The sequence below is a fragment of the Mesonia oceanica genome, assembly GCF_902499555.1.
In the GTDB taxonomy this organism is placed as follows: Bacteria; Bacteroidota; Bacteroidia; order Flavobacteriales; family Flavobacteriaceae; genus Mesonia; species Mesonia oceanica.
The window spans coordinates 1-57,671 of sequence record NZ_CABVMM010000005.1 but is presented as its reverse complement, the minus strand read 5'-3'; the positions used below and the strand labels follow the sequence as shown (position 1 = coordinate 57,671).

The 57,671-nt window shown below is 34.4% G+C and carries 47 protein-coding genes and 2 pseudogenes (1 of these 49 running past the window's edge); 28 read left to right on the top strand and 21 right to left on the bottom strand.

Annotated features, from left to right (window positions below; genetic code table 11):
• Positions 1–1,033, top strand: the 3' portion of a protein-coding gene (locus FVB9532_RS07225; protein WP_150544539.1) for an acetyl-CoA C-acyltransferase. Its footprint begins 155 nt before the window's first position; only the last 1,033 of its 1,188 coding nucleotides appear in the window; the start codon falls outside the window, past its left edge; it ends in the stop codon at positions 1,031–1,033.
• Between the two features lie 118 nt (positions 1,034–1,151).
• Positions 1,152–2,960 (top strand): acyl-CoA dehydrogenase FadE, encoded by a 1,809-nt coding sequence (locus tag FVB9532_RS07220; RefSeq protein WP_150544538.1) that lies wholly within the window; start codon positions 1,152–1,154, stop codon positions 2,958–2,960.
• 71 nt (positions 2,961–3,031) lie between these two features.
• Here the strand turns inward: FVB9532_RS07220 and FVB9532_RS07215 are convergent, their stop codons facing one another.
• From FVB9532_RS07215 to FVB9532_RS07205, 3 genes are all read right to left on the bottom strand, one after another.
• Entirely contained in the window at positions 3,032–3,937 is a 906-nt protein-coding gene (locus FVB9532_RS07215; protein WP_148211718.1) for an SMP-30/gluconolactonase/LRE family protein, read from the bottom strand.
• Between the two features lie 86 nt (positions 3,938–4,023).
• Complete coding sequence (locus tag FVB9532_RS07210) at positions 4,024–4,758, bottom strand: LVIVD repeat-containing protein (protein WP_150544537.1); 735 nt, start codon at positions 4,756–4,758, stop codon at positions 4,024–4,026.
• A gap of 3 nt (positions 4,759–4,761) precedes the next feature.
• Positions 4,762–5,262, bottom strand: coding sequence for a hypothetical protein (locus tag FVB9532_RS07205; RefSeq protein ID WP_150544536.1), 501 nt, complete (start codon positions 5,260–5,262; stop codon positions 4,762–4,764).
• A 153-nt stretch (positions 5,263–5,415) separates the two neighbouring features.
• Here FVB9532_RS07205 and FVB9532_RS07200 point away from each other — a divergent pair, with 153 nt between their 5' ends.
• Together FVB9532_RS07200 and FVB9532_RS07195 are read left to right on the top strand one after the other, a co-directional pair.
• Complete coding sequence (locus FVB9532_RS07200) at positions 5,416–7,197, top strand: mechanosensitive ion channel domain-containing protein (protein ID WP_194716505.1); 1,782 nt, start codon at positions 5,416–5,418, stop codon at positions 7,195–7,197.
• A 4-nt stretch (positions 7,198–7,201) separates the two neighbouring features.
• Complete coding sequence (locus tag FVB9532_RS07195; RefSeq protein WP_150544535.1) at positions 7,202–8,317, top strand: mechanosensitive ion channel family protein; 1,116 nt, start codon at positions 7,202–7,204, stop codon at positions 8,315–8,317.
• Here FVB9532_RS07195 and FVB9532_RS07190 read toward each other — a convergent pair.
• Complete coding sequence (locus tag FVB9532_RS07190; protein ID WP_150544534.1) at positions 8,301–10,109, bottom strand: glycoside hydrolase family 15 protein; 1,809 nt, start codon at positions 10,107–10,109, stop codon at positions 8,301–8,303. The two genes, FVB9532_RS07195 and FVB9532_RS07190, sit on opposite strands and share 17 nt — an antisense overlap.
• A gap of 82 nt (positions 10,110–10,191) precedes the next feature.
• Here FVB9532_RS07190 and FVB9532_RS07185 point away from each other — a divergent pair, with 82 nt between their 5' ends.
• From FVB9532_RS07185 to FVB9532_RS07170, 4 genes are all read left to right on the top strand, one after another.
• Positions 10,192–12,396, top strand: a complete 2,205-nt coding sequence (locus tag FVB9532_RS07185) for a bifunctional alpha,alpha-trehalose-phosphate synthase (UDP-forming)/trehalose-phosphatase (RefSeq protein ID WP_150544533.1) — start codon at positions 10,192–10,194, stop codon at positions 12,394–12,396.
• A 122-nt stretch (positions 12,397–12,518) separates the two neighbouring features.
• On the top strand, positions 12,519–12,803 hold the full coding sequence (locus FVB9532_RS07180) for a YtxH domain-containing protein (protein WP_150544532.1): 285 nt from the start codon (positions 12,519–12,521) through the stop codon (positions 12,801–12,803).
• Between the two features lie 135 nt (positions 12,804–12,938).
• Positions 12,939–13,253: a hypothetical protein gene (locus tag FVB9532_RS07175; protein WP_150544531.1), complete on the top strand. Its 315-nt coding sequence runs from the start codon at positions 12,939–12,941 to the stop codon at positions 13,251–13,253.
• 53 nt (positions 13,254–13,306) lie between these two features.
• Positions 13,307–14,125: an HAEPLYID family protein gene (locus FVB9532_RS07170; RefSeq protein WP_150544530.1), complete on the top strand. Its 819-nt coding sequence runs from the start codon at positions 13,307–13,309 to the stop codon at positions 14,123–14,125.
• Positions 14,126–14,162: 37 nt separating this feature from the next.
• Here FVB9532_RS07170 and FVB9532_RS07165 read toward each other — a convergent pair whose 3' ends face one another.
• On the bottom strand, positions 14,163–15,125 hold the full coding sequence (locus tag FVB9532_RS07165; RefSeq protein ID WP_150544529.1) for an App1 family protein phosphatidate phosphatase: 963 nt from the start codon (positions 15,123–15,125) through the stop codon (positions 14,163–14,165).
• Positions 15,126–15,193: 68 nt separating this feature from the next.
• Between FVB9532_RS07165 and FVB9532_RS07160 the strand changes: the two genes are divergently transcribed.
• The 5 genes from FVB9532_RS07160 to FVB9532_RS07140 all read left to right on the top strand — a co-directional run bounded on the left by FVB9532_RS07160 (position 15,194) and on the right by FVB9532_RS07140 (position 20,031).
• Positions 15,194–16,054, top strand: coding sequence for a diacylglycerol/lipid kinase family protein (locus FVB9532_RS07160; RefSeq protein WP_150544528.1), 861 nt, complete (start codon positions 15,194–15,196; stop codon positions 16,052–16,054).
• 129 nt (positions 16,055–16,183) lie between these two features.
• On the top strand, positions 16,184–17,020 hold the full coding sequence (locus FVB9532_RS07155; RefSeq protein WP_150544527.1) for a hypothetical protein: 837 nt from the start codon (positions 16,184–16,186) through the stop codon (positions 17,018–17,020).
• Positions 17,021–17,125: 105 nt separating this feature from the next.
• On the top strand, positions 17,126–17,662 hold the full coding sequence (locus FVB9532_RS07150) for an RNA polymerase sigma factor (protein ID WP_150544526.1): 537 nt from the start codon (positions 17,126–17,128) through the stop codon (positions 17,660–17,662).
• On the top strand, positions 17,662–18,468 hold the full coding sequence (locus FVB9532_RS07145; protein WP_150544525.1) for an anti-sigma factor: 807 nt from the start codon (positions 17,662–17,664) through the stop codon (positions 18,466–18,468). The genes FVB9532_RS07150 and FVB9532_RS07145 overlap by 1 nt, the downstream gene beginning before the upstream one ends.
• Before the next feature lie 366 nt (positions 18,469–18,834).
• Positions 18,835–20,031 (top strand): LETM1-related biofilm-associated protein, encoded by a 1,197-nt coding sequence (locus FVB9532_RS07140; protein ID WP_150544524.1) that lies wholly within the window; start codon positions 18,835–18,837, stop codon positions 20,029–20,031.
• Here the strand turns inward: FVB9532_RS07140 and FVB9532_RS07135 are convergent.
• Genes FVB9532_RS07135 through FVB9532_RS07125 form a run of 3 tightly spaced genes read right to left on the bottom strand, consistent with a single transcriptional unit; the run spans position 20,028 to position 22,472 of the window.
• Entirely contained in the window at positions 20,028–20,789 is a 762-nt protein-coding gene (locus tag FVB9532_RS07135; protein ID WP_150544523.1) for a LytR/AlgR family response regulator transcription factor, read from the bottom strand. The two genes, FVB9532_RS07140 and FVB9532_RS07135, sit on opposite strands and share 4 nt — an antisense overlap.
• A gap of 13 nt (positions 20,790–20,802) precedes the next feature.
• On the bottom strand, positions 20,803–21,108 hold the full coding sequence (locus FVB9532_RS07130) for a 2TM domain-containing protein (protein ID WP_150544522.1): 306 nt from the start codon (positions 21,106–21,108) through the stop codon (positions 20,803–20,805).
• Positions 21,109–21,128: 20 nt separating this feature from the next.
• Positions 21,129–22,472, bottom strand: a complete 1,344-nt coding sequence (locus FVB9532_RS07125; protein ID WP_150544521.1) for a 2TM domain-containing protein — start codon at positions 22,470–22,472, stop codon at positions 21,129–21,131.
• Between the two features lie 276 nt (positions 22,473–22,748).
• Between FVB9532_RS07125 and FVB9532_RS07120 the strand changes: the two genes are divergently transcribed.
• Positions 22,749–25,454, top strand: coding sequence for a choice-of-anchor I family protein (locus FVB9532_RS07120; protein WP_150544520.1), 2,706 nt, complete (start codon positions 22,749–22,751; stop codon positions 25,452–25,454).
• 61 nt (positions 25,455–25,515) lie between these two features.
• On the opposite strand, the gene FVB9532_RS07115 is transcribed toward FVB9532_RS07120, so the two are convergent.
• The 4 genes and pseudogenes from FVB9532_RS07115 to FVB9532_RS07100 form a co-directional block, all read right to left on the bottom strand.
• Positions 25,516–26,103, bottom strand: a complete 588-nt coding sequence (locus tag FVB9532_RS07115) for a hypothetical protein (protein WP_150544519.1) — start codon at positions 26,101–26,103, stop codon at positions 25,516–25,518.
• A pseudogene (locus tag FVB9532_RS07110) lies at positions 26,090–26,560 on the bottom strand (RNA polymerase sigma factor). Before FVB9532_RS07110 ends, FVB9532_RS07115 begins: the two are co-directional and overlap by 14 nt.
• Positions 26,550–27,401 carry an alpha/beta fold hydrolase gene (locus tag FVB9532_RS07105; protein ID WP_228482267.1) on the bottom strand — a complete coding sequence of 284 codons (852 nt, stop codon included), beginning with the start codon at positions 27,399–27,401 and terminating at the stop codon, positions 26,550–26,552. Before FVB9532_RS07105 ends, FVB9532_RS07110 begins: the two are co-directional and overlap by 11 nt.
• A 101-nt stretch (positions 27,402–27,502) precedes the next feature.
• Positions 27,503–31,246, bottom strand: coding sequence for a metallophosphoesterase (locus tag FVB9532_RS07100; protein ID WP_150544518.1), 3,744 nt, complete (start codon positions 31,244–31,246; stop codon positions 27,503–27,505).
• Between the two features lie 63 nt (positions 31,247–31,309).
• On the opposite strand from FVB9532_RS07100, the gene FVB9532_RS07095 reads away from it, so the two are divergent.
• Positions 31,310–32,512, top strand: a complete 1,203-nt coding sequence (locus tag FVB9532_RS07095) for a Pycsar system effector family protein (protein WP_150544517.1) — start codon at positions 31,310–31,312, stop codon at positions 32,510–32,512.
• A 323-nt stretch (positions 32,513–32,835) separates the two neighbouring features.
• On the opposite strand, the gene FVB9532_RS07090 is transcribed toward FVB9532_RS07095, so the two are convergent.
• Positions 32,836–35,205, bottom strand: coding sequence for a GAF domain-containing protein (locus tag FVB9532_RS07090; RefSeq protein ID WP_150544516.1), 2,370 nt, complete (start codon positions 35,203–35,205; stop codon positions 32,836–32,838).
• 135 nt (positions 35,206–35,340) lie between these two features.
• On the opposite strand from FVB9532_RS07090, the gene FVB9532_RS07085 reads away from it, so the two are divergent.
• Positions 35,341–36,462, top strand: a complete 1,122-nt coding sequence (locus tag FVB9532_RS07085) for a redoxin domain-containing protein (RefSeq protein ID WP_150544515.1) — start codon at positions 35,341–35,343, stop codon at positions 36,460–36,462.
• 80 nt (positions 36,463–36,542) lie between these two features.
• Here the strand turns inward: FVB9532_RS07085 and FVB9532_RS07080 are convergent, their stop codons facing one another.
• Positions 36,543–37,226 (bottom strand): SIMPL domain-containing protein, encoded by a 684-nt coding sequence (locus FVB9532_RS07080; RefSeq protein ID WP_150544514.1) that lies wholly within the window; start codon positions 37,224–37,226, stop codon positions 36,543–36,545.
• Positions 37,227–37,277: 51 nt separating this feature from the next.
• Positions 37,278–37,925, bottom strand: coding sequence for a rhomboid family intramembrane serine protease (locus FVB9532_RS07075; RefSeq protein WP_150544513.1), 648 nt, complete (start codon positions 37,923–37,925; stop codon positions 37,278–37,280).
• A 54-nt stretch (positions 37,926–37,979) separates the two neighbouring features.
• Here FVB9532_RS07075 and FVB9532_RS07070 point away from each other — a divergent pair, with 54 nt between their 5' ends.
• From FVB9532_RS07070 to FVB9532_RS07060, 3 genes are all read left to right on the top strand, one after another.
• On the top strand, positions 37,980–38,855 hold the full coding sequence (locus FVB9532_RS07070) for a lysophospholipid acyltransferase family protein (protein ID WP_150544512.1): 876 nt from the start codon (positions 37,980–37,982) through the stop codon (positions 38,853–38,855).
• Between the two features lie 78 nt (positions 38,856–38,933).
• On the top strand, positions 38,934–39,809 hold the full coding sequence (locus tag FVB9532_RS07065) for a lysophospholipid acyltransferase family protein (protein ID WP_150544511.1): 876 nt from the start codon (positions 38,934–38,936) through the stop codon (positions 39,807–39,809).
• Between the two features lie 73 nt (positions 39,810–39,882).
• Positions 39,883–41,283, top strand: coding sequence for a peptide-N-glycosidase F-related protein (locus FVB9532_RS07060; protein ID WP_228482266.1), 1,401 nt, complete (start codon positions 39,883–39,885; stop codon positions 41,281–41,283).
• A 266-nt stretch (positions 41,284–41,549) separates the two neighbouring features.
• Here the strand turns inward: FVB9532_RS07060 and glmM are convergent, their stop codons facing one another.
• Positions 41,550–42,938, bottom strand: a complete 1,389-nt coding sequence (gene glmM, locus FVB9532_RS07055; RefSeq protein ID WP_150544510.1) for a phosphoglucosamine mutase — start codon at positions 42,936–42,938, stop codon at positions 41,550–41,552.
• A gap of 95 nt (positions 42,939–43,033) precedes the next feature.
• On the opposite strand from glmM, the gene FVB9532_RS07050 reads away from it, so the two are divergent.
• On the top strand, positions 43,034–43,630 hold the full coding sequence (locus FVB9532_RS07050; RefSeq protein WP_150544509.1) for an acyl carrier protein phosphodiesterase: 597 nt from the start codon (positions 43,034–43,036) through the stop codon (positions 43,628–43,630).
• Positions 43,631–43,669: 39 nt separating this feature from the next.
• Here the strand turns inward: FVB9532_RS07050 and FVB9532_RS07045 are convergent, their stop codons facing one another.
• The 5 genes from FVB9532_RS07045 to FVB9532_RS07025 all read right to left on the bottom strand — a co-directional run bounded on the left by FVB9532_RS07045 (position 43,670) and on the right by FVB9532_RS07025 (position 47,764).
• A complete protein-coding gene (locus FVB9532_RS07045; RefSeq protein WP_228482265.1) occupies positions 43,670–44,665 on the bottom strand; it encodes a transporter family protein in 996 nt (331 codons plus the stop codon).
• The gene (locus FVB9532_RS07040; protein WP_194716504.1) at positions 44,640–45,680 is read right to left on the bottom strand and encodes a cytochrome-c peroxidase; all 1,041 of its coding nucleotides are present in this window, start codon (positions 45,678–45,680) and stop codon (positions 44,640–44,642) included. Before FVB9532_RS07040 ends, FVB9532_RS07045 begins: the two co-directional genes overlap by 26 nt.
• Before the next feature lie 61 nt (positions 45,681–45,741).
• Positions 45,742–46,551: an MbnP family protein gene (locus FVB9532_RS07035; protein ID WP_150544508.1), complete on the bottom strand. Its 810-nt coding sequence runs from the start codon at positions 46,549–46,551 to the stop codon at positions 45,742–45,744.
• A gap of 220 nt (positions 46,552–46,771) precedes the next feature.
• Complete coding sequence (locus tag FVB9532_RS19450) at positions 46,772–46,990, bottom strand: hypothetical protein (protein ID WP_194716503.1); 219 nt, start codon at positions 46,988–46,990, stop codon at positions 46,772–46,774.
• Between the two features lie 402 nt (positions 46,991–47,392).
• Positions 47,393–47,764 (bottom strand): hypothetical protein, encoded by a 372-nt coding sequence (locus FVB9532_RS07025; protein WP_150544506.1) that lies wholly within the window; start codon positions 47,762–47,764, stop codon positions 47,393–47,395.
• Between the two features lie 1,377 nt (positions 47,765–49,141).
• Here FVB9532_RS07025 and FVB9532_RS07020 point away from each other — a divergent pair.
• The 8 genes and pseudogenes from FVB9532_RS07020 (at position 49,142) to FVB9532_RS06990 (ending at position 57,526) form a co-directional block, all read left to right on the top strand.
• Positions 49,142–50,035, top strand: a complete 894-nt coding sequence (locus tag FVB9532_RS07020; RefSeq protein WP_150544505.1) for a S1 family peptidase — start codon at positions 49,142–49,144, stop codon at positions 50,033–50,035.
• Between the two features lie 273 nt (positions 50,036–50,308).
• Positions 50,309–51,238, top strand: coding sequence for a hypothetical protein (locus FVB9532_RS07015; RefSeq protein ID WP_150544504.1), 930 nt, complete (start codon positions 50,309–50,311; stop codon positions 51,236–51,238).
• Positions 51,239–51,438: 200 nt separating this feature from the next.
• Positions 51,439–52,935, top strand: a complete 1,497-nt coding sequence (locus FVB9532_RS07010; RefSeq protein ID WP_150544503.1) for a right-handed parallel beta-helix repeat-containing protein — start codon at positions 51,439–51,441, stop codon at positions 52,933–52,935.
• Between the two features lie 344 nt (positions 52,936–53,279).
• Complete coding sequence (locus FVB9532_RS07005) at positions 53,280–53,978, top strand: LytTR family transcriptional regulator DNA-binding domain-containing protein (RefSeq protein WP_150544502.1); 699 nt, start codon at positions 53,280–53,282, stop codon at positions 53,976–53,978.
• 243 nt (positions 53,979–54,221) lie between these two features.
• The gene (locus FVB9532_RS07000) at positions 54,222–54,872 is read left to right on the top strand and encodes a CPBP family intramembrane glutamic endopeptidase (RefSeq protein ID WP_150544501.1); all 651 of its coding nucleotides are present in this window, start codon (positions 54,222–54,224) and stop codon (positions 54,870–54,872) included.
• Positions 54,873–55,624: 752 nt separating this feature from the next.
• Entirely contained in the window at positions 55,625–56,095 is a 471-nt protein-coding gene (locus FVB9532_RS06995; RefSeq protein ID WP_150544500.1) for a DUF6169 family protein, read from the top strand.
• 366 nt (positions 56,096–56,461) lie between these two features.
• Positions 56,462–56,671 (top strand): annotated as a pseudogene (locus FVB9532_RS19865) (toll/interleukin-1 receptor domain-containing protein); the annotation flags it as partial.
• Positions 56,672–56,794: 123 nt separating this feature from the next.
• Positions 56,795–57,526, top strand: a complete 732-nt coding sequence (locus FVB9532_RS06990) for a tetratricopeptide repeat protein (protein ID WP_262714386.1) — start codon at positions 56,795–56,797, stop codon at positions 57,524–57,526.
• Positions 57,527–57,671 lie beyond the last annotated feature (145 nt).

Below are 57,671 nucleotides of genomic sequence, written 5' to 3'. Positions count from 1 at the left end.
TGTGATCGTAGGAAATGCAATGCCCGAAGCGGAGCAAGGCTTAAACGTAGGTCGGTTAATCTCTTTAATGGGATTAAAAACCGAAGACGTAGCCGGAATGACGGTAAACCGCTATTGCGCTTCAGGCTTAGAAACCATCGCTATTGCTTCCGCTAAAATTCAAAGTGGAATGGCAGATTGTATCATCGCCGGTGGTGCCGAGAGTATGAGCTACATCCCAATGGGAGGTTACAAACCGGTTCCCGATTATAAACTGGCAAAAGAAGGTCACGAAGATTATTACTGGGGAATGGGATTAACTGCCGAAGCGGTGGCCAATCAGTACAACGTTTCTCGGGAAGACCAGGATGAGTTTGCCTACAATTCTCACCAAAAAGCTATAAAAGCACAGGCTGAAGATCGTTTTCAAGATCAAATTGTTCCCATTACCATAGATCAGACTTATGTAGATGACGACGGAAAAAAGAAAACCAAAAGCTACACCGTAACTAAAGATGAAGGTCCACGTAAAGATACTTCTGAAGCGGTATTGAATAAACTTCGACCTGTATTTGCAGAAGGTGGAAGTGTAACTGCCGGAAACTCTTCACAAATGAGTGATGGCGCTGCTTTTGTAATGGTGATGAGCGAAGAAATGGTAAAAGAACTCAATCTTGAACCTATTGCCCGAATGGTGAGTTATACTGCGGTTGGTGTAGAGCCAAGAATTATGGGAGTTGGACCGGTTAAAGCAATTCCCAAAGCCATCAAACAAGCTGGGTTAAAACAAGATGATATTTCATTAATCGAATTGAACGAAGCCTTTGCTTCTCAGTCGCTAGCGGTCATCCGTGAATTAGGATTAAACAAAGATATCGTGAATGTAAACGGCGGTGCGATTTCTATGGGTCACCCACTGGGTTGTACCGGAGCTAAACTATCTGTTCAGATTTTTGATGAAATGCGTAAACGCAAGCTTAACAACAAATACGCAATGGTTACTATGTGCGTAGGAACCGGACAAGGTGCTGCGGGAGTTTATGAGGTATTCTAATCCCCACCTAACCTCCCCTAAGGGGAGGAATTTAAATTGAGAACTAACAAAATGTTTAATATAAAAACCTATAACCTCCAATAGGTAGTTCCCCCCTTCGGGGGATAGGGGGATTAAAATGAGTGATACAACTGAACAAAAAGATATATTACGCGGTGGTCAATTCTTAGTAAAAGAAACCAGCTGCGACGATGTTTTTACTCCTGAAGATTTTAACGAGGAGCAAAAGATGATGCGTGATTCTGTAAAAGAATTTGTAGATCGTGAAATCATTCCACATAAGGAAAGATTCGAGAAAAAAGATTACGCGCTTACGGAAGAAATTATGCAAAAAGCCGGAGAACTTGGTTTTCTTGGTGTTGCCGTACCCGAAGAATATGATGGATTAGGTATGGGATTTGTTTCTACAATGCTGGTTTGCGATTATATCTCGGGAGCTACCGGATCGATTGCTACCGCTTTTGGAGCACATACCGGGATTGGTACAATGCCGATCACATTGTATGGTACCGAAGAGCAAAAGAAAAAATATGTACCAAAATTAGCCACCGGAGAATGGTTTGGTGCATATTGTTTAACTGAACCGGGCGCAGGTAGTGATGCCAATTCAGGAAAAACAAAAGCCGTGCTTTCTGATGATGAAAAGTATTACAGCATCAGCGGACAAAAAATGTGGATTTCAAATGCTGGTTTTGCGAATGTGTTCATCGTTTTTGCACGTATTGAAGATGATAAAAACATCACCGGATTTATCGTAGAAAATGATAAAGAAAACGGAATCTCCTTTGGGGAAGAAGAAAAGAAATTAGGGATTCACTCCTCCTCTACCCGTCAGGTATTCTTTAATGAAACCAAAGTTCCGGTAGAAAATATGTTAGCGGGTCGCGGTGAAGGTTTTAAAATCGCGATGAATGCCTTAAACGTAGGTAGAATTAAACTGGCAGCGGCTTGTTTAGATGCACAACGTCGGGTGACCGAAAATGCCGTTAAATATGCTAATGAAAGAGTTCAGTTTAAAACACCCATTGCACAATTTGGAGCGATTAAACAAAAACTAGCCGAAATGGCAACTTCTGCTTATGTAGGCGAATCAGCTTCCTACAGAGCGGCTAAAAATATAGAAGACCGAATTCACCTTCGTATGGAAAGTGGAAATTCTCATTCTGAAGCCGAATTAAAAGGAGTAGAAGAATATGCAATTGAATGTTCTATTTTAAAAGTAGCCTGTTCTGAAGATATTCAGCATTGCTCCGATGAAGGAATTCAGATTTTTGGTGGAATGGGATTCTCTGCCGACACCCCTATGGAAGCGGCTTGGAGAGATGCTCGTATTTCAAGAATCTATGAAGGTACCAACGAAATTAACCGAATGCTTTCGGTAGGAATGCTCGTGAAAAAAGCGATGAAAGGTCACGTAGATCTTTTAGGACCTGCACAAGCGGTAGGAGAAGAATTAATGGGAATTCCGTCTTTCGATAAACCTGATTATTCTGAATTATTTGCGGAAGAAAAAGAAATGATCAAAAAGCTGAAAAAAGTATTCTTAATGGTTGCCGGTAGTGCTGTTCAGAAATTTGGACCACAACTAGAAGAACATCAGCAATTATTATTGGCTGCTTCCGATATTCTAATTGAAGTATATATGGCAGAATCGGCTATTTTAAGAACCGAAAAGAACGCGAAACGTTTTGGGGAAGATACCCAAAAAGAACAAATAGCAATGTCTCAGCTTTACCTTTATAATGCCGTTGAAAAAATCAACGCCAAAGCCAAAGAAGGAATTATTTCTTTCGCTGAAGGAGACGAATTACGAATGATGTTAATGGGATTAAAGCGTTTCACGAAATACGATAATTTCCCGAACGTCGTCAAATTAAGAACTGAAATTGCCGATAAATTAATCGCAGAAAATAAGTATTGTTTTTAAGTTGAGGTTTAGTTAAGTTTGATTTTTAAATTGAAAAAGAGCTGCCAATTGGCAGCTCTTTTTATTTAATATTAATGATTCCATCGAATCCCGTGAGTTTTCATTGGAAGTTTATAAACCGCATCGGAAGCGGTAATAAACAAAATATCTTCATTGGCTCCACCAAAAGTAACATTACCTGTCCAATCTTTATCAATTTGAATATGATCTATTTTATTGCCTTCTTTATCAAAAACAACAACTCCATCGCCGGTAACATATAAATTTCCTTCATTATCTAAGGTCATTCCGTCAGAGCCCATATCAGCAAAAAGCTCTTTATCGGTTAGTGTACCATTATCCTGTATTTGATACTTATACACTTTTTCTTTTGAAACATCTGAAACATACAAAACCTGATCTTTAGAAGAACCTATAATTCCGTTTGGAAGTACAAAACCTTCTGCCACGGGTGTTACGGTTTTATGATCTGGACTCAGGTAATACACTTTTCTTTTCTCCATCTCAGGAGATTTTCTTTCCCAGTATTCTCTTTGATAGTAAGGATCTGTAAAGTAAAAACCACCCTTTTCATCCATCCATAAATCATTAGGACCATTAAATGCCTTGTTTTCGTGACCGTCTAAAACAACGCTTACTTCTTTATCTGGACTTATCTTCCATAGCTGAAAATTTTCATCGGCACAGGTCCACAAATTTTGATCATCGTCAAAATACATTCCGTTAGAACGACCTGCATCTTTCATATAAACTGAAATGGAATTACTTTTTGCGTCCCACTTTAAAATTTGATTATTAGGCTGATCGGTAAAATATACATTTCCCTCCTTATCAGAAGCCGGGCCTTCGGTAAATATAAACTCATCAGAAATCAGTTCCGGTTTTGCTCCATCTTTCACAGGAGATGTATGTTTTTCACAACTCACCGTAAGCAGATGCAGGCTACATACGCTAAGAATTAAAAGGTATTTTTTCATTTTCATTCAGTTTTAAAAATTTTAAGCTTCAAATTTACTCATTAAAAAAAGAAAAGCTTTTTATTGAAGCAATAAAATTTGGAAGACTAAAATTCAATACTACCTCTTTCCGTATAAATCAATTCATCCTCCACAATAGAAAGCTCAAATTGTGTAAGGCTTTCGTTTCCAATCACAAATAATTCGTCCTCCCTAATAATAACATCAAAACCTTTCACAGGAATAGACGAAACAAAGTTTGGATATTGAGGTTGAGATACATCTAAGACCCGCACTATATCTAAATCGGTTACCAGTAAGTAATGATTATATAAACCTAAACCTATAGGCTGATTCATTTGTACGGTCGTTAATAATTCAGGATAAAGCGGATTTTCAGTATTATAAATCTCTAACTGGTTGATGTTTCCCTGGCAGGCAGAATTGGTATGTAAGGTTACATAGGTATAATCACCTGAAGAAACTACAGGATCACAGCTTCTAATGTGGCTTACTTCTGCCAATCGTAAAGGATTTTCGGGAGAAGAAATATCATAAATGTACATTCCTAATTGACTTCCTACAAAAAGCTTATCGCCAAGTCCAAACAAGGTTTCAATATTAAAACCTATATAAGTGTTTCCTTTAAAAACAGGATTTTCAGTATTTGAAACATCAAATACACTTAAAGATTCTTCCCCCACTGTATATAAATAATTTCCGGAAAGAGTAAAACGTGCTAAACTCCCCCCTTGACCATCGGTAATATTTCCCGTATCACTACTATCTGAGCTGCAAGCACTCAACACAACCACCAATAAAATAAGTATAGTTTTTTTCATCGTTTAATTTTTAGGTTCATAGCCAACAATTATTTTATCCGCAGAAACATCAAAATACGCTGCTTCAAAACCATCTGGTGAATTCAGTTGAGGAAAAACATCTGAAGTTCTAGTCATAGTTAGAATTTCATTCGTGATTAAATTCAATTCTATGGAAAGTAGATCTACATAATGATGAACAAATATAGTATTCCCGCGTATCGCTAAATCTGTCGCTCCGGGAACTTTTAAAAATGAAATCGCTTCTGGATTTTCGGGATCTTGGTTATTGTAAATATGAAAACCTTCTTCCTTTTCATTAATAAATAAAAACTGATCTTTCACATAAATTTTTCCGGCATTACTAACCGGTCTAGCTGATTGCAGTTCAATACTGTTTTCAAAAACCTCTCGTGTTTGTACAATTGGGTTGTAATTACTTTCGTAAACTACATCATCGTCTTCCCAATGAATACAGGACTGCAGACTAATTAAACTAATTAATAAGAATAGTTGTTTTTTCATCGTCATAAATTGAATAGTTTATGAGTAGATGTATCATTTTCAAATAAGTTGCTTTACTTTAATAAACTTTACAGTTTAATAATATTGAAGGATTTAAAGGTTTTAACAAAACGCTAATAAAATCTGTGCAAAAAAGCCATTAACTTGTCGGGTATGACAAAAAACTATTCAACGCTAACCTGTTTAATATTATTCTTCTTTTTAAATTGTAGCTTGCTTCAAGCTCAACAATCACAAGATTCTACCTCTCAAAAATCAGGTACAAGTTTACCCAGTAAAGAACCAACAATAAAAGAGAAAGGTGACTTTAGGAGCAATGCCATTAGAGAATACAATGAAGCCTATTACATTTTAAACCGCGTGAATAAAAGTATTGGCTTACCTCCTAACCGAATTAATTTTCAGACTCCTCAATCGGTTTTAGAACATTTTATTACTCAAGCAAGAAATAATAATTATAAAGAAGCGGCTTATGCTTTAAATTTCAACTTACTTCCTGATAATATTACAGAAGAAGACGCTGCCAAACTTGCTGAAAAATTATATTTCGTTCTTAACCAACGGGTAAATATTAATTGGGACGAACTGCCTGATCGTCCTGATGGACAAGTAGACATACAAACCACCACGAATCAGGCGGTTGCCGGAAAACCGAGAAGAAGTATTGTTTTTGGAGAAGTTGATATGGATGGCCGCGATATTGTGTTTCGTCTACAGCGAGTAAAATATAAAGATTTTGGTGCGTTTTGGCTTATTTCTCAAAATACAGTAGAAAACATCGATGCGCTTTATGCCACTTATGGTCCACGTAAATTAGACCGAATGATGCCTAGCTGGACAAGAATTAGAATTTTAAACATGCCGGTCTGGAAATTTGTTGGTGCTTTGGTGATTCTAATCATTTGTTATTTTATAGGAAGGGGCACGGCTTACTTGTTAAGAAAAATATTTTTAAGGTCAGATAAAAAATGGATTAACCATATTGCCAATAAACTAGCTACTCCCGCCGGTTTTGCCGTTGGTGTACTAGCTTTTTATTTGCTCTTAAATCATCTAATTTCTTTTGCAGGGTCTTTTGCTAGTACGCTTTACGCTATTCTATTAATTATGGTTATTGGCTCGGTAACTTGGTTTTTTATGCGAATGATTGACTACTTTATGCTCTACGTGGCAGAAAATAAAATTGGTGATACCTCATTAGAAGAAAATACAGAAGCCAGAAGAATGCTCACTTATGTTTCTGTAGCTAGAAGAATTGTGACCTTTTTGGTTATTATCATTGGAGCTTCGGTAATTTTATCTCAATTTAGATCGTTAGAGAAGTTAGGAATTTCGTTACTAGCTTCTGCCGGAGTAGCCACTGTAATTCTAGGAATTGCCGCCCAAAGTACCTTAGGAAATATTATAGCAGGAATACAAATTGCGATTACTAAACCTGCTAGAATTGGCGATACGGTTGTGTTTGAAGATCAATGGGGATATGTAGAGGATATTCGGTTTACCTATATGGTGGTGAGGACTTGGGACTGGAGGAGACTGGTGATTCCTTTAAAGCAAGTAATTTCTGATACGTTTGAAAACTGGTCGATTACCTCTGCCCATCAAATACGGCCAATTGTTATCTATGCAGATTATAGAATCGATGTCAAAAAAGTCCGTAAAAAATTTAAGGAATTATTAGAAGGCCACGAAAGTTGGGATGAAAATCATCCCCCAGTAGTTCAAGTGGTTGATACTACTGAAAAAGCTATTAAAATTAGATGTTTGTGCAGCTCTACCGATGCTTCTTCTACTTGGGATTTACATTGTGAACTAAGGGAAGAAATGGTGAGCTATATTAGTAGTCTAGAAGATGGCTTACACCTTTCTACTTCCCGTGTACGAATACAAGAATTTCCTCCATTAGAGCAAAAGCCCGATAAAAAAGAAAACTAAATGTATGCTAGTAGCCTCCTTGATAGCTGAAAATTTAAATGACACCCAACAAACACTCCGCTATGTTATTTATGGCATCGTAGGAATTATTGTAACCTTTTGGGTTGCTTTTTTTCTTATCAAAAAAATTGGAAAAGATCCACGAAACATACTTCCTGTCAACTTTGCCAAGAATATACAAATTCCACTTTTATTATTTTTGGTGGCCATTGTGCTATGGATAGGAAAAGCGTCCAACTATTTCCCCGATAAAGATTTTGAATATGTAGCCAAACATTTAATCACCATTTTGCTGGTCATTTCCTTTACTTGGATTTTAATTTTACTACTTAAGGTGTTTAAGAAACGGCTTTTGAGTAAGTATGATGTTTCTAGGGAAGATAATTTAAAAGCCCGAAAGGTATATACACAATTTACCATTTTGGAAAATATTATCATATTCATTTTAATAATTCTTGCGATCGGAATCATTTTAATGAGTTTTGAAAGCATACGAAATATTGGAGTTAGTTTGCTTACTTCTGCCGGGATAGCCGGAATTATTGTAGGGCTAGCCGCCCAAAAAGCTATTGCTACTTTATTGGCAGGTATACAGATTGCCATTACACAGCCTATTCGTTTAGATGATGCTGTAATTGTGGAAGGTGAATGGGGCTGGATTGAAGAAATCGCACTTACTTACGTGGTCGTTAGAATTTGGGATAAACGTCGGTTGGTAGTCCCTTCAACTTATTTTATTGAAAATACATTTCAAAATTGGACGCGTACCACTTCAGATATTATGGGAACGGTTTTTTTATATACCGATTATGATATTTCTGTAGATGATTTAAGAGAAGAATTAACTCGGTTATTAGAAGGCTCCCCACTATGGGACGGTAAAGTGAATGTACTGCAAGTGACCAATGCCACTGAAAAATCGATGGAACTTCGAGCTTTGGTGAGCTCTAAAAACTCTCCTACCAATTGGGATTTAAGGGTTTACATCCGAGAAAAGATGATTAAATTTATTAAAGAAAACTATCCGAAAAGCCTTCCAAGAACTCGAATTGTTTTTGAAAACAATGACTCTTCAGATAGTTCTGATATCAAAAAAGATTCATCTAAAAATGATGAATAAATTCAATTAACTCCTCTTCTTCTGTAATTCCACCGGAAAAATTAGTTGCGGTTTCAATTAACGCCAAATGCGAATAAGCTTGAGGGAAATTACCTAGTAAACGCTTGGTCTCGAAATCTATATCTTCACTAAATAAACCTAAGTGATTACTATACGATAATAATTTATTGAACAATTTAATGGCTTTTTCTTTCTTTCCTATTTTGAAAAGACTGTTGATAAACCAAAAACTACAAATGGTAAAGGAAGAACTCGGTTCTCCAAAATCGTCTTTATTTTTATAACGGTACATTAAACCGTCTTTGCATAATTCCCTTTCGGTAGCTTCTACCGTTTTTATGTATCTTGGATCCTCTGCTTCAATAAAACCATAATCTTCCATCAATAAGGTGGAAGCATCTAAATCTTTAGAGCCGTAATACTGCGTGTAGGCTTGTACTTCATCATTCCAAGCATTTTCATAAATATCATTAAAAATTTCTGCTCGAAGTTCTTTCCAATACTCTAGATTAGCGGTTTTATGAATAAGTTCCCCAATTTTAATAGCTCTGTCCACAGCTACCCAACATAATAATTTAGAGAAGGTAAAATGTCTGTCTTCAGTTCTTAACTCCCAAATACCTTTATCGGGAGCCTTCCAGTTTTCTTGAACCGTGTGAACTGTTCCACAGGTAATGGTCCAAAGTTCTTCAGAATTTTCCAACGTATTTTCAAACCTCACAAACTGCTGGTAGATCACTTCCATTAAAATTCCGAAGATGTCGTTCTGTTTCTGCAAATAGGCTGCATTTCCGGTTCGTACAGGTTTAGAACCTTCGTAACCATCGAGATGATCTAAAATATGTTCGGTTAAATTGCGTTCACCATTAATACCGTACATAATTTGCATCTTATCGCCCTTATCTGGAATAATATCAATGATAAATTGAAGAAATTTCTGCGCCGATTTTACGTGACCTAATTCTGAAACTACTTTGATTACCATAGAAGCATCCCGGATCCAACAGAAACGGTAATCCCAGTTTCTTACTTCTCCAATTGTTTCGGGCAACGAAGTTGTTGCAGCTGCCAAAACTGCTCCACTTTTTTCATAAGTAAGCATTTTTAGCGTAAGCGCGCTTCTTAAAATTTCTTTGTTATAATACAGGTAAGAAGTAGTTTTCTCACTCCAATTTAACCAATATGTATAGGTACGATGGTACTGTAAAAATGCACGATCTACAGTTTGCTTAAGAATTTTCTCATGATAGGCTACCGCAAAAAAAGCATCTTCCTTTAGAGTGATCACTTTTTCTTCTAAAATATCATTGTAATCGATATTAGAATAAAGGTAAACCGAGTCGTACTTCCCTTCTACTGTATGGCTTTTAATATAATTGTCCTTAATCCTGTTTATGGTTTTTTCTTTAGCAAAAGCCGGTTTAGGATTGTACTGCACTTTAAATTTAGGTTCCCCCTTTAATAAAACCACACATCGTACAATTTCTGAAGGAGCATAAGATTTGTTGTCTTCTTTAAAATAACGGGGCATAAAATCCCGAATTTCAAACGCACCTTCTTCAGCTTCAAACCTAGTTACAAGAATATTGGTTTTGGGTAAGTATTCTTGATGAATTGTATATTCTTCAGAAGTAATTAAATCAAAATTCCCACCTTTCTCGTTATCAAGTATTTTGGCAAAAATCGCATCAGAATCAAAATTAGGTAAACAGCACCAATCTATAGAACCCGTTTTAGAAACCAACGCCGAGCTTTTACAATTTCCAATAATCCCGTAATCTAAATTTTTCATTAAAGTTTACTTGTATTTAAGGTCAATTCAATATAAAAATGTAAATTAAAGAAATAAAACAACCAACTCTAAATTTTTACCAATGAAAAACAAAACGATTATCGTTTCTAACCGCTTGCCCTTACAAATTTCTGTTGAAAATAATGATGTTAAAGTCTCTCCAAGTGTGGGAGGATTGGCCACAGGAATGAAATCGGTTCATCAAGAAGGAGATAGTCTATGGATTGGCTGGTCTGGCCTAACCGAAGAAGAAGTAAACCCTAAAATTCAATCGCAAATAGACCAAGCTGCCAAAAATGAAAAATGTCTTGCAATTAACCTTACAGAAAAAGAATTAAACGACTATTATTACGGTTTTAGTAACCGAACCATTTGGCCTTTGTTTCATTATTTTATGGAATACACCAAATTTGATGAACAAGAATGGATGGGCTATAAAAAGGTAAATGAAAAGTTTGCTGAAAAAATCCTGGAAAACCTTGAAGACGGAGATACCGTTTGGGTTCACGATTATCAACTGCTATTGGTTCCCGGCATTATTAAAAAGAATAAACCAAAAGTTACTATTGGCTTCTTTCTACACATCCCATTTCCTTCTTATGAAGTATTTAGAACCTTACCTTGGCGAGAATCTTTATTACAAGGAATGTTAGGAGCAGATTTGTTAGGCTTCCATACATACGATTATGAACGGCATTTTTTAAGCTCTGTAAGTAGAATTTTACGCTACGAAACTCAATTTAATGAAATCACCCTCAAAAACAGATTGGTAAAAGTAGATTCTTTCCCGATGGGAATAGACTATGAAAAATTTGAACAGGCCGCTCTAGAACATTATGAAAAAACACAGGAGCAAAAATCTGAACTTCAAGTACGTTTAGATCAACATTTAGAAACAACTCCCGGCTCTAAAATGATCCTCTCCATAGACCGATTGGATTACACCAAAGGTATCGCCAACAGGATTAGGGCTTTTGAGCATTTCTTAGAAAAATATCCTGAATTTAAAGAGAAAGTACGCTTGATTATGTTAGCGGTTCCCTCCCGCTCTAACGTACCTCAATACCAAAAATTGAAGCGTGAAATAGATGAATTGGTAGGGAGAATAAATGGTAAGTTTTCCACGGTAAGTTGGACACCTATTTGGTATTTTTTCCGTTCCATGCCTTTTGATAATTTAATAGACTTATATACCTCCTGCGATATCGCACTTTTAACACCGCGTCGCGATGGAATGAATCTAGTAGCTAAAGAATATGTAGCTACCAGAACAGATTTATCTGGAGTGCTTATTTTAAGTGAGATGGCCGGTGCTGCTCACGAAATGAATGAAGCTCTAATTATTAACCCTAATAATTACGATCAAATTGCAGATGCTTTAAAGCAAGCTTACGAAATGCCACTGATCGAGCAAAAATCCAGAAACAGAACTATTCAAAAAAGATTAAAACGCTACGGAATCAAAAAATGGTCCAGTGAATTTATCAAAGCTTTAGAAGCTACCAAAGTGAACCATATTTCTAAAAAAGCAAAACAGCTGGATGAGCGAACAAAAACTTATATAACAGAGCAACTGAATAATGCTACCAATAAAATTTTGTTTTTAGATTTTGATGGTACCCTAGTAAATTTTCAGGACGATCCTGAAAAAGTAGCACCTGATCAAGATGTTTATGAAATTATTGAAAAGTTAAAGAACAAAAACTGTGATGTAGTAATTATAAGTGGAAGGGATAAAGAATTTTTAAACACTCATTTTGGCGATAAAAATATAACACTTATAGCAGAGCATGGGTTATGGTTGAAAAAGAAAAATGAAGACTGGGAAACCACCGAGAATGTTAAAAAGAACTGGATGAGCAGTATTCGACCGGTGATTGAATCTTTTGTAGATAGAACTCCCGGGACATTTATGGAAGAAAAAAACTACTCCCTTGCTTGGCATTATAGAAAATCAGATCCAGAATTAGGAGGACAAAGAGCCAACGAACTTTCTAATGTGTTGAAAGATTTAAGTTCCAATCATGATTTAAGTGTATTGAATGGAAATAAAGTAATTGAAATTAAAAACAGCGGCGTTAATAAAGGAAGGGCAGCTACCAAACAACTCACCAAAAAATACGATTTCATTTTTGCAATTGGTGACGATTGGACCGATGAATACATGTTTAGAGAACTTCCCGATGAAACCTTTACCGTAAAAGTAGGATTGCAAAAAACAGATGCTGAATATTATGTAGAAGATACCGCTGAAGTAAAAAAATTATTGAAAAAATTTACTGAATAAATAGAACTGTTAAAACTTTAAGGAAAGTCAAAAAAGTTTAAATCAAGCTTAACTATAAAGATTTCAATTAAGTAATGCTTCTTCTTAAATTTACAGTATAATTTAAAAATTAAAAAAAGACCATGAAAACAGGAAAAATATTGATCGGAATCGCTTCAGGAATATTAGCAGGAGCAGCAGCTGGAATATTATTAGCCCCTAAAAAAGGAGCAGATACACGTAAAGATATTGCAGATACCAGTAATGATTATGTAAAAGGAGCTAAAGGAAAATTAGATACTGTAAAAAATTCTATCGAGCATAAACTAGAGGCTTTAAAATCAAGAAAGAAAGCTGCTATGGCAAATTCTAAAGGAGAAGAAATTGGTTACAAGGCCAAAGCAGAATTGCACGAAGCTGTAAGCTAGAATATTAAATAAAAAATTAAAAAAGGGGTTTGATTATTTCAACCCCTTTTTTAATTTTATCGACTTATTAATTGTTTTTTGGACTTAAAGAAACATAAATACTTCAAAAAATTCACTTTCTATTTAGCCTTAATTTTGCTAAATATAAGTGTAGATGCTCCTATTTCAAACCATATTACTTATCGAGAGAATTTAAACTATAACAAGCAAGAAAGCATTGTAGAAATTATTTTCGAAAAATTTTTTGGTGACGAAGATGCTTTTGAAGAGTTTGAAGATTTTGAAAATAATTCAATCCAAAAAAAAGATGTCAAGTTAGAACTTCAAGCCTATATATCTCCATATAATATTTTCAATATAGAGGTTTTAAAAAAAGAAGTTTCTAAAATACATACTTTTAATTTAAAATCTATTTTTCAAGAAGTCTCCTCTCCACCTCCACAAGTTTAGTTATTGAATTTTTAAATAATAATAGAAATCTCAATAATTAAACTATAAATTACATGAACTACAACTTTTTAAAGTTTGTAGGTTTAGTGCTATTTCTAAATCTACACCAGTATACCAATGCTCAAAATGAAAAATTAGAAATTGGAGAAAGCTTACCAGATAAAGTTACTCACGCCGAGCCACTTTATATTGATTTAATTCGAGACCTCGGAGCTCGAAAAGGTGAAAAAGAATGGAATGTTGGACTTGGCCTTACCGATAAAGCCAATTATGATGAATATACTACCTTGGTAGAATACGAATGGGCTCCCATCGATCGTCTAGGTTTAGAAATAGAATTGCCCTTTTCTTTTTATTATCCTAATGAAGGAAGTTACACTCCCAGTAGTAATTTAAATAGTATAAAAATGGCAGCTCAATACAGTTTCTTGGTTTCTAAAAAACATGAAACCTCCTTGGCCATTGGTTACATACACGAATTTACCTTAACCGACTTTAAAAATTATGGCAATGGCAAATTATTTACCGGGAATGTTTACAATCCGTTTTTTATTGCAGCTAAACGTTTAGGAGCTAATTTTCATTCACTACTGTATACAGGGCCTGTTTTTGAACATCATTTTGACAATAATGATATTGAAACGCATTTTCAAATCAATTCTAACTTTCATTATATGATTTCTAACTCTAGAAATTTTATTGGAATAGAATTTAATAAAGAAATTCATGGACATGATTTTGATATGACCATTCGACCACAGATGCGTGTAGAGATAACCGAACAACTGCTTATTGGTATTGTTACCGGTATTCCTATTAATAAGGAGAACGAACGTTTTAGCTCATTTCTTCGATTAATTTATGAACCATAATTTTTATAAAAAAGGAGAACAAATTGTTCTCCTTTTTTTATCCTAAATTTTCTTTGGTATGTTCCATAGCTTGTTGGCTATTTTTAAAATAACACACTTTCACGCCCATGCTCTCTATATTTTTTAAAATCTTCTTTATTTCCTTTTTCTTTTTCTTTTTGGTTTGTCTTATATATACGGTACTAATATTTTCTGGAAATATTTTGGTTATATCTTGATAGATATAAGCATCTTTTTGAGAATCATCACCTAATAATACAAAACGCAGTTCAGGATAAAACTCAACCAAATGCTTTATCTTATAAAGTTTATGGTTATGATCACCTCCTCCACTAAACAAAAAATCTGCAATCCCTGTTTTAATGTCTTTTAATTTAAATACCGCTTTAGGTAAGCCATTTAAATCTGCAAACTGACTAATAAAATTGTATAGGTTCCATTCACTGCTACTTACATAAAAAAAAGCATTATTGGTGGATTTATCTTCCCTTCCTAAGCGATTTAAAAATTTATAGTGATTTACCGCTTCATCAAAAACATTTCTTTTATTAATGTTCTTGGTAAGCATCACATATAATTTCTTAAAAATATTCCCTGAATGCGAGATTAAAAAAGTATCATCAATATCGCTAATCACTCCATACTCACCGGGATAGGGTTTTACAAATTCTCCTTTCTCTTCTCGAGTATGTCCTTCTACTTTTGCCGTAACTTTAAATTCATGCCAACCGCTATCAATTTCCTCGTGATAGGGAATCGTTAATCTAAAATGACCATCACCCAAAGTTTTAGAAGCAATTTCCCTTTCCCTAAACTTAAATACAACTTCTGCATTAGAGATGGTTTTAATCCTAAACATCCTAATCACTGCCCAAGCATGCTTATACCAACGTTTATCTAAATCGAAAACATCAGGCGCATGTTTTTTAAATAAATGCCCCATCACGACAATTTCACGTTCGTTGGCATAGCTTCGATAAATCTTTAGGTCAAGTTTCATAAATTAAGGAAAGTATAACGCATTTTAAACGGAAAAATAAATATTTTTATGCACATTAAAGTATAACTATGAAGTTTTTATTTATTATAAATCCTATTAGTGGCAATGAAGATAAAAGTCACTTATTAAAACTGGTAAAGGCCAAGCTTCGTGAAAAAGATGAAATTGAAATATTTAAAACTTCCGGCAAAAACGATCTTAAGAAATTAAAAACCAAACTTTCAGAAACTAAATTTGATAGGGTTTTGGTAGCCGGCGGCGATGGTACCATAAAATTAGCTGCTGAAGCTATGGGAGAAGACTCCTTGCCTATAGGTATTTTACCTGCGGGGTCAGCTAACGGACTGGCCAATGATTTAAACTTACCCTTAGAACCTAAAAAGTTTATCCCTATTGCTTTATATGGCAAGACCCGAAAAATTGATGCCATCCATATAAATGACCAAATAGGGCTGCACATTAGCGATTTTGGATTGAATGCTGAATTAATTAAAGAATACGAAAGTAGTTCTCTTCGTGGAAAATTGGGATATGCTCTCAATAGCATTAGCACCCTATTTCAAAGCAAAGGTCCGTATGATTTCAAAATTGAAACAAAAGAAGAAACCTTTCATAAAAAAGGGATAATGTTAGCTTTAGCCAACAGTAAAAAATTCGGGACCGGATCTGTTGTTAACCCAAAAGGGAAAATTGATGACGGTATTTTTGAAATTCTTCTATTTAAAAAATTAGACCTCATTGAAATTCTAAAAACCCTAAATGAAGGAAGTGAACTTTCGTCAGATTTTATAGAGTACTTCCCTGTAAAAGAAGCTACTATCACCACCAAACAACCGGTAGATTTTCAAATTGATGGTGAATATTGTAACTCATTACAGGAAGTAAAGGCTAAAATCCTTCCAAAAAAATTAGAAGTTGCTGTAGAATAATCTGACGATTTACTACTAGCGAGGATACAAAATCTTGAAATGCCCAATTTGTGTTAAGCTTAATATAAAATATTTCTTAGATAAGCTTTAGACCGTAACTTTGAATCAAAACAATAAAACCAAATTTTTATGAAAAAAGTAAGCTTAATGTTAGCTTCTGCAATGGTAATTTTTGCTACCTCTTGTAAAGAAAACAAGAAAGAAGCTGAAAACGATATGGAGAATTCTACAATGTCTGAAGAATCTTCTGCCATGGACGATACAGAAAATGGGGAAAAGGAAATAACACTATCTGCTTTAGAAAACTCTCCTGCCTACGAAAATGCAAGTCTTACATTAATTACTCCTACTGAAGATAAAGTAGCAGACGGAAAAGGAATCGATTTTTCTTTTGATGTTCAAAACTATGAGCTAGGTGTACAAACTGAAGGAGCGCAAGAAAGAATGTTGGCAAATTCAGCAAAAGGGCAGCACATTCACTTTATCGTAGATAATGATCCTTATTCAGCTCATTATGAACCAAACTTCACTAAAGATCTAGAACCTGGAAATCACGTATTAGTGGCATTTTTATCTCGTTCTTATCATGAAGCTGTAAAAAACAAAAATTCTTTTGTGGTAAAAAAATTAACCGTAGGAGAAGCTAAAGATGATGAGTTAGGAAATATAGATATTTCTAAACCTCAGTTAATCTACAGTAGACCAAAAGGCACCTATTCAGGAAAAGACACCGAAAAAGTAATGTTAGACTTTTTCCTTTTAAATACAGATCTTTCTCCTGATGGTAATAAAGTACGTGCAACCATTAACGGTCAAGAATTTATGATTGACGAATGGGAACCTAAACTAATGGAAGGTCTTCCTATGGGTGAAAACACTATTAAATTAGAGTTATTGGACAAGGAAGGTAATTTAATTGAAAGTCCTTTTAATCCAGTAGAAAGAACCGTTACTTTAGAAAAATAAGTTCTAATTTTTTTTAAAATTATCAAAAGCTGCTATTTATTTAGCAGCTTTTTTTGTGATGTGATTAATTTTCATATTTTTATAAAAACCACTAACCAAATTTCCATGCAAGAACAGCCCGATGGATTAATTGCAGAACTTCAAGCTAAGAACCCTAAAGCTTTTGAACGAATTTATGAACGCTATTCAGAAAGCACTTTTGGCGTTATTTATAGTGTAGTACGCGATCAACATATAGCAGAAGAAGTTCTACAAGATGTATTCTTGAAAATTTGGGAAAAAGCAGAATCTTATAATTCTTCTAAGGGTAGATTCTTTACTTGGGTATTAAATATAGCCAGAAATGCAGCTATAGATAAAACAAGGTCTAAAGCTTATAAGAACAAAAAGAAAAACTTAACTGCTGAATATTTCGTAGATATCCTTGAAGAAAAAACAAACATCTCCAGCAAAGTAGATGCGATTGGAATAAAAAAATATATTGAAGCACTCAAGCCCTATTGCAAAAAAATTATCGACCTACTTTACTTTAAAGGATTTACCCAGTCGGAAGCTTCTGAGGAACTGGATATGCCTTTAGGTACAATTAAAACCAGAAACCGTAACTGTATTAATAAATTAAGAGAGATTTTAACTGAATAATGGAACTAGAAAAATACATATCTTCCGGAATATTAGAATTATATGTTTACGGTGCTTTACCTGAAGAAGAAAGTTTAAAGGTAACGCAAGAACTTAAACAACATCCTGAAATTCTTAAAGAAGTAGAAGAGATTGAAGCTGCATTAACCCAACTTTCCATCTCAGTAGCTCCCTATAATCCTGAGGCTTTACTCTATACCATTCAACAAAAAATCACTGAAAAACAAAAAGCGGGAGTAATAGAACATCCTGCCAAACCAAGAAAAACAAATTTGGTTCTTTACATTGGATGGGCCGCGAGTATTGCTCTTTTAATTGGTTTGGTAAGTGTAATTAGTGACCGTAATGCGCTAAGGGAATCTTTAGAAGCTGCTAACGTAAAAAATACTACTTTAGAACAACAAATTACAGATGCTCGACAAAGTGCTGAGAAAAACAAACAACTTTTAGAAGTATTTAGGGATAAAGAAATTATTACCGTTCCCTTGGGCGGACAAGAAGTTGCTCCGGAAGCTTATGCTGAAGTTCACTGGGACGAAAAAACCAATCAGATTTATTTAGATGCAAAAGACCTTCCTACCCCACCAGAAGGAAAAGAATATCAAGTCTGGTCGCTTACTTTAGATCCGCTTACTCCAACCAGTATAGGTTTATTATCTAACTTTAGTGAGGACGAAAACAAAATTTTCATTCTAGAAAATCCAAATTCTTCACAGGCCTTTGGTATTACCTTAGAACCTAAAGGAGGTAGTAAAACACCAACTATGGATCAACTTTATACATTAGGTATTGTACAAAATTCATAAGTAAGTAAATTAAACTCACAGATTATTTAACTTGAGTACGATTTCTAACTTAAAAATTCAGTAGCAAGACAAGTCTTGTGTATGATAGTTACCCTCATAGAATAAAAAAATGCCTGTTCAAAAACTGAACAGGCATCTTCAACAACTAACAAAAAACTTGAAAAAACCAATACTTCAATTAATTATTCAGAACAAAAACCATAGCAATTTCTCCCTTCAATAATTATAAAACTGAAACATTAAATTTCAACTTCACCTAGACTTACGTAAGAAAGTTTTTTTTGGTTTTTTATCTTTAAAACTTTAACATTTCCGATAATTTTAATATTTTTTCTTTTTAAATATTTTAGCTGAAACTTTAAACTTATGAATCCCTCTGCCGGTGGTTGGATCAATAAACACTTTCCGCATCTTCAACAAAACGTTTTAGATCAATATTTTTCGGAAGAAAGTTTCTACCAACAATTACAACAAACCGGTTTTATTTATGCGCATAGCACCAAAACACTGAGCTACCCAAACCCATTAAAGATCAAATGGACCATAGAAGAGCTTAGCAAAATCAATCTATTTGATGCATTGGCCTATATCTATTTTTCTGAAGTTAAAAATGCCAATAAACCAGACTTTACTAAAGAAGTCATTCAGTTTTACGAATTGTTGGAGAAAGAATCAATCTGGAAAATAAAAATTTCTTTTTTTAAATCGAAACCGGAAGAAACGCTAGAGAAAATCCTTCAGCAACGAATCCAAATCAACGAATCTTACATTCAGAAAAACTTTAGTCACTTAATTACCAATGCCTTACTTTTTATAGATGTTTTAGCTTTTAAAGAATATTTAGCTCATAAAAAACATCCCAAAGCTTATCTTACTGAGTTGGAAAGTTTAATTACCAACGTGGTGATTTTAGCTTTTCAGAAAAAAACCATTAAAGATAAGTATGAAAATTTGGTGATTAAGCTTTTAGAAAGTTCGTTGCGTTATCATAAAATTCAACCTCAACCTAAAGGTTTTGAAGAACTGAATTTTGAAAACTTTAAAGTCCATCTTGAGCGAAAATATATTTTAGATTTAGCATCCATCACTATTTACAGTGACGAAGAAATAGAAAAGAAAGAATATGCTTTTATTGAAAAACTAGGCAATGAATTAGGTTTTATGACTACTGAAGTAGATGAAAATATCACCCAAATGCTTCAGTTTTTAAAACAGCATAAAAGAGAAATTTCTTATTTTAATTACAGTAACTCTATTCAGCATTTTTACAAAAACACTAACCGAATGGTAAAAGTGCTCATTATGCGAAATAAACACCGTTTGCTTAAAGAGATTTTAGAAAGTAAAGAATTGGTGGTTTTATTAACCAAATCAACTCATAAAGATTTATCTGAAGAAGAAAAACACAAAGTAAAAGAGCAGTTGTTGGATATTTGCAAAACCATTCCGTCTCTGGCTATTTTTATTTTACCCGGTGGTAGCGTTTTGCTGCCTATTCTCATCAAATTTATTCCGCAGCTTCTGCCCTCTTCATTTAATGAAAACAGAATTAAAAAACCTTAATTTCCCAACCATTCTTTAAAATCTTTTACGCGTTCGCGTGCGACAATTATTTCCTGTTCATTAAAATGATTCAACTTTACTTTTAGTCTGCTGTTAGTGTAACTTACCATATCTTCGATGGCATTGATATTCACAAAAAACTTACGACTTACACGGTAAAATTTTTCAGGATTAAGGTGATCTTCTAAACTTTCTAAAGTGGTTTCCAACAAATAACTTCGGTTGTCTTTAGTGTGTAAATAAGTACCTTTATTTTCACTATAAAAACATTCAATTTCTTCTACCGGAAACATTTTTAAATGCTGACCTACTTTTACGGTAAAACGCTTTTTGTAGGTTTTAGAGGAAGTTTCTGCTCCTAGTAGTTTTTTTAGTTCAGAAAGGTTAGCGGTAACTTCATTGGTATTGGCAAATTTGGTTTTAAATTTCTTCAATGCAGCTTCCAATTCTTCTTCATCAATGGGTTTCAATAAATAATCTACGCTATTCAATTTAAAAGCTTTCAAAGCATATTCGTCGTAGGCGGTAGTAAAAATAATAGCGCTTTCAATATCAATTTCTTCAAAAATTTCAAAGGAAAGTCCGTCACTTAATTGAATATCTAGAAAAATTAAGTCGGGTTGTTCATTTTCCAACAGCCATTGAATGGAATCATTTACAGAATGTAAAAGTTTTTCTACCGGAACATCCTGTTTTTCAAGCATTCTTTCCAATCGCCTTGCCGATGGTTTTTCATCTTCAATAATTATTGTTCTCATAGTTCTTTTAAAATTATTCCCAACGCTGTTGTGTGTTTTCCTCTTCCTCTAAAAACTGCTTTAATTTTTTCTCTTCCCATTCTTTGCTAAAACCGGGATTAATCCTAAAAGCGTGAGCGGCGTTAAATAAAAGCCCTATTCCCCAACCGGCCAAGGACCATAGCATCCAAGGATAAGTATTAAAACCGTGTCTAAAATTTATAAAGGCTAATAAACCATTGACAACGATATAAATAAAGAGGTGAACATAAAAGTCCCGTAAATCTTTTACTCGTTTTTTTGCTTCAAAATAACGTTTTTCTTTGTCTGACATTTCCATGCTAATCAGTTTTTAAGTTACTACTTTTCTTTTTCTTCCATAAATTGTTTAATCTTTCGTTCTTCCCAATCTCTAGAAAAGAATGGATTTCTATCGAAAGCTTCCATATACTGAAATACTAAGCCTATTCCCCAGCCTGCAGCAGCAAATAAAAACCAAGGAAAACCAAATCCCATCGTGAACCAATTGATAAAAGCTAAAAACGGAATCACAATGATATAAGCGGTTAAACTGGAATAAAATTCTTTTTGTTTTTTCACCATTTCTCTGGCGCGGTCTAATTTTTTGTAATCTTTCATATCTACATTCATTTTTGGTTGTTTTTTAATGAAACTTAATTGTTTGGTTAAAATGGGTAACTTCACTTGAAAGGAAGTTTTATCTTTTTCTATGAATACTTTTCTATCTGTCAATAAATGATAGCGTTGCTGAATGTTCATTAATCCATAGCCGGAGCTTTTCCCCAATACGTTTTTAGTTTGAAGGTTATTTTTTACCACTAAAAATCCTTTTTCTTCTAAAATTGAAATATGTAAAGGGTTTTCTTCTGAAACAATATTATGCTTAACCGCATTTTCTAATAATAACTGAAGGGATAATGGAACTATTTTAGCTTGAACATCACTTATATCTTCAGGAAAAGTATAAACAATACTGTTTTCAAACCTCATCTTCAGCAAACCAATATAGCGTTTAGCAAAAGCTAATTCATCTTCAATATTTACGAGTTCTTTATTTTTCTGCTCTAAAACGTAACGATATACTTTTGAAAGTGACGTAGTAAACTTTTGTGCTTGGTCCGGATTTTCTTCGATTAAAGAAGTGAGTACATTTAAACTATTAAATAAAAAGTGCGGATCTAACTGATTTTTTAAGGCATCGAATTTTGCTGAAGCCGTTCCGGCAATCAATTTCTGTTCAGTTACTTTATTTTCCTGTATGGATTTATAGAAATAAAAAGCGTGTAGAAAAAGACTAACAATAAGCGAAAGCAAAAACGGAAAGAAATACGTACTAATCGTTTCTTGTTCTAAAAATTCAGGTATCGTTTTGCTTTGCTCAATAATCACTAGGTGAATCACCCTACATAATCCAAAAGCGATTAAGGTGACAAAAGTAGAACCTATCACCCCAATAGCAAACCTTTTTTTACTTTCGGTTTGCCAATCGTATTTCCTCTCCAACCAAACAAAATAAACGAAATTGAAAAGGGTAATTAAGAAGCTATATGAAAATTGAATCAATATCTTTTTCCAGTAAAAAAAAGCAGTATCAAAACCATTAAAAACAAATTCTAACAATACAATAAGTGCTGTAACTGCTAGTGAAATTCTAAGTAATATTCTAAAATGTTTTGTTTTCATTGAATAACTAATTACTGGACAAATATCATTTAAAAGTAAAATGAATGAAAATAGAATTGACTCAATTGTACTATTTAAGGTACGAAATGTAAATATCTTTTCAATTTAAAAAGAAAGCAGAAAACGAAAACATTAAATAAATGTTTAGAAAAGGTTACAGAAATTCTTTAATGACCGCTTTTTGCACTAAAAGTAAAACTTAGTTAATTTTTAATTCAAGTGTTTCATCTCCCTAGAAATTAACTTTACGCAAATTTTAAATTAACATTTATTTTTATGAAAAAAGTTTACTTTGGTGTTTTACTAGCACTTGTATCTTGTGTCTCTTTTGCACAAGAAGCCATGATCACTGGTTATGTAGATTCTCCCTGCTCCGGAGCTGCCGGTAGGGTACTTGAAATTTACGTTAATGGTACGATAGATTTTACAGGTTGGGCTATAGGGAGACAGTCTAATGGTAATGTAGATGGATATGATACCAATTTGGATATTTCAGAATTAGGTACTATTACTGACGATTTTGCTTACATTACGAACGACGAAGCCATTTTTGAAACTGAATTTGGAGTAATGGCTCATGTAATTGTAAATAATGGAATTAACTCTAATGGGAATGATGCTTTTCAGATTGTAGATAACAACTCTAATGTGATTGACCGTTTTGGAGAAGAGTTTATAGATGGTTCTGGTACCGCTTGGGAACATACTGATTCTTACTATTTAAGAAATAATGGTGAAACCGCTAATGGAGGAAACTTTGATGCCTCTAACTGGACATTCGGAGCTTTAGATGAATTAGATGATCAAGGTATTTGTAAAGGAGGTACCCAACTTAATCAATTAGTTGCTTTAGGTAGTTTTATGCCGGCACAAGATTTACAAGAAATTAATTTTGATGAAGATTATGTAAGTGTTAATGAAGGTGCAGGTTCGATTACTGTAATGCTAGAGATCTCTGATCTTCCTGCTACAGATGCTACGGTAGATGTTTCAATATTAACTTCAGAAAGTACAGCTGTTGCCAATCAACATTATTCATATACTGGCGAAACGGTAACTTTTACAACTACAGGAAGTACTACGCAAACCATTACGATCAGTATACCAAACAACTCAGATGCTGAACCAGATACACTTTTGGCATTAGAATTAACCAACGTAACTAATGCTGAATTAGGGGAAGATATCGTGAGTGTAGTTTATATTTTAGATGATGAAATGCACGCTCCAACAGCACAAGAAAATTTAGGAATTACTTTTGGAACAAGCTACGCTATTGAAGGAGATAATCCCGGATCTGAAATTGTTGCGCACGATCCAGAAACCGAAAGATTATTTGTATTGAACAGCGGGAATGCTTCCGTAGAAATTTTAGATTTCAGCAACCCTTTAAACATTTCATCCATCAGCACTATAGATCTTTCAACTTATGGTGACGAAAGTACAAGTGTTGCTCATTACAATGGTATCGTAGCAGCCACCGCAGTTCCTGAAACTGTTGGTGAAAACGGAACGGTTATTTTTATGGACACCGATGGTAACATCCTTTCTACAGTAGAAGTAGGTGCTCTACCTGATATGATTACTTTCTCTCCCAACGGAATGATGCTATTAGTTGCTAATGAAGGGCAGCCCAATGAAGACTATACTATTGATCCAGAAGGTTCAGTTTCTGTAGTCGATTTAACCAACGGAGCAGAAAACTTAACACAAGCTAATGTTACTACCTTAGATTTCAATGCTTTTGATGCACAAGAAGCTCAATTGAAAGAAGACGGTGTTAGAATTTTTGGTCCTGGGGCTAGTGTTTCTGAAGATTTAGAGCCAGAATACATCACAGTTTCAGAAGATAATACGAAAGCTTGGGTTACTTTACAAGAAAACAATGCAATTGCAGTGGTAGACTTGATTAATCTTCAAATAACCGATATCTGGCCTTTAGGTTATAAAGACCATAGTTTACCGGAAAATGCGTTAGACACCTCTAATAAGTTAGATGTAATCTTTATGGCAAATTGGCCTATCAAAGGAATGTATATGCCAGATGCTATAGCCAATTACACAGTTAATGGAAATACCTATTTTGTTACGGCAAATGAAGGTGATTCCAGAGACTATGATGCTTACAGTGAAGAAGTAAATTTAGATGATATTACGTTAGATGCAAGTATATTTAATAACCAAGCCTTTTTGGAACTTAAAGAAAATCTTGGGAAAATAAATATTTCTTCTGCTTCCGGAGATATTGATAATGATAACGAATATGAAGAAATATATGTTTTTGGAGGGAGATCCTTTAGTATTTATGACGCTTCTACAGGAACCCAAGTATATGATAGTGGGTCTGATTTTGAAAGAATTATTAAAGAAGATCCTGTTTACAATGCCATTTTCAACGCTAACGATGATGAAAATAAGTTAAAGAACCGTAGCGACAATAAAGGTCCTGAACCGGAAGCTGTTATTGTCAAAGAAATCAATAATACTTTCTATGCCTTTATTGGTTTAGAACGTGTTGGTGGCTTTATGGTTTACGACATTACCAATCCTAACGCTCCAGTTTTTGAGGGGTATTATAACAACAGAAGTGTTACTCCTGGAGAAGATAACATCGAAAACTTAGGAGATTTAGCACCGGAAAGTATAGTATATATAGCTCCTGAAGACAATGCTGAACAAAAAGGATTAATTGTATTGGCAAATGAGGTGAGTGCTACCATTAGTGTTTATACATTAAACAATGATGTGCTTTCCACTAATGATTTCGAGTTAGCCACTAATAATTTTGTTATCTATCCTAACCCAGCACAATCAGAAAGAGTATTTTTTAATCAACCTACAGATTATACACTTTTTGATATTCAGGGAAGAAAGTTACAAGAAGCTTCTCAAGCCACTCATATTAACGTGAGTACGTTAACCACAGGAACTTATTTGGTAAGAAATGCCAAAGGACAAGTGCAAAAATTGGTAATTAATTAATCCAAAAACAACCAACTACGAATAGTTTTAACTAGAAACAGGGAGCAATTGCTCCCTGTTTTTATTTTAACTGATTTTCAATTTTTTGCAAAGCATTAATTATATGATTTAATTTTTCATTTTGCTTCTTTATAATCCTAGGCTTAAAATACAACCAATTAAAAGCAAACCAAACAATTACCACACCATAAGTTATCACTATTCCTTCTAAACTCATTCTACTTGCATATTCATACATATACAAAATCACGCCTAAAAAAATAAACAACAAATACAAGTTAATACCTTTGGTTTGTAGCATTTTTTGCTTTTGTTTAAAACTTAATAATTTTTTTAAAAATTGCTTGCTTCCTATCTCTTCTGAAGGTTGTATAATTAACCGGTAAGCATCATTATAATAAAATAAATATACAAGCATTGTTAAAATAGCAATCACAATCCCCAGTTTAGTGGAAATATATTGCGGTTGGTAATACCACCAAAGAATACCAATAAAAATACAAGTAAGCAATAATATAATATTAGCTTTCAAGTTTTTAAACTTCTCTTTTTTAGCATATGATTTTGCTTCAGCTAAAAAAGTTTCATATTCCTGATGAGGAACTTTTTGTTGGCTCCATATATTTTTTAAATCATTAAACTCTTCCATTATTCATCAAGTTTAAAAGTTTCTTTTTAATGCGATGTATTCTTACCCGAACGTTGGCTTCTGTTAAGCCTAAAATTTCAGCAATTTCAGCTTGTTTTATTTCTTCCAATGCTAATGAGATTAAAATTCGGTCGGCCTCTTTTAATTTTGCAATAGCAGCATATAACCGATTGACTTCTTCGCTATTTTCCGTTGGTAATTCTTCAGGAATCGAAAAGTTAAGTGCACTTGTTTTTCTCGTTTTTTGCCTTTCAATATGTCAAAGACAATGGTTAGAAGCGATTCTGAAAATCCATGTACTTACAGAACATTCATTTCTAAAACCGGGTAAAGCTTGCCATACTTTTATAAAAGTTTCTTGTGCTAAATCTTTAGCAGCATCGTGATTATTACTATAGCCTAAACATAGTCTAAAGATTTTATCCCAATAGGTTTTATAGATTTCTTCAAAAGTCATTCTCTTCTGCTAAAAATTCATTTAGTTTAGAAAAATACCAGTCTTTGTCATCATACATAATAAAATGCAACCCTTTATTGGCATAAACTAGTTTTTTATGAGGTAATGATTGATATTGTTTTTCGATAACATCTTTAAAATTAACAAAATAAGATTCTAGTAAAACATATACCGGAATTTCAATTTTAGCTATTTTTTCCCGTAAATCTGTATTGTAAAAATCACAGTACATTTTAGCGAAAGTAGTTCGATTAGAAGCCAAACTCCATTTCAGGATTTCGTTAGCTTTATCGGTTTGTGTAGTCATTTGCCGAGAAGCTTGTTGTTGCATTTGTTTAAAATCTTCATCCTTCATAGACGTAATCTGTTTAACATTTGTACTACAATCGATATTTTCTTTAGACTGAAAAGAAGGATTAGACATTGCCGCTAAACAAGGTAAAGCATCTATGATGATTACTTTAGAAACCAACGTAGGATAATCTGATGCCAAGGCCATAGCTAGCCCCCCTCCCATACTATGTCCTACCAAAATAGGTTTTTCAATATTCTCTTGTTGAATAAAACTTGCCAGTTGTTCTTTCCATAGCTCGAAACTTGCTTCTTTTTGAGACTTTACACCGGCAAAACCGGGCATGGTCAATTGGTAACAGGTATATTCATCTTTTAATTTTTCTACCGTTTCATCATAAACTTCTCCAGAAGAGGCAAATCCTGGAATGAACAGAATCGTCTTACTCGCATTTCCTTCTTTTTCAACTTTAAAACCGTATTGAGCCTGCACACATAACTGACTAAAAAGGAAAAAAGTGATCATTAAAAATTTAATGGTCTTCATCATAATTATATTTTATTATTTTCCCTTTTGATACGAGTTCCAAGAAAATGTTACAAAAAAAGCCGACAATTTCTTGTCGGCTTTACACATCTATTTATTTTCAACTAAAACCTAAACCCAAAACCAAAGCTAAACCTTACGCCGTCTTCTCCGGTAAATAGATTAAAGGTACCATTTACAGCTTCAGCGCTGTTAATCCAAATACCTCCACCTATATCATTATGCCAACGTTCACTGTGTTCTCCATCTAACCAAACACGACCTACATCACCTCCCCCAAAAATTCCGAACTCAAAAGGTAAAAAGGTAGTTTTAAATTCACCTAAACTATAACGGAGATCAGCAGAAGTAGAAAGTGCAGATTCCCCAGTAAACCTTTCTCTTCGGTACCCTCGTAAACCATTATTTCCTCCTAAAGTGGCCGATTGATAAAACTCATAATCGTCCCCAAAGTTTATATGGGAAATCAATTGGGTTCTTAGCACCAATTTTCTACTTCTAATCATCGCATTATAAAATTCGATCGAAGGTTTAAGGTAAGCATACTTGTTTTCAGTTTCTTTGGTATTCATCTTCGCTCCAATACTTAGCTCAAAACGCATCCCATTGGTTGGGTTTAAGCGATCGTCATAACTTTCATAACGGTAAGTTCCATCTAATCCGAAAAAATATTGTCTTTCAAATTTTTCGGGTTGATTTACTTGTTCTATATAATATTCATCTATAAAGCGATCTCCGGTCTCTTCTACTTCAACAGACTCAAAACTTGCTTTATAACTAAAGAAACTACCAAATGGGCTTTCTCTTACCAAGCCAACTTCTGCTCCTATTCTACTTAATTTCACTCGGTTAAAATCAAAGTTTTTATTTTCATCACGATTAGGATTACTGGTAGTATTCCCTAAACCAAAAAAGTTTTGTGCATAATTAGGACTGGTAAACCACGCACCAACTCCTAAACTATACTTCCCTACTATTCTTGCAAAACGGGCATCGTAATTAATATCGTAACCGCCCGTGGCAAAATAATAACCGGCTCTTAACCGATGTCTTGAAGTAAAGGGATCGCGTTTAAAGCCATAAGTTGTATAAATACCCTGTACTCCTAGCTTGACACCATCATCCGGATTATAACCTATCCCCGGTAAAATTACTCCATCACTGTATATTTTTTTGTCTTTATTAAAAATGTTCTGTTCATAATTATCAGACAATCTCACTTTTGCATCTCCCGCTTCATCAAAGGTATTGGGTTTTGACTTATAGTCGTAGATTTTAAGCTTTTTAGCATTCTCTATTTTATAAATATCATTGTTCTGTCCACCAATAAGCCTTATATAAATATTAGAAGGATATTCTTCTCCTTTTACGGTAAAGACATCATCATCATCTAAGCCGTACACCCATAATTCTTTGGTGTACTTTTTATCATAAGTTTTATCACTTACTAAGTATTTTCGTTCTCCCTTGATGTTTCTAAAGATTTTGATATTCGTTTTTCCATCATCCAATCGGGTAATATCTATAAAATCATCTTTATCGGTTCCTGTTACAATAGAAAGTTTAGCCAATACTTTATAATAACGTTCAGCTATATCTACGATGTTTTTTCTTCTCGCTTTCAATAGCTTTTTTATTTCTACAGTAGATTCGTCTTGCTGCACTTCTATGGGAAGATCTTCAAAAGCTTTATCGATGACTTCATCAGTAATATGATCTCGAATGTATTTCGCTTCTTCTATCCAGGTTTCCCTTCCTTGATTTTGAATAAGTGAACGATCTAACCCGATGGCTGCAGTATTAAACCATGAAACATCATCGATATCTTCCCCATATTCACCAAACTGCTTCGCAAAACCGGTAAGTCCTTTTAAAGTGGCGAAGAAAGCACCATCAAAATTTGAAAAAACCTGATCTCGATCTCTAGGAATCGGCTTAAAATAATGCTCACCATTTTCTGTTTCAAATTCTGCCCAACGCCATTGGTCGTTGTGACGGTCCCAGTCGCCTACAAGCATATCAAAAATTCTAGCTCTGATATAAGCGGCTTCATCTAAACTATATTTTTCATCCCGTCGAAGCCTATCAAACAACCCGTCAGTACTTTCGATATCGTGGTTGGGTTTTCCAAAGAATTCGGCATCTAGCCAATGCTCTTCGGGACGTTCCACAATCATATAGATATCATTCCCATATTCTTCATTGTATTTTCCTAAGGCTTTTTGTTTAGGCAAATAAATAATTTTAGGATTGGTATGATAAATATTTGCGGCACCAGCTAATTTAGGAATGGCCATAAACGCATAAGGATGCGAAGCGGTATAAAAATCTTCCACCGCATCTTCTGCTAAGGTATTTTGAAATTTACGTTCTACAGATTTATCTTTAAAAGCAACGGTTTGTAAAAACTGAACCGCACTTTTCTTTAACGCTCTAATGTTATATTCCCTTCCCAAACTATCTCTTACACGAATTGATTTGGTTTGGTGCCCACCACCGGCACGCATTACTTCCAATCCACCATACAGTGTATCTAGCAACGCTACTTCTGCTTTTATTTTTTTACCGTATAATGAACGGTAGTGATCTCCCCAAAGGCTTTTATAAACATCACTTTTATCGGTGTCTTCTTGGGGATAAATAGAAACTTCTACTTCTTGAGGTAAGTTAAAAGGATCGGGAATAGAATCCATTTTAAACTCTTTTTCTTTCTCGAAAACGGGGGTTTGAAATAAGAGCTTTGGTTTGTTGTTTTCACTTCCGTAGAAACGTACCCAAGACGATTTATCTTTAAAAACATCATACACAGCAAATCCTTGTCCTGGATAAGCAAATACCCCATCATTTCTCAAGCTGGCATATGAGCTTTTAGAACCTGAACCGGAAATAAGCTGGTGCAAGCCATCGTGTAAAATATATTGTAAGTTATGCTCGTGACCAGAAATATACATCACCCTTTTATAATCTTTGGCAATGGTTTGTAAACGATCTCTAAAGGATTTATAACGTTCATTCTGTGCATCTTGAATAGACACCCCTCCGGTAGTTCTAATGAGCATCGCTAATGACCCCAAAACAGGCATGGGAATCTTTTTTTGGGAAGGATATAAATGACGATTAAAATGATAATTCCCGCCATGAACACCATTCGTATACATGGGATGGTGAAGGGCAATAATTACATTTTTATTTTGACTTTTTTTCAGTTCAGTCTCCACTTCCGAAAATAAAGCTTCCCGTGTTTTTATTTCAGGACAATTATCGTTGATTAACGGATCGTTATCCCAATCTTCTAAATACCACTGCGAATCGATAATAATCATCGTAAGTTCATCGGTAACATCTCTAATGGTAAGACCACAACCCGGGGTAGGTTCCCAAATATCTTTTTGTTTGGTTCTTCCTTTAATATATTTGGCTTGTTCTTTTACGCCTTTTACGCCTTCTACATACCAATCATGATTCCCGGGAATAAATAATATTTTTCCATCATAACCTTCTAAAGCATCAATTTGAGCATCAATCCTGTATTCAGATTGTTTACGCATAGGATCTCCTTCACTGGGCATTCCTGCCGGATAAATATTATCTCCTAAAAAGATGGTATAAGAATCTTTAGTTTCTACAGAATCCAATAAAGATTTAAATGCCTGAAGACCGGAGGAAGATCCACCGGGTTGAGAGTAACCGGCATCACCAATTAAAAAAAAACGCTGTTCTAATTCTTTTTCTGAAGGATACCGTAAAGAATCCTGAGGATAATCTTTATTAATCTTAGGTTCGAAAGTTGCGCAAGCAGATAATAATAAAATCCCTAAAATTGTTAGAAGTATGTTATTTTTCTTCATATAAATTAAATCGTCATTGAATTTTCACTAATTTGGGATGGTTATTAAAACACATCGATATTTATGGAGAACACTGTTGATACAGATAACATACTTGAAAAAGCAGATCATTTTGTACTTAAATTATTTACAGAACAACTGCCCAATACTTTCATTTATCATAATTACAATCATACACAGCGTGTGGTTAAAAGTACTAAAGAATTAATTGAAAAATCTCAAATTAATGTTAAAGAAGAAAAGGCCTTAATACTCGCTGCTTGGCTTCACGACACAGGTTACACCAAAACTATAAAAGGTCATGAAGAAGAAAGTGTTAAGATTGCTAAGGGCTTTTTAAAAGAAAATAATGAGTCTGAAGAAATTATTCAGCTTGTTGAAAAATGTATTTTAGCTACCAAGAAAAGTGTGACTCCGGAGACTAAATTGGAGAAGATTATAAAAGATGCCGATTCTTCCCATTTAGCAAAAGAATATTTTGAAGAAACCACCGAATTTTTAAGACAAGAATTAAAGCTGCATAATGTAAAATATTTCACTCCTAACGAGTGGTTAGAGGAAAACATTAGAATGTTTACCGAAGAGCATCGTTTTTATAGTCCATATGCTATTGAACATTGGCGCCCTAAAAAGGATGAAAATCTTTTAGATTTATTAGAGTCGCAAAAAAAGCTTAAAAAGAAATACGCCAAGGAAGAAGCGAAAGCAAAAATGAAAGCTCGTTATAAAAACGATAATCCTGAGCGTAGTATTCAAACCTTATACAGGACTACTTTACGAAACCATATTAAGTTAAGTGATATAGCAGATACAAAAGCTAACATTTTATTATCGGTTAATGCGATTATTATCTCACTGGCCTTGGCAAATATTATTCCCAAATTAGATGCGGCTTCCAATAGGCACTTAATGTTCCCTACCCTAATTATGGTTTGCTTTAGTGTAGCTTCTATTGTTCTTTCGATTATGTCTACTAGACCCAATGTCACTAGCGGAGAGTTTACAAAAGAGCAAGTAAAAAAACGGGAAGTAAATGTACTCTTCTTCGGTAACTTTCATAAAATGCCATTTGATCAATACAATTGGGCACTTAATGAAATTATGAAAGACAAAGATTATGTGTATGAGGCTTTAACGAAAGACTTGTACTATTTGGGAATCGTGCTGAACCGAAAATATCAGATCCTTCGGTGGACATACACCATATTTATGACCGGAATCATCATTTCTGTGATAAGTTATGTGATGGCATTTTGGTTAATGTAATTAACTACTTATCAGAAAAAATGAAAATTTTACTTCAAGATTTCAATGAAGGAATTAATTGCTTATTTGCTAATAACAACCTGAGAGTTCTATATAAAGTTTTTTGCAAGCATTTTTGATTATTGAGTATATTTTCAAAGAAAATTGGTATCAAAATACTCCGAAAACAGAAACTCCGATACAAAATCTTTTGCAGAGATTTCAATCAGTTTCCGAAGTTTTCTTAAATCGGAGTCAGGTAAATAATAGATAAGAAATATCGCCACCCCAACTAATCATTAGGGATGGCGATATTTTAATTTTTTGATAATTACGTTTTGAGATTAATGCAATTGTTCCATTAAATCTTCATACGTAAGTGTTTTTTTCTCTGTTTCCTGTTCCTTATAATAAAGAACATTTACGCGAATAGCTTTTAAACCAACCACTCCTTGTACATCTTCCAGCTCCACTAATTCTACTTCATCCCCTACGTAGTTTTTCTTTTGTAGGTATTCAATATATTTTAAGTATTCCCGCTCATCCGATTTTTGAGAATAGATAATCGCTATTTTTCCTTTTTGGGTAACGCGTTCTTCGGTATTTTTAATATAAGCTTTATCAATACGCTTTTTAATGATTTCGTATCGGGCGTTATATGTACCATCTACGTCAAACTTCTTTTCATCCATACGGTAACGGATGGAAAGTGTAGAACTAAATACTAAAATTAAAGAAGCGGCATCTAGCTTTAAAGGCAGGTTTTCTTGAACGTGATAGAATTTATTTTCCATCTCACAAACTACCTGCAATTGCCAAAGTCTAATATTGTGTAAGTAAACCCGACTAAAGGTTTTGTTTTTAGTCATCGATTCACCAATATAGATATTGTGATCTACCCCATCGGTCTTATACCTTTCAAAATAATGAGGGAATATTTTTTGTGCTTCTACCTGCTTTCTGTCGATATAGCGAGCTAAAGTTCTATTTATTCTTTGTACAGTATCGTCATAATTTTTACGCTGATCGTATATTACACCTGCATCTTTATCTACACAATTATTGTAGTGCTCGATCATCTGCACCAAAACATCCGATTTTGTCTTGAAATGCTCAATAAGTGGATTGATTTCTTTATGAATAAAATTGACTATTTTCTGTTCACTGGAAGCATTTAGGTTTTCCTTTAAGTCTTTGATGTATTTATTTATTCTGAATTTAGTCTGCTCGTAAATAGGAAGTGCTTCTTCTTCCATGGCTTTATCTACCATTTGAACAATCATATTCAAATGTTTCAATAAATCTTTTTGAATAGCTATGTTTCGTTCATCGGAAGAACCTACAATATCAATCTGACCGTAAAGTGGAAAAATGTCTTTAAAAGCAATATCCCGGAAGGAGGAAACACCGTCTTTATCTAAATCCCTAATATACCGTCTTGCTTCTTCTTCAAAAATCCATAAAACACTTGGATGAATTGAAGTACATTCACTTTGGATAACTGCTTTTATACGGTTTTCAAAATCTGTTCTGTGCCGCTCTAAGGCTGTCACAATATAAGGTACAATGTCGTCTAACTTAACAGCATTAATACTATTGAGCTCATTTTTGTTATAAGAAACCAACTCCAATACGGCTAAAAGATCGTTATCCTTTGCTACCGGAGCCAAGATGCAACTTTTTACATTTTGATCTATAAGGTTTTTGGCAAGAAAGCTATCGGGATTCTTTTTTTTATAAGTATCGACATTGGAAATAGCAAAATATTGATGCTTTTCAATAATGGTTTCATAGGCATGTTCACAAAAAGCCTTTTTACACTCTACTTCATCATTATCGTTTAAAATAAAGCTGCTTACTTGTGTTTCATCCATATGGGAAAAGTCTGCTTCTTTACTATCAAACATTGTAATCCCAACCCTAAGCTCCGGATTTTTATAGATAGAACGGAAAATCTCGGTAATCCCTTCTAAGTTATCCTCTTTAGGGATTTTATTGTTGAGGAGCTGAGTTTTTAAATCAGATATACCATCATCTACTGTCACATCAGTGAGATTGGTGATTATAAAGCCTCTAAACACCCAACTTAGCGGTGGAAATTTTTCCCGCCAAAGTTCTATATTATCTGTATCCTGAAGTAAGATATCTACATCTTCATCGGTAATATCAATAGCCTTATCGGTAGGTTCAAACTCTATAAAATCTGCATTAGAAGCAATTCTGTAATGGCGCATAATTCCATTTTCATCAGGAATATCGTAATAAAAAGGCCGAGTAAAATCGATATTATATCCGTAGTATCCATTCAAAATTAAAATACAACCAAACACATAATCGGCTTCAGATGTAAAGTTTCTAATGGTAGGCTCAAAATCCTCTCCGGCATTTTCCAATATCTCCTGAAAACGCTGGGTTTTATTAAAAAGATAATTTTGGTGTGGAAGTGATGCAGCTTTTATTTCATTATTCGTTAGAATATTAGGAAATAAATCATCTAAAAGAATATGAATTGGCTCTAAATGCTCTTTTATTTCTTTTTTGCTGTCAAGACCTTCCTCTAATTTAGGGTAAGACTTTACATAATCCAATACACTTTTCAGGTAATTTTTAGCAATAGGATTTTCTTCCTTTTTTGCACGTTCCCGATAGGCATCGATTACTTTTTTAAAGCTAACTTTAATTAAAAAAGGAAAGTCTTGATTTTGAGTTTTCATCACTAAATTTTAAATAATAACAAGGTAATTCATCTAAAGGCAACACAAATAAAAAAGATAAAAATTAACAATACTTTAGAAATTTGTCCCTTTCTTTAAGGTTGCCTACTTTTGCAAAACAAATTTAAACTAAAAATGAAGAAAATAACATTAGGATTATTAGTGGCATTAGCTTTTTCTTGCCAAGATCAAAAACCTGAACATATTACTTTTAAAGGTAATGCAGATAATATTGAAGATGGAACATCGGTTTATCTTTCTCAATTGGGAGAACAAGGACAGCCACAACCCATCGATACGATTACTGTAGAAAAAGGTAGTTTTGAGATAGATTTACCGGAGGTAGATTTTGAAACCTTAAATATCCTGAGAATAGACGGTGCTAGGGGGAATATTATTTTTATCAATGAAAATGAACCGATTACAGCTACTATCTACAAAGATAGTTTAAGAAGTTCTGAAATTAAAGGAGGCGACTCTAACAAGCTATTCAATGAGTATGTTTCTGAAATTAAAGAAGTAAGGTCTGAGATGCAAAAAATGGTAGCTGAATACCAAAAAAACAATCCTGATCTTCGCCAGAATCCTGAACTCATGAAAGAAATTCAGGAAAAACAAAAAGAGCTTCAAGACAAAAACTCAGAAAAATTTAAAGAAATGGTGGCGAACCATCCTAACTCTTTAGTTTCTGTTTTAATCTTATCTGATATCATCAATGCTAAATCTGTAAGTACTACAGAAGCTAAAGAATTGTTTGATAATCTTTCTGAAGATGTAAAGAAAACACCTATTGGAAAGCAATTAGATGAAAGCTTAACGAAAGCGACCGCAACTGCAATAGGAAGTAAAGCGCCTGATTTTTCTGCTCCCACTCCTGATGGAAAAGAATTATCTTTAAAAGATGCAATGGGAAAAGTAACCATTATCGACTTTTGGGCCTCTTGGTGTAAGCCTTGTAGAATTGAAAACCCAAACGTGGTAAAACTGTACAATAAATACCACGATAAAGGATTAAACATCTTAGGTGTTTCTTTAGATAAAAACGGACAAAAAGACAAGTGGTTAAAAGCTATTGAAGACGATGGTTTAACCTGGCAACATGTTTCTAACCTAGAATATTGGAAAGGTCCGGTTGCACAAATGTATAGCGTATCTTCAATTCCGGCTACGTTTATTTTAGATGAAAACGGAATCATTGTCGCTAAAGACTTAAGAGGTGATGCCTTAGAAGCTAAGATTGCTGAAATGCTTCCATAAGCTTAAAAATATACTAACAAAAAAATCCCGATTCAGTTGAATCGGGATTTTTTTATTTGAGCTATTTATCTAACCCTATTTTACTGAATAATCGCAAAATTTACAGTTACCTGAGCCATAATTTCCATCTCTCCTACCGCTAGTGTTTGATTACCTGAGGCACTACTTTCTTTCATATCCACCATACGCATCATTTGAGGTTGTGGGTAATTACCAGTAGAACTTTCGCTTATAAATATTGGAGCTCCTACTTTCACCCCTAAAGCCTCTGCATATTCTTCTGCCTTTGCTTTGGCATTTTTAATGGCTTTTATACGAGCTTGAGATTCGTATTTTTCCATTTCTGAAGATTTAAACTGAACACTGTTAATACCATTAATTCCTAATTCCAATAGTCCCTGGGTGATTTTGTCATACTGAGAAACATCGGTTAATAAAATAGAAATACTTTGGTTAGCTTGAAATAAGTAAGTTTTGGTATCGTACTTATAACTTTTAGCCAATCTTATATATTCTGTTTGAATATTTTTTTTATCGATCCCTTCTTTTTTTAAGTACTTCAATACCGCATCAATCACTTCATCGGTGCTGGCTTTTACTTCTTTGGCTGTTTGGGCTTCTTCATTTACATTTACCTGAATAAGGACTTCATCGGGGACTACTTTTACTGTTCCTTCGCCGTTTACAGAAATTCCACTCGGTTGTTCCTGCGCCACTACTATCGTGGCAAAAAGTAAGGTGCAGGCTAAAAATAATTTTTTCATAATTTGATTTATTAATTGTTTAGTAAGGGTTATCCAATAAGGATACCAAACTTAAATTTTACCGGTTTTTTGTAAAATAAATAACACTATTAGCGGGATTAAAAGCAAAAGTGTCATTAATAAATTTTCGGTAACTACTGATGGATTTAAAATGATGGTGATAAAGTAACCGCCCATGGCTCCTCCAAAGTGAGCATCGTGGCCAATATTACCTAAACGCTTTTTCATTCCATAGATCGTAAAAAGCAAATAGCCAATTCCGAAAATATAGGCAGGAATAGGAATAATAAAAAATAAGCCTAAGGTCATATCGGGTCTTAACAGAATGGCAGCGTATAAGATTCCCATGACCGCTCCACTAGCACCTACGGCGGTGTAATAATCTTCATCTTTATGAAAATAGAGCGAAAATAAATTTCCTAAAATTAAGCTTCCAAAGTAAATAATGAAAAAATTGAGCGTTCCCATATGTAGTACAACCACTTCAGAAAAAATATAGAGGGTAAACATGTTTACAAACAAGTGAGTTACATCTACGTGTAGAAATCCCGAAGTGATAATGCGTAATTGCTGCCCTAATTTAATGGCTCCCACATTAAATTTATATTTGTCAAAAAACAAAGCATCATTAAATCCCTTTAAAGAGACTACTGCATTAATCCCAATAATTATTAAGGTAACCAGTTCTAAATTTCCCATAGTTCGTGTTTGTCTATCAAAGATACCATATCTTTGTAAAAATTTTTATTTTTCATGCAAAGATTGGGATTTCTAGCGGTCTACCCTCTTTTGTGGTTGATTTCCATTTTACCCTTCCGGCTTTTTTACTTGTTTTCAGATCTGGTATATTTTATTATATACTATCTTGTTGGTTATCGAAAAAAAGTAGTCAAAGCAAATTTAGAATTAGCTTTTCCTGAAAAAAGCAAGGAAGAAATCCATTTAATTCAAAAAAAATTTTACCACCATTTTTGTGATATGTTTTTAGAAATGGTAAAAACCATGTCCATTTCAGACAAAGAATTAAAAAAACGCTTCTTGGTTAAAAATCCGGAAGAACTTAAACGCTTAGAGACATTAAACAAAAGCCACATTATTTTATTGGGACATTATGCCAGTTACGAATGGGTAAATGCGCTCCATTTTTATGGATTAACTTACCAAGCGTATGGTGTTTATAAAAAGATTAAAAATGAATATTTTGATGATCTTATCAAACGGATAAGAAGTAAGCACCATACCACGATGCTGGCGACGAAAGAAGTCCCTAAACAAATATTAAAAAATAAAAAAGCCGGTTTACTTTCCAGCTACGGAATGATTGCCGATCAAGCTCCCAAAGGAGCTATAGCGAAATACTGGCTCCATTTTATGGGAAAAGAAGTACCTGTTTTTGTAGGAGGTGAAGTATTGGCCAAACGATTGGATTTAGCCCTGACTTATTTACATATTGAAAAGGTAAAACGTGGCCACTATACGGCTGAGTTTATTCCCTTAGCAGACGATCCTCAAAAGTATGAAGAGTTTACGTTAACCGACAAATACTTTCATTTATTAGAAGAACAAATAAGAGACCAACCCGAGTATTATTTATGGTCTCATAAACGTTGGAAACACGCAAAAAATTAGCTGGTTATTTATAAATATTTTAATTTTAGCTTCTTTTTTTTAATAAAAATCTATATTTGACGGCTTATCATTCTTTTTATGAAAAAAGCTGTTTTTTATTGTTCTTATCCTCTACTATGGCTGGTATCTAAACTTCCCTTTCCTATTTTTTACTGGGTGTCTGATGGCTGCTATCTACTGGTTTACTATTTAATTGGTTACCGTAAAAAAGTAGTTCGGAATAATCTTCAACAATCTTTTCCGCAGAAAAGCCTTTCAGAAATCAAACAGATTGAAAAGAAGTTCTATAAACATATGTGTGATATCTTTTTAGAAATGATAAAAACCTTATCGATCTCTAATAAGCAACTTAAAAAGCGTTTTGTTTATGAAAATATTGAAGAGCTTGTTAAATTTGAAAAAGAATGCAACGGGGCAATAGTGATGTGTGGTCATTATGCCAGTTATGAGTGGGCTACCGCCATTAACTTTTACGACACGCATAATAAAGCTTATGCAATCTATAAAAAAATCAAGAACAATTATTTTGATAAGCTCATCAAAGATATAAGAGCAAACCTTGGGACTACTTTAATTACCAGTAAAGAGGTTATCCCAACCATGATGAGAAATAAGGTAAATCACCAAAAAGCGAGCTATTATATGATTTCCGATCAATCTCCCAGAAACACTAAAAACGCGTGCTGGGTAGATTTTATGGGAAAGGAAACTGCTGCTTTTACCGGATCTGAATCGATGGCGAAAAAATTAGGTTTTGGTATTCTTTACCTGCAAATCAGAAAGGTGAAACGGGGCTATTATTCAGCAAAACTAATTCCGTTGACGGCTACCCCTAAAGATTATGAAGACTTTAAAATTACCGAAAAATTCTTTCAGCTACTCGAAGCACAAATACGTGAACAACCTGAATATTACCTTTGGACGCACAAGCGATGGAAGCATAAGAGATTTTAAACAATCTTTTCACTATTAACGATTTTTAACTTATTTTAGCTAAACTAAAACGTTTAACTCTAATAATAGTTTAATGAAATACAAAAATCTTAAAACATTATCCCTACTTATTTTGATGGGCTTCTTGGTGAGTGCAACTATCATGTCTTGTAGTGATGATGATACTTCAGAAAATAAAGAAGAAGTTCCAGATAATACAGATGATGGTGAAAATGAAGAAACTCCAACCCTAAGTTTTTCTTCCACCACCTTAACTTTTGAACAAACAGAAATTGCAAATTCTACCCAAAAAGAAGTAACACTTTCCGGAGAATACCTTTCCCAAGAAGTTTCTTTGATGACCTCCGGTGATTTTACGGTAAGCGTAGATAATGAAAACTTTAATGATGAAGTGATTGTTTCCCCGGACGACATCAATAATTCCATGACCATTCATGTAAAATTTACACCTTCCCAACTAGGAGAAGTAACTCATACCCTAAGTGTGACCGGTGCAGATTTTGATGAAAAAACAATCAACTTGAATGGCGAAGGCATTGTTGGAGAAGAGACCATTCAAACCTTTAATAGCACCAGATTGGCATTTGGTGATGGCTATAGCCAAACCGCTACCCAAGCTTTTGATTTACCTGCCGACCCTACACTGATCTCCAACATTAAAATGTATGTCAAACTCAGATGCCCGGAAGTAGGCTGTGACGAATGGGATGTATATGCCAATGTACGAGTAAAAGATGATGCTTCCGGAGAGTTTTTTGAAATGGCACGTTATATTACCCCTTATTGGAATGATAACAGCCAATTACCAAGAGGTTTTGAATTTGATGTAACCGATTTTAAGTCGCTCCTCACCGGTAATACCGAATTACAGATTAAAACGGAATGTTGGAATGACTTAGGCTATTTAATCTCTGTAGAATTTGATTATGAATACGGAGAACCTGATTATCCGTATTACGCTGTAGAACGCGTAATGGCTTATAACAGCTCCTCTATCGATGGTGTTCCTTATGGGGTAGCTCATGATTTTGATTTGGATAAATCGGTGACGATTCCTGAAAATGCGGAAAGCACGCATTTAAGAACCATTATTTCCGGATGGGGTCACGCCACTCCTTACGATCCGGGAAACAGACCTTGTGCGGAATGGTGTTTTAGAACCCACCATATTAAAATTAATGGCGCACCTGCTTTTGAACATTACATGGGTCCTATAGGTTGTGCTCAAAATCCCGTGAATAATCAAAATCCCGGAAACTGGACACCTGATAGAGCGGGATGGTGCCCGGGGATGGAAGTACCTACCCGTATCGATAACTTTACCGAAGCTATGGCAGGTAATACCTTTACCTACGAATATGATTATGAAGATTGGACAAATAATGAACAGAATGGTGATGCTTATTATGCCACCAGTACGTTTGTCGTGGTAAAAAGCAATACCGAAATTGAAAAACCTACCGTAAACGACTAAAAAATAGTTTGTAACCATAAAAAAACGGCTTTTCATTTAGAAAAGCCGTTTTTTTATGAGATAGTAGTTTGACACAATAAGTGCCTTAAGAAATTAAAAGTAGTCAGTTCGAGTGATTTTGTGCAGTAAAACGAAACAAAATTGTATCGAGAACCGAATTTTAACTTCAAGCCTTATTCTCGATACAAAAATCTTAACCGATTTTCACTCGAATTGATAGGCTTGAAGTCAAGTAACAAAAAGAAATACGGGTTAGTATTTCTAAATTAAATCCCCGCAATGGCTTTAATTTCCATGATCATTTTATTGGCCAACTCATCAGCTTCTTGCTGCGATTGTGCTTCAGTATAAATACGGATAATAGGTTCGGTATTTGATTTTCGTAAGTGAACCCAATTCTCTGGGAAATCTATTTTTACCCCATCTACCGTCGAAACTTCTTCCGCTGCATATTTCTTTTCCATGGCTGCGAGAATAGCATCTACATCTAATTCTGGCGTTAATTGAATTTTATTCTTGCTCATAAAATACGCCGGATATTCTTTGCGTAATTCTGAAACCGTCATTTTCTTTTCCGCTAAATGGGTCAAGAATAAAGCGGCTCCCACTAAACTATCCCTTCCATAGTGAAATTCCGGGAAAATGATTCCACCGTTTCCTTCTCCCCCAATAATCGCCTCTGTTGCTTTCATTAAGGTAACTACGTTCACTTCTCCCACCGCACTGGCTTGATAAGTTCCGCCATGTTTTTCGGTGATATCGCGTAACGCACGCGAAGAAGAAAGGTTACTCACCGTATTTCCTTTTTCTTTTCCTAAAATATAATCGGCTACGGCAACCAAAGTATATTCTTCACCAAACATATTTCCTTTCTCATCAATAAATGCCAAACGATCTACATCAGGATCTACGACAATACCAAAATCGGCATTTTCTTCAACAACCAACTTACAAATATCCCCTAAATGTTCTTTTAGAGGTTCAGGATTGTGCGGAAACTGTCCGTTGGGTTCGCAATACAATTTTACGACCTCAACGCCTAATTCATTTAATAACCTTGGGATAGCGATCCCTCCGGTAGAATTGACAGCATCAACTACTACTTTAAATTTGGCCGCCTTGATGGCTTCTACATCTACCCATTTGGAGTTAATAATCTCTTCGATATGTAAATCGATATACGCATCGTTTATGGTAATCTCCCCCAATTCATCTACCTCAGCAAATTCAATAGTACTACTTTCTGCAATTTCTAAAATCTTAGCTCCTTCTTCCCCATTTAAAAACTCTCCCTTTTCATTCAGTAATTTTAAAGCATTCCATTGTTTGGGGTTATGGCTTGCGGTTAAAATAATTCCGCCATCAGCGTGTTCCATAGGGACGGCCATTTCTACGGTTGGGGTGGTCGAAAGCCCTAGATCAATCACATGAATACCCAATCCTACTAGCGTATTCATTACTAATTGTTGCATCATCTCTCCGGAAATTCTGGCATCCCGACCTACCACTACACGGTATTCGTCTTTTTCTACTTGATTTTTTACCCAGGTTCCGTAAGCCGAAGCAAATTTCACGGCATCAATCGGGGTTAAGTTATCTCCTACATTTCCGCCAATGGTTCCACGAATTCCTGAAATTGATTTTATAAGTGTCATTCTATTTCTCTTTAATTAATGGCGCAAAGATACACGTATTCAGTTCCGAAGCAAAAAGCTTGTAGGAAGTTATTATTAAACGTACTTTAGAAGTTATGAATTACTTGGCCCATATTTACCTTTCGGGAGACGATGATCCCCTATTGAAAATAGGAAATTTTATAGCTGATTCTGTAAAAGGGAAAGCATTTAAAAAATATCCACAAGCCATACAAAACGGCATTAAGCTACATCGGGAAATAGACACCTTTACCGATTCGCATCCGATTGTATTTGAAAGTAAGCATCGCTTATTTAAAAAATACCGCCACTATTCTTCGGTTATTGTAGATGTACTTTACGATCATTTTTTAGCGAAAAACTGGCAAGATTACCACCCTACCCGATTAAATGTATATATAGAAGATTTTTATTTACTGTTGAAGTATAATTTTGAATCCCTCCCTAAACGGGTACAAAATTTTTATCCCTATATGGTGAGTGATAATTGGTTACTGAGTTATGCTGAAATTGATGGAATTGAAAAAATACTCACCCAAATGAACCATCGGGTCAAAGGAAAAACCCAACTCCAAGAATCGGTGAAAGAATTAAAAGAATTTTATCCCGAATTTGAAAGTGAGTTCACTGCCTTTTTTTCTGAATTGGAAGAATTTGTAAAGCTGAAGAAAAAAGAGCTGCTCGTGAATTAAAAACTACCATCTTCCACCGAAGATGGTAGTTGATTCATTTTAAATATTAAAATTCAAATAAACGCCCAACCTTGATTTTACTTCCACTAATCCCCCATTCAGGTTTTGGCTAATGGGAAGCATGGCATTTACGCCCAGCGACCATCTTTCATAAGAAGCCTCTACGCCTAATTTTCCAAAGAAAACATCCCCTTCCGTATCCCTTACAGCCTGATCAAACTGTTCGTTCTCTTGAAAGACTTCTCCTGAAAAACCACCAAATGGCGTTATTTTCCAAGAGGAATTAAGCTCGAAAGCCTTATAGGCATCAATTCCATAATTTACTTGATCTCCAAAATGATAATGATCGTTATTTTCGGTTTTAAAGGTATAGTTCACCAAAGCATTTACTCCCCAGTCCATAAAGCTTAAGGAATAATCTACGGCTAAGGTATAATCCCAACTGCCGGTTCCTACTTGAAAACTTGGGTTTACGCTTCCTTCATTATTAGATCGGTTATATTCCCCGGTAGGCATTTTAACGCCTCCTCCCACACGAAGTGTATGAGAAGCCTTAAACGGATTCAACATCAAGGAATCTTGATTAGGCTGAATGAGTTTATAAAATGCCATCAAGGTGGCATCTCCTAATCCATCAATTTTTTGAGAACGCCCGTCTTGGTATGCTCGATTATGAAAATGATAAGGTAACATTGCATTTACCAATATCCGTTTTCCTAGCGGAAGTCTTGTCCACACTTGGGTAGTATTAAAATTTTCATCAATCCATGGGGAGTTTCTAAAAATCCCATCCCTAGATTGGTACTGCTGGTAGATATAGCGTACCCCTATAAAATTTTTATTCATCGTCGTACCATAGCCCATACTTCCACCGTTTCCACTGCATCCACAGACATCACAATCGTCAAATAATAAGGAAGGTGAATAGGTCAACGTATCTTTTATAGGATTTGCAGAGACCTGCCCTCCTAACAGCAGTAAAAAGATAAGTACTGCTTTTTTATATAAATTAATATTCGGCAAAGCGTTCATCATTTAAATAGGTTTCATCGGTTAGGGTATTTAAAAAAGCGATTAAAGCTTCTTTTTCTTCCTCATTTAAGTCAATACCTAATCGATTGTTTTGTTTTAAAATAGGAGCTAAGGTTTCAGAGTCCTGTACGCCGTTATCGTAAAAATTCAATACCGATGCTAAACTGCCAAAACGTCCATCGTGCATATAAGGTTGGGTGATGGCGACATTCCGCAAACTGGGCACTTTAAACTTATACTTGTCAGCTTCATTTCCGGTCACTTCTGCCCTACCGATATCGTTTATACCGGGATATGGTGATAAACCATTATTCCGAAAAGCATCATCGGTAAACAAGTCGGTGATATGGCAAGAAGCGCATTTTTGCTGAAATACTTCCAACCCATATGCCTCTGTCTCTGAAAAATCTCCGCCTGCTTCCCCTCTTACATACTTATCATATTTTGAATTGGAAGAAACCATCATCACCATAAACTGCGAAAGCGCTTTAAAGAAATACTCATTAGTGACTTCACCGCCTTCAAAAGCGTCAGCAAATAATTGTTGATATTCCTTATCGGTTTTAATTTTCTGCAATACATTACTTACCGTTTCCCCCATTTCTACCTCATTAGTAATTGGGATAATGGGAAAAAGGTCTAAATGAGCGGTAGCTCCATCCCAGGCAAACTCTTTCATAAAAGCTGCATTTTGAATGGCCGGAGCATTCCGCGTCCCTTCCAAATCGTCTATTCCGTGGCTAAATTGATGTCCGTGATGCGTAAAGGCAAAACGTTGCTCATGGCAAAAACCACAAGAAATAAAGCCGTTAGTAGAAAGGCGACCATCATAAAAAAGTTTCTTTCCCAATTCAAAACCCTTTTCGGTAGGCGGGTTACTTTCCAGGTCATATTGCAACTCCGGAAAATTACTAGGGACTTGAAAAGCTAAAGGTTCATTCACTTCGGTATAGCTTTCCTCATCGTTGGAACATGACAAGAGGAATACTCCCATCAATAACATCACTATTATTTTCATTAGATAGAGAATTAAGTAGCTGCCTAAATTTTGTAAAAAACTAGACAGCTACTATTGATATTTAGTGATGTCCACCTTCGCCGTTATGTACGTGATGTACCATAAACATGCTTGCGGTATTTTCAGCAATTTGAGGTGATTTTACTTCATCGATCATCACCACCGGCGCTTCTGAAAGTAAAATTTTATGTGCTCCATCTAAAATTTTATTGGCATCGACTTGGAAATGCATTAGCGGACTCATATTCTCGCTCACGATCGCTGTGGATGGTAAATCTACGGTGACTTCTTTATAATTGTCTAAAGCACTCCCGTGACTCCCCATGTGAATCTGAAAGTTGGTAGCCTCAGTTACCGTGGGTGAAGTAAAAGTTCCTTCAAAGTTTAAAAACTTATAACCTGCTTGCCAAGACCACATCATATTGGTTTCTTCTGCTATTTGTAAAAAGTCTCCTTGCCCTTCGGCTCCTTGTAGGTATTTCTCTTGATCTACACCTACTCCAAATTTAAGTTGGGTATAATTACCTGCAGGAATATTAGTGAGTGAAATTTCTGTCATCTCTTCTTCTTCACTAATCACAAAGTAACTATCGTCTTTTGGGTACACAAATTCGTTGCCATCTTCATCGATAAGAACAAAGTTACTTACCACATAATTGAGACGATTAACGACAAGACTTTCGCCGTTAGAATTGGTATAAGTAGAGGCGCCTAAAAGTAAATCGTCTCCGTTCATACTATTGTCAAATTCTAAGCTTACGCTATTCTCTCCGGTTAAGTCTTTTCCCGCTGCGTCATCATCATCAGAGCAAGAGGTAAACACAGAAATGGCCATCGCTAAAGCCGTTATTTTTAAAGCTATATTTTTCATTAGTAAGGGTATTAAAATTTATGTTGAGTATCCGTAATTTGTCATAATTGGTATTTTCGTCATTCCGGACCTACCCGTCCTACAGGCGGGCTTGATACGGAATCTCATTATGATTCTTTACGGACATTTAAATAATTTATTATTGAATTTTAGATAGGTGCTATGCTACCTACCTCTGAATAGATATTTTAAATCCCGATGATCGAGAAAAAATAATTGATCAATCATGAAAAATAGGAGGCCTTAATAACTCAAAGGTATAGGTGGAAGTATATAAATTATCATAAGTTTCTTCAGGCTGCTGAAGACTAGCTAGAGGTTGAAAAAATTCAACCCTAAATTCTTCCGCGAAATACAACACGGGAATTTCTATTTTAAGATGTGATTCAGTTTTTTGAGGATTGCTTTTTTGGGCAACTCCTTTGGCCAATTGTTTCATTAAATAGCATTTACCATTACAATGAAGCTCAGGTTGATCTTTATTGATACAAAGTACCTTAGCGATGTAATCGTAATTCGCTAGATATTCTACCACCGGAAAAGCGGGCCTAAACAAAAAACAGAAACAAAGTATATAAACGTAATACTTCAATTGAATTCGCTTAAAATTAATGATTCTAACTATAGTGCAGGGTATTCGTTGAACCTAAAGACAATCATTTCGATAAACACTCGTTAGGTATTTTCTATCGAAAATAAGGCTTGTAACTCAAATGCAGTGTTCAATACCTTTTTGCTGTGTTTTACTGCAAAAACCATTCGAACTGACGAATTTTAATATGCACTAGGGCTTAATCATATTCATCTCTATTAAGATGAACAGATTGATTATGTAAAAGAATTAAGCGAACCGAGGAGGGTCTAATAAAGTTGAAGTAAATGCATCTTCATAAAGCTGAAGAAACTCTTTATTAATTTGATGTTTTTGCAATAAAAATAGCGGAGTCAACGCTAAAGAAGTAATTTCTTCTAGGTATAAAAGCTGAAATTCAACTTTAGAAGTAGTTTCTTTATCAGATTTTTTTTCTGTATCGGAAGCATTTTTTGCCAATTGCCGCATCAAGTAACATTTTCCGTTACACTTGAGTTTGGGTTGATCTTTATTGATACATAATACCTTTGAGATATAATCATAATTCACCGCATATTCCACTACCGGAAATACGGGCTTTATTAGGATAATTAAAAGTACGATGCCAAAAATATGCTTCACGCTGCAAAGATACGATAAGATTTATTTAAATGAATATTTTTTCATGATTTATATCTACTCGTGTAGTTGATAAGGAGCTCTTCAAGACCGCTATTTTAGTTAGAACTCTATTGAGATTTATTTTTTAAAAATAGGCTTGAAGTTAACCTGAGGTCTCGATACCATTTTGCTCTGTTTCACTCGACCTGAAGAATTTAGGGTTTAGGCTGTAGGGATTAGGTAGTTGGAAGTAAAAACAAGACTTCAACTTCAACTTCAATTTCAGAAATGTCCCCCTGAGCGGAGTAGAAGGGTCAATTTCAATTTAAAACCAAAGGATTACCAAAACCAACTGTTGCCCACTTAGAAGGATGAGTGCCCAATGGGCGGGGTAGTTCTGATTAGGGTTTTAGAAGTTAGAAGTGGGAAGTTGGGAGAACTAAGCAAGAGAAAAGGATTTCAATTATAACAGTCACTCCGAGTGATTTTAACTGAGCAAGAACGAAGATAAAATTGTATCGAGAAGTAGTTGAGTAAGCAGGTTAGTATTCCGTTGGCTGTTCGCAGTATTTTCGAATTCAATTTCAACTTCAGTTTCATCTTCAGAAATGTCCCCCTGAGCGGAGTCGAAGGGTCAACTTCAATTTAAAACCAAAGGATTACCAAAACCAACTGTTGCCCACTTAGAAGGATGAGTGCCCAACGGGCGGGGTGGTTCTGATTAGGGTTTTAGAAGTTGGAAGTGGGAAGTTGGGAAAACTAAGCAAGAGAAATGATTTTAACTGAGCAAGAGCAAAGGTAAAATTGTATCGAGAAGTAGTTGAGTAAGCAGGTTTTAGTGTTCCGTTGAAAGTTCGCAGTATTTTCAACTTCAATTTCAACTTCAGTTTCATTTTCAGAAATCTCCCCCTGAGCGGAGTCGAAGGGTCAACTTCTATTTCAACTTCGACTTCGACTTCAATTTCAACTTCCTATTCCCCTCCTACTCTTTCGACATTCTTTTGGTGATTGTTAGGTGCAATTTTCTTTTTCCCAAACAAAAACCTGCTAAAATGACTAAATAGTGTATGGGAAGAGACTTTAAGTAATAGGGCTACTTCTTATTCTGTCTTTAAATCTTGGAAGTAGGAACTACCGGAAATGGGGCTTGATGAGTTTGGAAGACACGGTTCTTCTGCGTTCTTTTTTAGGAGCTTCTTTGACAAGATTTAAGCTTAACTTTTTGAAAAACAGGTATTTATACGCTATTTACAACTATAATAACTATTTATATTTATGGTGTAGTTAGAATTTGACTGCTTTTATTTATAATAAAACTGTAGATAAATGCTAGTGTGTTTATTCGCATGGTGTGCGTCATACGAAAAAATTCGTTGAAACTTTTATTTTTATTAAATTATGAGAAATCATACATTTCTACTTTTTTTAACAGCAATGCTTTTGTCAGGCTCAACGATGAAAGCACAAATCACGAATGACCTTACTGCTGAAAATAATTCAAAGCCAGAATGGACTGAAAGTATAGTTAAAATTTGGTATGAATGCGGTGGCAAAATTTATACTGGCGCTGGTATTATAGTTTCTAAATCAGGATACATTCTAACTGCCGAACACGTAGGTAACATCTGTGGTACTAATTCAACGACGGTAATTAAAGTTGGATTTGTAGACAACTTCTATGATATTCCAAAGCAAAGTTTGACAGCTGTCGAAGTCAATTCGTTGACTGACAACCCTGACAATGCTACTTCTTATGATTTGAAGCTTTTGAAGGTTAACAATCTGAACGGCAGATTGATTAAGCCAATAGAACTTTCTAAAAGTTTACCAATGCCTGGCGATAATATTTTTATAGCTGGGTTTCCAGATTTACCATTTATTTTTCTTCAAAACCAAAAATTATCTTCATTGAGTGTTTTCAAAACAAACATTTTGAGTTGTTATGATGAAGCTAAAAACGGAATTCCTACAAGAATACACTACGGAGGAAATTCATTACCTGGTTTTTCGGGTGGCCCAATCTTCAATGACGAAAATGAATTGATAGGATTACATTCATCAAGAACTACAGCTAACATTTCTAATTTACTAAATACTATTTGCGAAGATTCCAGTAATAATAATTGCTGGAGAAATGCAGTAAAGTTTGATGTTATGTCAGCAGATAATACAGTGAGAACTCAAACAATCAATATAAACTATATAGCTCTCAAAAATCTTTTAGATAATTATTCTTGGGGAACATCAATTTGGAGAATTCCACAAGGTTGGATTGATATGATTCGAAAATAACAATATTAAAATAATGTACGACGCACAACACTGGTATAAGCAATGCGGGATTAGGTTTTTAAAAGAAAGGAAAGTGCGTATTTACGCCCGAACTACTCATATTAAATTCCGTTATATTATTAAAAACTAAGATATGTTCTGCGAAAGCCAACGGGCTGACCACCCAAAGTGACAAAAAAGCCTTAAAGAATAATGGAGTCCAGAAACCATTCAAAAAAACGGGGCGTAATCCAAAAAGCCTTACGAGTAGGAAAGAATTAAAATCATAAAAACATGGCATGTAGAACTCCAAGTGTCGAGCGTGTAGCCGACAAAACTGCTAAAGCTAAAGAACAAATTGACAAGCTTGAAACGATGATTAAAGCACAAGAGTCATCTAACAAAGCAACGTTTTACCATCAAATTGACAGTCACTTAGAAAGTGCCAAGATTGATGATGCTAGAGAAACGGATTATCAAGCTAACATCAAAACAGAATATACAAGTGAATTTAGCTTAGAAAAGATTGCAGGTGTTGTAACTACCGCATTAAAAGCAGCGAAAGTTGCCACAGACCCAACAAATCCACAAGCACCCACAAGCCCAGAAGCCATTGATGCATATTCTGATGTAGTAGTTTCAGTTGCCGAAGCTGCTAAGTCTTCTTCTACGGCTGGGGCAAGTTTAGCATTTTCCATGAGCCGATTAGCACCTGGTACAATTGCCTTTTTGTATGCGTCATCTATCAACATTCAAGATAACGAGACTTTTGGTGAAGAAGCTGTTACAACCACAGCCATTTATTACCGACTCATTCAAAGTGAAAAAGACATAAAGTTACAAGGAGCTTTTGATGCAACAAGAATACGAGTAGCTGCAGACTTAGAAACCTACCGTAGGTTCATTGCTTTGCAAGCAAATTTAGTCAATCAGTTAGCTGATGGAAAATTATCATTTGATGCCTATAACGTTTTGGACGAAAAATATGCAAAAAAAGCCGCTGAACTTCAAAAAAGAGTCAAGGATGGAACACCTGTTGAGAAGACTGCATCTGCTAGGGTCGATTTTGTTCGCACTCGCAAGATTATGAGCACTTCTGGTTTACCTACAAGTGCTAACCATGAACTTGTTCAAGCAGCTATCAAAAGAATGTCTACCATGGGTAGTAGTTACAAAAAAATTATTGAGAAAGCCCAAGAGCGCCTAGGGAATGGTTATTTCTAGTAGCTAAGAATAAAAGCCCATAACATTTTGTATAAGTAATGGCAGGAAAAGTGGTAAATATTAAGGTTTGCAGCCCGCTCAAACTGTGTAGTGGTTCGACAAGAAACTACCACGCAAACTGCCACTACTCATACAATTTACCGTTGTAGAGCCTCATTAAATTGAGTCATTATAAATAACCATATATTAAATTAACATCCATGAAAATGTCAAATCATCGAAATGTAGCAGTACAAAAAGCAGCTTTAGATCAAATGAATCAAATCACTGAGCAGATCAAAAAAAATGCTCCAAAAGAACTTGCCAGTACGGGTGATATAACGGTTATCTCAGAAATTCCTTCTGAGGGTTATTATATCAAAGAAAAAGGAACATATGTTTTGGGAAATGACATCACATGGGCTCCCCCTGTAAATGGTTTTCTATTTGCCGCCATCGTTATACAATGTGATAATGTTGTCTTAGATTTTAAAGGTCATACTTTAAGTATTCATAACCCTAAAAATGATGGAGACTACTCTTCTATGGGAGTTATTGTGCTTAACTCAGATTACCCCACAGCCTGCAGTAATGTTACTGTAACAAATGGAACTATCAAAGACATGGGAATTTGTGGTCTTTGGGCATTTAAAACTAATAACCTGTCTGTTTCTAAAATCACTGTTAAAGGATTATCCAATCCTAACTTTAATCTACTCCCTAGTGGTATTTCTCTTTGGGATGCAGAATCCTTTAGGGTAAGTGACTGTTTTGTTAAGAACATAGAACTAACAGCACTCATGGGAAGTGGTATACTAATATTAAATTCTAAAACCGGAATCGTGAGTAACTGCACTGTTGATACATTTACCAATCATGACGGAGTTGCTTCTGGATATAATTATTTACAATCTTCAGGTATTGAAACAAAAAGTTGTACAGCAACTAACCTTACCACTTTTTATGCAGGAAATCCTGCTTCTATAATTGGTCATACCTGTATTGGTTTTATGATGACTGCATGTAAAAGCTTAACCTTTTCTGAATGTTCAGCAAGTGTTATGAAGGGTTGTTGTGATGACTGTCATGGTATGTCTTTATATTGGATAGATAAAGCTAAGGTTACTCATTTTAAGGCTAGTCATGTCCATGACGGAAATGGGGCTCAAAAAACAGGAGCTAAAGCTACTGGTTTGGAAGTTTATGGAAAAGACATCACCATTTCCAAGTGCCAAGTGAGCGACATTACTGCTATCGTGCCACAAGACCTACAATCAACAGGGTTTAGTGTATGCGGTACAAATATCAAATTGGATTCATGCAGTGCAACATCTGTAACCGCTTTAGATGCTAATGGATCACCAGATATTTCTCACGGATATGGAACAGGCTTTGGATGGGCTCCAGATCCTCGTCCTTCAAATGTTAAACCTGCAAATGGAATAACTTACAAAAATTGTGTTGCAAACAACTGCCAACTTGGTTTTGACACTTGGAGTCATCAAAATTCTAAATGGATTAACCCTAGTACAAAAGGAAAAACATTGAGCCATTTAATTCAACCTTCCAGTGCCACACGCATCTTTTCGATGAATTTTTGCTCTGAATTACCTGGGGCAAACCCATCCTCAAAATCAAAACAATTCACAATTCACAACCAAATTGAGGGAAGTACCAATACATATCCAGATGATTGGAACAATCAACAAGAAGAATGAACATCCCCTAAATAAAGGCTCTACCACAAGGATAAGCGTTTCACAAGCCTCTAGTTTTAAAAAACAAGATAGATTACCCCCTTTTAAGGGATTTTACTGCCGTCAGGCAGGTTTTGAGGTTATAGGCAATGGCTGCAAACTGCATAAATTTATTATTCTGCTTGTTGCCTATAGCTTTTAGCCCACCAAACCACCGAAATTTATATCCATATAGCTAACCATCAATTTAAAAAATTAAAAATCCTTATATTTAGAGTATCGATAAAGTGTAAATAAACGCAATTGCATTTATTCGCACGTGGTGCAAAAGTTCAAAAAAGCTCTTAGATACACTCAATTTTTAGATGAATCCAATAATCAACATCTTTAAAAAACACATTAATTTTTCAAATTTTTGGATAAAAAATGGTTTTATACTTGTAGCCCTATCCATAGTGGTAAATCATCTTGTAACGCCTGAACATTTCCCCCTAAATAAATCCTACAGCTTCCCTTGGGAATCTATTATTGTTTCAATTCTGCTTGGAAGTATTATAGTACTTATTGCGGGTTTAAATTTTCAGCATTTCAAAAAAAAGGACTTCACTAAAAAAATCAATCTACAGGTAATTTTACATTTCTTATTTTCAACCTTAGGTTATATTTCTATTATATATATTGCCTTATATTATAGCCTAAATGGACTAGTGAATGGAACTGACTCCTATAATGCTTATTATTTATTAACAGGGCTTTCAGTCACCTTACTGCTGAGTTCCCTTGGAATAGCTATTTTATTCTCTAACGATATTTATCAACTTCACAAATTTGCGACCTTAAATGGAAAACTAAGAGTTCGAAGAAGTGGCAATATTACCTTAGTCAACTTTACTGACATTGCTTTTATTTATAGCGAAAACAAAATAGTATACATCGTACAAACAAATGGGACTTCTATCGTTACAGATTTTACTTTAAATGAAGTTGAAGATAAAGTTAGTAAGCAAATTTTTTTAGAGCAAATAAACAGACAGTTCTTCACGCTCGTTCTATTGAGCAAGTAAAATCCATAGAAAATGGAAAATTGTTAATATTTCTGAAACCTACCGTTTCCGGCAAAAAAAAGCCTCAAATAAATATCAGCAGGTATAAACGGCAGGAGTTTATGGAATGGTTTGAGAAGAAACTATAATTTGTTATGATTATTCAGTTATTATTTTGATACCATTCAGTAAATATTAAAGATTTCTCACTATTTTCTTTAGTTCTACATTGTTTCTTCGTTAAAACTTTAAAAACGAGAAAAAATGAAGCAAACTATTTTTAAAACAAAACTTGTTCCACTATTAGCTATAAGCAGTTGTTATATTTTATTTCTACTTGGGTATTTTGAGATCCTAATCGGCACTTTTATAGTATTAATAGCTAGCCTCATTGAATATAAAAAGGAAATTTTCAAGTCGTTGGGATTACAGAAAAAAAGATTTAAAATTAAAAGTCTCTTCATCATAGCACCTTTAGTTTCCGGATGCTTATTTCTGCTATACTATTTCGTGCTTGTTCCAGGTGTTACCTATATCACTGGAAAGGCAATGGATTTTTCTGCATTCGATTCTTTTAATGGTAATCTATCAGCTACGTTAGGCTTACTTATTTTTATCTGGATATCAGCTGCATTTGGAGAGGAAATTCTATTTAGAGGATACTTCATGAAGCAGTTTATTAAATTCTTTGGTAAAAACAGAACAAGTCTTCTAATAAACATAATCTTATTTGGAGTAATTTTTGGTTGGATACATTCCTATCAGGGAATAACCGGTCAGATTATCACAGGTATTGCTGGTGTACTATTTGCTATCATTTTCTATATCCGTAAATACGATTTGTGGTTTAATATAGCTGTTCACGGATTTTTTGATACTATTGCTTTAGTATTTATATATTATGGTTGGTATTAATAAAAAAACTCAGAAAGCCAACACACCACAAAGAACTGAGGTAAAAAACAACTCTGTTTTATTTTAAATTTGAGCCACATCTATCCTTTGGCTAGAACAGAAACATAATTTTCATCGTAGGGCAATCCTGATTTTGCTATCGCAAAGTTTGTTTTTATTATTTTTGACATCTGTTGAATATACGTATAATAAACGCTTACTATACTTTTTGTTTCGACATCGTTTCGCCAAACATCTCTTGTGAAATGGAGTAGATTTAAGATATCCTATAGCTTTTAGCCCATTAAATCATCGAAATTTATACCCATATAGCTAACCATTAATTAAAAAAATAAAAATCCTTATATTTAGATCATCGATACATAGTAAATAAACACCATGCGTTTATTCGCATGTTACCAAACATATCCACTCATACTCATCTAACTTACTAAAATCTCTTTTTTTTGCTTGTTTAAACATACTATTTTAAATTAAAGAATAATTAATTGACTAATCTATCATAGAAAAAAACTATAATTAGTGAATGCATTATAAATACATAGTATATACGGTATATACTTAGTTTGGAATACTTATTGTAATTTTGTATGTAATTAAAAAATTAATTAAAACGCAATGATACGCTCAACAACAATAAAGGCTAATCACAATACAATTAAAGTATTGGAGAGAATGGCTCTTGATAAAGAAGAGCATAGAAAGAAAATCATAGCTAAAATAAAAGAAAAGGCTAAGGATAACAAATAGTTATGTACAAATATTATAAAGAACAAGGGGCTGATGGCCCCTATTTTTATTTTTACACTGAACTCAACCTTACATACTATGTTGCATTTAGGAATATGTCTCAAGAAGCATTCCCTTTAAATAATTTATATTCTCTAGATTTTGGAGAGATAAACGGACTAAAAGGAAAAAATGACATAAAAATATCCTCAACAATATTGAACATAATAATTGAGTTTCTAGAAACTGATCCGTCTTTAGTTATTCATTTTTTATGTGATAGCGAAGACTCACGTCAACTAAATAGAAAAAGATTATTTAGTCGTTGGTTTGCAATTTGCGGAATGGATCAATGGGTAAAATACGACTACGATTTTGATTCAGCAGATTATAATATTTCATTTATTTATTGTTCCGATATTTACGAAACTGCAATAATGGAAACGGAAATACTTTTAACATTGGACGTTTATGAAAGAGCAAAAAATGATTGATATTTTTTACTTCCGACATTCAGTAATCCAGCCTTCCCTATAAGAAAAATAAAGGTTTCAGTATGTCAATGAACTTCTAAACTGAAAATAAAATACGTTTGGTAACAACGTATAAAATTAATTGCTAGTTTTAGACAATTTACGAAAGTCTTTGCGGAGTTTCTATCTGTGATTTATTTGCTAACTTTATAGCTAAGTCAACGCAACTTTTCATATACAAACACGTTGCTAGTAATTTAAAAAACAGTCGTAAATGAATGAAAATCCTACTCTTTTTATATCCTATTCTTGGCAAACAAAAGAGTTAGCGGACAGAATAGCGAACGATTTAGAAGTAATAGGAATTAGGATAATAAAGAATTAGAGTATACCGACAATATTCCTGATTTTATGAAAAGAATTAGGTCAAGCGATTTTGCACTTCTTCTAATTTCTGACAATTATCTAAAATCAAAAAATTGCCTTTACGAAATTTTAGAATTACAAAAAGATGACAATCACTGGGATAAAGTTCTTCCAATTGTTTGCGAAGAGACAAAAATATATACCGCATTTGATAGAATAAAATATATAAATTTTTGGGAGAAGAAAACAATCGAACTTGAAACTGCTCTCAAAACTATAGACCCAATAAATTCAACTGAACTTTATAAAGATTTAAAATTATTTAAGGATATAAGTTTTAATATTGACAGGTTTTTGAAACTTGTTTCTGAATCACTTCATTTCAAACCAGAGGAAATAATTGACAAAAAATACAAACCAATTATTGACAAATTTGGATTGGGAATTAATGCCGAATCATTAATTAGCTTGCTGAACATTTACCTAATTACTGATTTAGAAAAGAGAGAAATAGCTCTTGATAATTATATCGACAATCATAAAGAAAGTGGTTATTACTATTCAATAAAAGGCTCAACTTCAAGAGATTTATCCAAGTTCGACCAAGCAATACATTATTATAAAAAAGGACTTGCTATTGAACCAAATCTTTTTACAATTTTAAACAATTATGGTCAAATTGCTCAACACGTAAAAAAAGATTTTAAAAAGGCAAAAGAGCTTTACGAGAAAGCTGTACTTGCGAATCCAAAATCTGACATCGCAAGACTAAATCTTGGAGTATTGCTAAAACAAGAATTTAATGACGTAAAGGGAGCTGAAGAGCAATACAATAAAATTCTTGAATTTGACCCTAAAAATGCCAAAGCACATAATAATATCTCGAATATATATAAAGACCCAAGTGCGAAAAAAGTTGATTTAGAAAAGGCTGAATATCATTTAGTAAAAGCTATTGAAAGTAATCCAAACTACATTGAGGCGTTATTGAGTTATGGAAATTTCTTAAAAGTTTATAAAAAGGAAATGAATATTATAAACGCGTTCAAGAATTGGATAAAGAAGGTAACTTTAAAGATTTATTAAAAGTGCTAATGGAATCAAAGAAAGGGTAAAAAACTACTGGCAACACTGTATCCTATGAAAAGCCCTAGTCCAGTTCTTTAAAGTTACTATTTAATTTTTAATTATCTCATAATGTTGTTTTTGGGGTGTTGAATCGTTGATAATT

What these genes read in the sequence shown, in the direction of transcription:
- FVB9532_RS07220 (WP_150544538.1), top strand. Translation starts at nt 1,152, where the DNA reads ATGAGTGATACAACTGAACAAAAAGATATATTACGCGGTGGTCAATTC.
- FVB9532_RS07215 (WP_148211718.1), bottom strand. Translation starts at nt 3,937, where the DNA reads ATGAAAAAATACCTTTTAATTCTTAGCGTATGTAGCCTGCATCTGCTT.
- FVB9532_RS07210 (WP_150544537.1), bottom strand. Translation starts at nt 4,758, where the DNA reads ATGAAAAAAACTATACTTATTTTATTGGTGGTTGTGTTGAGTGCTTGC.
- FVB9532_RS07205 (WP_150544536.1), bottom strand. Translation starts at nt 5,262, where the DNA reads ATGAAAAAACAACTATTCTTATTAATTAGTTTAATTAGTCTGCAGTCC.
- FVB9532_RS07200 (WP_194716505.1), top strand. Translation starts at nt 5,416, where the DNA reads ATGACAAAAAACTATTCAACGCTAACCTGTTTAATATTATTCTTCTTT.
- FVB9532_RS07195 (WP_150544535.1), top strand. Translation starts at nt 7,202, where the DNA reads ATGCTAGTAGCCTCCTTGATAGCTGAAAATTTAAATGACACCCAACAA.
- FVB9532_RS07190 (WP_150544534.1), bottom strand. Translation starts at nt 10,109, where the DNA reads ATGAAAAATTTAGATTACGGGATTATTGGAAATTGTAAAAGCTCGGCG.
- FVB9532_RS07185 (WP_150544533.1), top strand. Translation starts at nt 10,192, where the DNA reads ATGAAAAACAAAACGATTATCGTTTCTAACCGCTTGCCCTTACAAATT.
- FVB9532_RS07180 (WP_150544532.1), top strand. Translation starts at nt 12,519, where the DNA reads ATGAAAACAGGAAAAATATTGATCGGAATCGCTTCAGGAATATTAGCA.
- FVB9532_RS07170 (WP_150544530.1), top strand. Translation starts at nt 13,307, where the DNA reads ATGAACTACAACTTTTTAAAGTTTGTAGGTTTAGTGCTATTTCTAAAT.
- FVB9532_RS07165 (WP_150544529.1), bottom strand. Translation starts at nt 15,125, where the DNA reads ATGAAACTTGACCTAAAGATTTATCGAAGCTATGCCAACGAACGTGAA.
- FVB9532_RS07160 (WP_150544528.1), top strand. Translation starts at nt 15,194, where the DNA reads ATGAAGTTTTTATTTATTATAAATCCTATTAGTGGCAATGAAGATAAA.
- FVB9532_RS07155 (WP_150544527.1), top strand. Translation starts at nt 16,184, where the DNA reads ATGAAAAAAGTAAGCTTAATGTTAGCTTCTGCAATGGTAATTTTTGCT.
- FVB9532_RS07150 (WP_150544526.1), top strand. Translation starts at nt 17,126, where the DNA reads ATGCAAGAACAGCCCGATGGATTAATTGCAGAACTTCAAGCTAAGAAC.
- FVB9532_RS07145 (WP_150544525.1), top strand. Translation starts at nt 17,662, where the DNA reads ATGGAACTAGAAAAATACATATCTTCCGGAATATTAGAATTATATGTT.
- FVB9532_RS07140 (WP_150544524.1), top strand. Translation starts at nt 18,835, where the DNA reads ATGAATCCCTCTGCCGGTGGTTGGATCAATAAACACTTTCCGCATCTT.
- FVB9532_RS07135 (WP_150544523.1), bottom strand. Translation starts at nt 20,789, where the DNA reads ATGAGAACAATAATTATTGAAGATGAAAAACCATCGGCAAGGCGATTG.
- FVB9532_RS07130 (WP_150544522.1), bottom strand. Translation starts at nt 21,108, where the DNA reads ATGGAAATGTCAGACAAAGAAAAACGTTATTTTGAAGCAAAAAAACGA.
- FVB9532_RS07125 (WP_150544521.1), bottom strand. Translation starts at nt 22,472, where the DNA reads ATGAAAACAAAACATTTTAGAATATTACTTAGAATTTCACTAGCAGTT.
- FVB9532_RS07120 (WP_150544520.1), top strand. Translation starts at nt 22,749, where the DNA reads ATGAAAAAAGTTTACTTTGGTGTTTTACTAGCACTTGTATCTTGTGTC.
- FVB9532_RS07115 (WP_150544519.1), bottom strand. Translation starts at nt 26,103, where the DNA reads ATGGAAGAGTTTAATGATTTAAAAAATATATGGAGCCAACAAAAAGTT.
- FVB9532_RS07105 (WP_228482267.1), bottom strand. Translation starts at nt 27,401, where the DNA reads ATGATGAAGACCATTAAATTTTTAATGATCACTTTTTTCCTTTTTAGT.
- FVB9532_RS07100 (WP_150544518.1), bottom strand. Translation starts at nt 31,246, where the DNA reads ATGAAGAAAAATAACATACTTCTAACAATTTTAGGGATTTTATTATTA.
- FVB9532_RS07095 (WP_150544517.1), top strand. Translation starts at nt 31,310, where the DNA reads ATGGAGAACACTGTTGATACAGATAACATACTTGAAAAAGCAGATCAT.
- FVB9532_RS07090 (WP_150544516.1), bottom strand. Translation starts at nt 35,205, where the DNA reads ATGAAAACTCAAAATCAAGACTTTCCTTTTTTAATTAAAGTTAGCTTT.
- FVB9532_RS07085 (WP_150544515.1), top strand. Translation starts at nt 35,341, where the DNA reads ATGAAGAAAATAACATTAGGATTATTAGTGGCATTAGCTTTTTCTTGC.
- FVB9532_RS07080 (WP_150544514.1), bottom strand. Translation starts at nt 37,226, where the DNA reads ATGAAAAAATTATTTTTAGCCTGCACCTTACTTTTTGCCACGATAGTA.
- FVB9532_RS07075 (WP_150544513.1), bottom strand. Translation starts at nt 37,925, where the DNA reads ATGGGAAATTTAGAACTGGTTACCTTAATAATTATTGGGATTAATGCA.
- FVB9532_RS07070 (WP_150544512.1), top strand. Translation starts at nt 37,980, where the DNA reads ATGCAAAGATTGGGATTTCTAGCGGTCTACCCTCTTTTGTGGTTGATT.
- FVB9532_RS07065 (WP_150544511.1), top strand. Translation starts at nt 38,934, where the DNA reads ATGAAAAAAGCTGTTTTTTATTGTTCTTATCCTCTACTATGGCTGGTA.
- FVB9532_RS07060 (WP_228482266.1), top strand. Translation starts at nt 39,883, where the DNA reads ATGAAATACAAAAATCTTAAAACATTATCCCTACTTATTTTGATGGGC.
- glmM (WP_150544510.1), bottom strand. Translation starts at nt 42,938, where the DNA reads ATGACACTTATAAAATCAATTTCAGGAATTCGTGGAACCATTGGCGGA.
- FVB9532_RS07050 (WP_150544509.1), top strand. Translation starts at nt 43,034, where the DNA reads ATGAATTACTTGGCCCATATTTACCTTTCGGGAGACGATGATCCCCTA.
- FVB9532_RS07045 (WP_228482265.1), bottom strand. Translation starts at nt 44,665, where the DNA reads ATGATGAACGCTTTGCCGAATATTAATTTATATAAAAAAGCAGTACTT.
- FVB9532_RS07040 (WP_194716504.1), bottom strand. Translation starts at nt 45,680, where the DNA reads ATGAAAATAATAGTGATGTTATTGATGGGAGTATTCCTCTTGTCATGT.
- FVB9532_RS07035 (WP_150544508.1), bottom strand. Translation starts at nt 46,551, where the DNA reads ATGAAAAATATAGCTTTAAAAATAACGGCTTTAGCGATGGCCATTTCT.
- FVB9532_RS19450 (WP_194716503.1), bottom strand. Translation starts at nt 46,990, where the DNA reads ATGAAACAATTGGCCAAAGGAGTTGCCCAAAAAAGCAATCCTCAAAAA.
- FVB9532_RS07020 (WP_150544505.1), top strand. Translation starts at nt 49,142, where the DNA reads ATGAGAAATCATACATTTCTACTTTTTTTAACAGCAATGCTTTTGTCA.
- FVB9532_RS07015 (WP_150544504.1), top strand. Translation starts at nt 50,309, where the DNA reads ATGGCATGTAGAACTCCAAGTGTCGAGCGTGTAGCCGACAAAACTGCT.
- FVB9532_RS07010 (WP_150544503.1), top strand. Translation starts at nt 51,439, where the DNA reads ATGAAAATGTCAAATCATCGAAATGTAGCAGTACAAAAAGCAGCTTTA.
- FVB9532_RS07005 (WP_150544502.1), top strand. Translation starts at nt 53,280, where the DNA reads ATGAATCCAATAATCAACATCTTTAAAAAACACATTAATTTTTCAAAT.
- FVB9532_RS07000 (WP_150544501.1), top strand. Translation starts at nt 54,222, where the DNA reads ATGAAGCAAACTATTTTTAAAACAAAACTTGTTCCACTATTAGCTATA.
- FVB9532_RS06995 (WP_150544500.1), top strand. Translation starts at nt 55,625, where the DNA reads ATGTACAAATATTATAAAGAACAAGGGGCTGATGGCCCCTATTTTTAT.